This window comes from Agrobacterium sp. P15N1-A (assembly GCF_044626815.1).
Classification (GTDB): domain Bacteria; phylum Pseudomonadota; class Alphaproteobacteria; order Rhizobiales; family Rhizobiaceae; genus Agrobacterium; species Agrobacterium leguminum.
In genome coordinates this window covers 1-42,008 of record NZ_JBIUPF010000012.1, presented here as the reverse complement: position 1 = coordinate 42,008, position 42,008 = coordinate 1, and the positions used below count along the sequence as shown (strand labels likewise).

Genomic DNA, 42,008 nt, shown 5'->3' with positions numbered 1-42,008 from the left:
ACGATCGATCATAATAACAATATCATGATATTGTTATTATGATCGATCGTCACCAATTTCTATCGCCTTTTCAATCCACTTCCCAATCATATCCCTTCCGGATTCACCTATAAATAAATCCACGTCACTACAAAAACCTATATAAAATCACCCGGTTATACAGCAGTAAATTGCCTGCGCGCAAACCAGTAAACTCTACCGGTCGAATCCCCGCGCCCTCCTTAAACAATGATGCATTTAAAATTATTTATATGTTTTAGACTTCATTATTATTAAATTATATGTTTTTCGGGCACCTTCCTCGCCCCCTATTCAATCACAGCCACCTTCGCTCACCCTCAATCACCACAGGTAATTCACTCCACCTAAAAAGTATAAATATCAAAAATATATGTATTAATTGCAATTATATAGGCAAAATATTCCGACGTGAATATCTTTCAATGCATCCACACCTGAGGAAATCCGCGCCTACGGACAGTGGTGGGTCAAACAGAAGATCGGCAGACGAACATTCCGCCAGTTGCCTGCCCGCAGCCCATCGCCCCTCGGGTTTCTCGATCTTCTGACTTCACTATCCAAAAATAAGGGATCACAAATGATTCTTTATTTGCGATATAAATCTATTAGGGATCATTTTTGATCCTATAATTTCTTGATAAACCGCCTAGCAATAACAGATCATATATGATACTATTGCCAAAAATTTTCCCATAAAGGATCATGTATGATTCCTAATCAGAAGCCTCCAATAGGTAACATCGAGACAACTATGCGCGATCTAGGCACCAGATTGGCTCGGGTTCGCCTTAGTCGCAACCTGACCCAAGCACGACTGGCGCAGGAGGCCAGAGCTTCGCTGCCGAGCATCAAGCGGCTGGAGGCTGGCCGGAACAGCTCGCTCGATACCCTTCTCCGTGTATTGAGAGCACTTAACCTGGGCGATCGCATTCTCGACATCCTCCCCAACCCGGACGTTCGACCGGTCGAGCGAGTCCAGCATGACGGCCACGAGCGGCGGCGCGCACGAACGCAGACAGAAGCCCCAAAAGCCAGCGATTGGGCGTGGGCCGAGGAGGATGAGCAATGACGGATGCGACCGTCCGGCTATGGGGTAGAGATATCGGTGCCGTTAGTTGGCTCGACGACAGAGCGATCGGCGTATTCCAATACATGCCTGAGTTCGTCCAAAGCACCATAGAACTGGCGCCGATCATGATGCCGCTGCGCCCCGACCCATACGAATTCCCCGGTTTGCCCCGTGACGCCTTCAAGGGTTTGCCCGGCATGATCGCCGACTCCCTCCCTGACAAATTCGGCAACGCTCTGATCGATACATGGCTCGCGACCCAGGGACGATCGGCCGGCAGCTTCAATCCGGTCGAGCGCCTTTGTTATATCGGTACGCGCGGCATGGGCGCGCTCGAGTTCCATCCCACGATCCTCAAAGGGCCGCGCAAATCCCAACGCCTTGAGATCGATGCGCTGACCAAACTCGCCAACGAAGTCCTCAACAATCGCGCCAACCTTGCGGGCGTCCTCAAGGGCGATGACGACCACGAAACCCTGCAGGAGATCCTGCGCGTCGGGACATCCGCAGGCGGCGCACGCGCCAAGGCTATCCTTGCATGGAATGAAAAAACCGGGGAATTCCGATCCGGTCAGGTCAAAGCCGGTGAAGGTTTCACCTATTGGCTCATGAAGTTCGACGGTATCTCCAACAATCGTGACAAGGAGCTGGCCGATCCACAGGGCTTTGGCCTTATCGAGTACGGATTCTTTCTCCTGGCCCGCGCCGCCGGCATCGACATGACCGAATGCCGCGTCCACCATGAAGGCGGCCGATCGCATTTCATGACACAACGCTTCGATCGCACCGCCAACGGCCAGAAGCTCCACATGCAGTCGCTCGCAGCCTTGCGCCATTATGATTTCAACGCGGCGGGAGCTTATTCCTACGAACAGGCGGTCGAGACGATACGGCTCCTCGGCCTTCCCGCTTACGACATCGAGCAACAGTTTCGCCGAGCGGTTTTCAACATTCTTGTCCGGAATCAGGACGACCACGTCAAGAACATCGCCTTCCTGATGAATAGAAAGGGTGAATGGCGGCTGTCACCAGCGTTCGACGTCAGCTATGCCTACAATCCGGATGGAAGCTGGACCCATCAGCACCAGATGAGCCTGAACGGTAAACGCGATCATTTCGAGCTGTCCGATCTTATCCAGTTCGGCATTTTCTGCGACCTCAAGCCCAAAAAGGCCGAAGAAATTATCCGCGAAATGCATACGGAGGTCGAAAACTGGCCAGCCTCCGCGGAACAGGCCGGTGTAGCCGAAAAGACCGCGCAAATTATTCACCGAGCCATGCGGCGAGAAATCATCATTCCAGCCTAAGACACGGGACCTGATCAATCATGCTAAGGAGAGACCGTCGATAGAGGAACCCGGCATGCGCGAGGCACGGCCTCACAACCCCTGCAAGAATGTGGAGTAGCAATAGCCTGCCGATCACGGCTAGAATATCTGCTCAGAAGAATCGATGGTGAGGCCATGAAAACGGATATCGGACATCTTCCGCAGACAAAGCAGCGCGAACTGGAAAAGGTCGTCCGGATCATCCATGAAGAGTTCACCGGCATTGTCGAGCGTTCGAAGTCCGACGCCAAAAAGAACGGACGGATTTATAAAATCATTCTGTTCGGTTCCTACGCGCGTGGCACATGGGTCGATGAACCCCATACCTCAAAGGGTTATCGATCAGATTTCGATATTCTCGTCATCGTCAGCAACAAGGAACTGGCCGACCCCAAATACTGGGACAAGGCAACCGACCGGCTGATGTGGGACAAGGAGATCGAAACACCCGTCGGCCTGATCGTGCATGGTGCCCGCGAGATCAGCAACTTTTTGCATGACGGGCAATACTTTTTCGTCGATCTCGCCCGCGAAGGCGTTATCCTCTACGAATTCGACGACAGACCACTGGCTGAGGCGAAACCTCTCAGCCCTGCAGACGCACTCCGGCTAGCCGAGGAGCATTTCCGCAGGCATTTTCCTGACGCGCAAACCTTCATCAAGTTGGCTGGTTATGCCCTGAAGGATAACAATACGAACATCGCCGCTTTCCAGCTTCATCAGGCAGTCGAGACGGCCTACAACTGCTATCTCCTGACGCTGACCAACTACACTCCGGCTTCGCATAACCTCAAATTCCTGCGCGGACTTTCGGAGGATCGTGATCGCCGCCTCGTTGACATCTGGCCGCGCGATCATCATCGCTTTACCGCATGGTACAACATTCTCAACGAGGCCTACGTCAAGGCGCGCTATTCGAAGCGTTTCGAGGTTTCCGAAGAAGCGCTTGCGTGGCTTCAGGAGCGAACGGCAGAACTTCACGTCCTGATCGAGGCACTCTGCCGGGAGCATATTGAGACGCTGCAACAGGCAACAAAACCCTGACGATGACGCCAAGCAGTGGACCCGTGCGCCGCCGTGGGCCAATCTTAGCCAAAGCTTTCAGCGAACAACGACATCGACACCTGACAGATGATTGTCAAAGTTCTCCGGCAGCCTTACATCGAACAGCACTCCTCGACCTTGATGCGTTGACATCACAACTGCTGTATAAAAATTAGGCCGATATCGAACCTGCGCACGACAGGCGTTGACACTTTTCTGCCAACCCGTCAGCCTCTCAACATGACCCCGACGACCAGTTTCATTTCCGAGCTTGTCCGTGACGCCAACCGGTTGGATCGTCTGGATGCCTATCAAAAACGACGCCTGCTTGAGCGGGCTGTTACGACCATCCGCGACATGCGTCAAACAATCGGAATTCCCTCCGGCCCCGGCCGTGACTGTGTCGTGGACATTCACACCGTGGCCTTGTCGATTGAGCGGGGCTGGCGCTCGGATGACGACGTGCGCAGTGCTCTTCTGAAAGCAGCCGGCATGGTCCGTGATCTTCATATCGTACTCGACAGCAAAACCGGAATACGCATTGCCAAGCCGACCGGCTGAGAGCCTGTTAGGCTGATTTCACAAGAAGGCGTCAGGTGACCGATGACCTGAACAGTTGCCGGACATTTCGCCTGCACCGTTTCGGGCCATAACAGGGAGCAGTGCCGTGACGAGTTCCTTCAGAACCCGGACAAAACATCACCGCTGATCGCTGTCGTCGCTGTCATCCTGCCCGGCCTGTATCGATGCGGATTCAACAATATCGGCGAACAAGGCAAGGTCTGCATCACGCGTCAAAAAGGCCGGAAGTTCTTTTGCTAGCCACTGCCGCAGTTCAGCATGATGACGAGTTTGATCATTCCGCTGCAGCTGCTCCAGTAGAAACGATCCAAGCAAAATCTTGCGACGCGTTGCCTGCGCCCGTTCCTGTTTGTCGAGCCGCGCCTGCAAGGCTTTCCGGCGTTCTTCCAACTCCCTGATACGCTGTTCGATCGGCCTGCGCATATCAGTCATTCCCCATGATGCGTTTGTTTCTCCTATTCAAACACGAGCAATGACCTGTTGGCGACTACTACTTTTAGTAGTCGAAACCGCCATTCGATGTTGCTAGCGTCGCTACCGGCAAACAGACAAGGGCGCACTTACGACTTGCACCGCAGTTGAGCGCTGAATTTCCCCGTTTGCGGATCGGAGATTTCGTTTGGCGATTTATCATCTCAGCACCAAACCTGTCTCGCGCTCATCCGGCCGCAGCGCTGTGGCATCTGCCGCCTACCGTTGCGCGGTTCTTCTCACCAATCACCGCGACGGCCTCGTACATGACTTCACCCGGAAAGAGGGTGTGGAGCATAAAGAGATCGTGCTGCCGGAAGGTCTTTCTGCCGATTGGGCCTTGGATCGTTCGGCTTTGTGGAACGCTGCCGAGTTTGCAGAAAAGCGCAAGGATGCCCGTGTCGCCCGCGAATTCGAAATCGCGCTTCCGCGTGAGCTTTCGCCAGAAGGGCGACTGAAGGCTGCGCGCGCCTTTGCCCAGGATCTGGCAAACCGCTATGGCGCGGCAGTGGATTTTGCCATCCATTCGCCAGGTGAGCACGGTGACATCCGGAACTACCACGCGCATGTGCTGATGACGACGCGGCAGGTTGGTAGAGCCGGCCTTGGCGAGAAGACCCGTCTTGAGCACAAGAACGCACGGCTGTTGGCAAATGGTATGGCGACAACCGACATGCAGCTTCAAGATATCAGGCAATCATGGGAAGGCATCGCCATCCGTCAGCTTCAAAGCGAAGGCCTGGATATCCGCATCGATCATCGCTCACATGCGCAGCGCGGTCTTGAGTTGTCGCCGACCGGGCATATGGGCGTGCATGCCTCGCAGATGGAACGGCGAGGAATGGCCGTCGAGCGCGGCCGGCTGGATGACAAGGCAGCACGGCGAAATGCCGAGCTGATCCGCCAAAAACCGGAACAGGTTTTGTTGCTGATCAGCAATGAAAAGAGCGTGTTCGATCGGCGCGATATTGCCAGAACCCTGCATCGCTACATCAACGATGACGCCCAGACGTTCCAGAATGCCTTTGCGGCTGTCATGGCATCACCAGCCCTCGTGGAGCTTCAGGCTGAGCGCATCGATCCTGAAACAGGTGACGTTTCCAATGCGCGCTATTCGACGCGAGAGATGATCGATCTGGAACTCGCAATGGCGCGGTCGGCCAAGCGGTTGCATCAGGCGCATTCCCATCTGGTCGATCCCCGCCATGTCGAGCGTGCAATCGAGAGGCAGAATCGCTCAATCCGGAAAAGCTCTGGCGGAATGGTGGCTACGAGCGATCCACCAGCAGGATTGTCGGACGAACAGCGTCATGCGATCAAACATGTTACAGGCCCTGAAGGCATCGCGGCTGTGGTCGGGTTCGCTGGTGCAGGAAAGTCCACCATGCTGGCAGCCGCTCGCAAGGCATGGGAGGCTCAAGGCTATCAGGTCCATGGTGCGGCGCTGGCCGGAAAGGCTGCCGAGGGTCTTGAAGAAAGCTCCGGCATCCCGAGCCGCACCCTTGCGTCATGGACTTACAGCTGGGATCATGGTCGGGGTATGATCGGCAGCAGTGACGTGTTCGTCATCGACGAGGCCGGCATGGTCGGGAGCCGGCAGCTCGCCCGCTTTATCGGCGAGGCAGAAGAGCGCGGTGCAAAGATCGTTCTTGTCGGCGACCATGAGCAGCTGCAGGCGATCGGGGCCGGTGCACCCTTCAGGGCGATTGCCGAGCAGATTGGCCATGTCGAACTTTCCGACATTCGCCGCCAGCGTCATGATTGGCAGAGACAGGCATCGGTATCCTTTGCGACCCACAAGACGGCCAAGGGCCTGGCCGCCTACCGCGAACACGGCGACATCCACTTTGCGGAAAGCCGCGACGCGGCGATAGCGCAGATCGTGCGGGATTATCTTGCCGATAGTGAGAAGCGTGCCGATGGCACCCGGGGTGCAATGGCCCATCGCCGTGCCGACGTGCGCGCCCTCAATGCCGCCATCCGTTTCGAACTTCAGAACAGACAAAGGCTGGAGCGCAGCCACGGGCTGAGCGTCGGCGCGAACCGTGGGGATGGTGAGGACCGTGGGAAAAGTGAGGACGGTGGAGAACTCACGTTCCAGACCAATAACGGCAAACGCGCCTTCGCCGCCGGTGACCGGATCATCTTCCTCGAAAACAACCGCGACCTCCGCGTAAAAAACGGCATGCTTGGCACCGTTAAGCATGTCGAGCCGGATAAGATCATCGCCCGGCTCGATGGCCGAGGTGGCGACACTGTCAGCATTCCCACCGACACCTACCAGGCGATCGACCACGGCTATGCGACGACGATCCATAAAAACCAGGGCGCGACGGTCGATCGCGCCTTTGTGCTGGCTTCCGGCACCATGGATCGGCATCTGACCTATGTTGCCATGACCAGGCATCGCGACAGCGTGCAGCTCTATGCCGATAGCCAGGAGTTCTCCAGTGCGGGCCGGCTGGTCGATCACGGCGCGGCTCCCTATGAGCATAATCGCCAGGCGCGAGAAAACTATTTTGTGACGCTGGAGAATGACAAGGGCGATCAGCGCACGGTGTGGGGCCTCGATCTCAAGCGGGCCATACAGGTTGCCTCACCACAGATCGGGGACAGGATCGGCCTGCAGCATGAAGGCGCCACGCCTGTCACGCTTCCGGACGGCACAAAGGCCGAGCGCAATGCGTGGCGCGTCGTCAAGGGTGAGGAACTGGCCTACCAGCAGTTAGAAAACCGCCTGTCGCGTTCCGGCGCGAAGGAAACCACGCTGGACTATGTCAGGGACTTTGCCGAGCGGCGGGGCATCGCGGAGAAGCTCGGGGTCAGAAGCGAGATTGAACTTGCTTCCGGCCGTGATGAGCGTCAAGAGGTCCTGCCCCGTGCGGCCCATCTGCAACGGGAACAGCAGGGCCGGCCATCGGAACGTCAGCAGGTTTACGAGGAACCTGCCGGCGATCTGGCCGGCCCTGTTCACCGCCAGCATCCTCGCAATCAGTTCGCCGGAAATATCGATGACGGACGGCGCGACGACCGGACAGAGGACAACAAAGGATATCGCCGCATCCCGTGGTCCGAGGTCATGTTGCAAGACGGCGCCGTGCCCGCCCCCACAAAAGTTGTCGGCCAGCGATCGGCTCTGGAGACCGGCAAGCCCACTCCGCTGGTGCCAGCAATCACCCGTCACGACCACAGTATCGAAGAGGTGGCGCAGCAAAGGGCGATATCCGTGATCGATCAGCGATTCGATACGGTGGAGTCAGTCGCGCGGCACGTGTTCCGTGATCCGGCCGAGGTCGCCGCAAGACTGCGCGCCGCGATGACCGAGAAGGAAGGCAATGGCAAGATCATGGCGAAGGCCATGGCAGAGCAGCCAGAACGCTTCGGGGAGCTGCGCGGCAAGTCAGGTCTGTTCGGAAACAACAAGGAGCGGAAGGAGGCGTTGCAATATGCCAGGTCTCTCTCTGCCCATATCGGCTATGTCTCCGAGGCATGGGAGCGCCGTCTGGGCGAAGAGCGCGAGAGCGAACAGTGGCAACGCGAACAGCGTGACGTGATCGAAGTACCCGGCCTCACCTCGCGCAGCGCCGAAATCATCAGCCAGGTGGAGAAAATGCCGATCGAGAGGCGAAGCAAGTTCATCAAAGAGCTGCGATCGTTACCTGAGGGCCGGGCCGCGCTCGATGAGGCCAAGCTGATAGCCGAAGCACTCACCCAGCGGTTTGGTAGTTCCGATCCTCGCAGGTTCGCCGAAGAACTCGAGACACGCCCGGAGCTCGCAAAGCAGGCTGAGCAGATCCAGATTACCGCCCGTATCGTGAACCGAACGCGCATGGACGAGCTTAGCCATGACCACGCACTGAAACGGCAGCTTGCCCGGTCTCGGGGGCCTGGATTGAGCCGATAATAGGCCGATCCTCATTACTTTGTGCCCGAGCGAATACCCGCGATGGCTAAACTCGTCAATCCGGCGCCTCGAAGGGATGTGAACAAACGACCCGCTATTCCGCCATCTCATGCAGTTGAGCGACATTTACGTTGCGATTTGCGATAGTTTCCCGTCGACACTCCTGCAGCTTGCGGTCCGGCGACAAGTCGACGCCTCTCGTAAAGAGAGGCGACTTCAGTAAGTGTTGTTTGGAGACCAACAATTTTCAGGGCGAGAGCTCTCCCAGGACCTTGCCTTTGGTTTCCACGGCAAACAGCATGGTCACAACAGCGCCGATGATCAAAATGACGGCGAAGGTCGCAAACACGTACTGAATACCCATCGACGACATCACAAACCCCATAAGCATCGGACCGGCAGAGGAACCCAAGCGCAGCCAGGCACTGCCAGCACCCGTCCCGATTGCTCGCATGCGGGTCGGGTAGGTCGCATAAATCCCGAAGCCTACGACAGCGAGTTTCAGGATTTCCGCAACATGCGTCTGGTTACCACTCACGCCATTCTGCGGTGATATCTTCATCATCCGGGAGGCTGAGGCCCGACGCCCTTACGACCGCGTCAATCAGGACGCCAAGTTCGTCGCGCTCCAATGTTTCGATCATCCCGCTTCTGCGGTTGATCTCATTGATCGCAAGAACGATATCCTTGACCGCCGCCCGGATGGTCTTCGCATCCTGCTGGCTGGTTGCGGCCTTCACCGTGTCGACGAACGCATTCAGCGCCGTTTCAGCCGTGGCAATATCGGCCTCGTTGAATAGCTCATCTCCCTCGGCCATGGCCTCCCGCCAGCGTAGCGTCGGAATCTGGACCCGCAATGCGTCGACTTTATCGATATTGCCGGGCACGATCTTCTGCTTGGACAAGGACGCCTTTCGGCGCATGGCCTTGAGCATGGTGCGGTCAGCCTGCATCAGATAAACTGCCATCAGCCGCAAGTCCGCGTCATATTTTGAGATCACGACCATATCGCCGACAGCATATGAGTGATCGAAGCGTTCGGCTGAATATTCCGGTAGTGTGCTGCTCTTGCCTTCCCGAAACGGACCCGTCCCCAGCTTCTCGGCCACGACGTCGCTACTGTCTCCAAACATCAGACCGAACGGCAGCGCCGACATATAGGCGCGTTGCACGGCCCTGATGGTATCCGGCCCAGTAAAGGACAGCCGAGAGACGATCCTTTCCTCGTCGTCCGGCAGGTGTCTTGACCGCACCTCTTCGAATTCGGCACTGTATGCGGAAAGGCTTTCCGCCTGTAGGCCGAAACCGCTATCGAACCCGCCGAAAAATCCCATTTCCGCATTCGTGCGAAAATCGATAGGGTCCAGCTTCTCGTGATGGGCAAGGTAAGACTCGACCACTGGGTCGGCAATGCTGCGGCCAAGTATATCAAAATGATTCATCCTTTGCCTTTCCCTTTGCAGTATTTCTATCCGACATTACCTTGCGGTCATTGTAACATCGAACGAGTTACGTCCGCTTATGGCAGATACCATTGAAAAATTCCGGCGAGCGGGTGTTGAGATCAGATCGCTATCCGTCAACCTGTACGCGCCCGCCTTCGATAACGACATGGCGGCCTTGAAGCTCGACAAAACGCCAATCTTCGCCAATTGAACCATCCGGGAAAACCTGCAGGCGATAACCTCCTGACAGCAATAAGTCGGCCCCGCCGTAGTTGTCTGTGTTGACAGCTATGACGACGAGTTGCTCTGTGGCGTTCACGAAGGAGTTTGTCTCCGCGTCGTAGCCTTTCAGCAGAGATGCAATTTTGATGAGCTGTAGGCTTCCCGATTTAGGGTCGTCATCGTTTGTGCTCGTTCCTTCAGCCGGCTCGACAAAACGATCTGATGTCCCTGTGATTACTGTCTTCTCATCAACGAAGCGCCACGGACATTGAACATGCAGTGCATAAGCACCGACAGTTCCTCTGCCTGACGGATGCGGTCGAACGGTTCCGAAATGGAAAACCTTCATGTCCGCAGCGTTGCGGGCAATGCTCAAGGGCAGCCCTACGAGTACCTGAAGGTAGTTTTCGAGGCGGGTTTGATTATCGTTCTCGGCCATCAAACTGAAACTCGGCTAAATCAGAAATTGATAAGTTTTGGGCAGACCATTGCACACGATAAAGTTAAAAAAATCCATCGCCCTCAAAATGGGTGCGTGTATTCGGTCGCTGGATTGAAGGTCGACATTGCTGGCGCATTGATATCCTGATTCAATTGACACGTCGAATTGCGGAGGATTGAGCGATGATGGGATCGGGGTACTTATTTCCGGGAACCGCAGGCATTATCCATAGCCAAGTGAATCCCTAGCATCTTGGCTATGGCCGTAAGCACCGATCACGAGGATCTCCTCGCTTTTCATTTGGAGTTCGAGCACCCATATCGATTTCAGATACGATTTACCGCCCATTCGAACGATTGATCCAGCCTCTTGAAATCCCGTACCGTCCGCTACCATCGAAGGGGCCGGTCACCGTCCTCCTGCATTTCATCTCGATGTTCCGTGGCGTGCTGATCGCACTGGCGATCTCATCCATGCTGTTCGAGGCGATCAACCTACTCATCGTCTGGGGCCTCTCGGTTATCGTCGATGGCGTGACGCAACAGGGTGCTGCCACCTTCCTGCAGAACGAGTGGCCACTCCTCACCATCCTCGGCCTGCTGATCTTCCCAATCATGCCGATCGTGTCCTTTGTTCTGAATACGCTGACCTCGCATACGCTTGGCATCGGTATGCCGGCCGCCATCCAGTGGCAAGGTCACAAGGCGGTAGAGCGGCAGGATCTTGCCTTTTTTCACGACCTCTTCGCCGGCCAGGTTTCCTCGCGCCTTCAGCAGGTGGCGGCCGCCGTCCAGCAGCAGATCATCGCCAGCTTCCAGTCCATCCCACGCTTTATGGTGCAACTGATCGGCTCGGTGATCCTGCTCAGCGCCCTTGCCTGGGAGCTGACCTTGCCCGTCATCATCTGGATCGCGTTGAATGTCGCTTTCACCATTAGGATCGTCCCGACCTTCGTCGAGCGCTCGCGCCGCACCGCAAAGCAACGCAGCCTGGTGGCCGGCGCAATCACCGATCTTTACACCAACATGCAGATGATCAAGCAGTTTGCCGCCGAAGACAGCGAGGCCGGCGCAATCCGCAATGTCATCGGTAAGTCGGTCAAGACGCAGCAGACCGAGCAGCGCCTCTATCGCAGCTCCGAGCTAACCGTCGTGGTCCTGAACACAGTCCTGTGGCTGAGCATGATGACGATCGGGTTTTCCGGCCTCGTCAAGGGCTTCCTGACGGTCGGAGAATTCGTCGGCGCCGTCTATGTGTTGAACCGTCTGTCGACGCAGATCGTTACATTTCTCCAGATGGGGCAGCAGATCTTCCAGGCGATCGGCACGATCAAGGACGCCATGCCCGTCATGACCACACCGCCCACCATCATCGACCGGCCTGACGCAAGGGAACTCGTGACAATTGGTGGCGAAATTCGCTTTGAGCATGTGCGCTTTGCCTACAAGACCGGGAAGCCGGTTATCGACGATCTCTCACTAACCATCCGCCCGGGCGAGAAGGTCGGCCTCGTCGGTCTCTCCGGCGCGGGCAAGAGCGCCCTTACCCATTTGCTCCTTCGCTTCTACGACATCACGGACGGCGCGATCCTGATCGACGGCCAGGATATTCGTTCCGTCACCCAGTCGAGCCTGCGCCGCGCCATCGGCGTCATCGCCCAAGATGTCGCGCTGCTGCACCGGTCGGTTGGCGATAACATCCGCTACGGTCGACCCGAAGCGACACGAGAAGAGATCGAGACTGCCGCGAAAATGGCCGCCGCCTACACCTTTATATCCGATCTCGCAGACAGCGAAGGCCGCACCGGCTATGACGCCTTCGTCGGCGATCGTGGCGTCAAGCTTTCAGGGGGGCAGCGCCAGCGCGTTGCCATTGCTCGCGTCATGCTGAAGGATGCGCCGATCCTGGTACTGGACGAAGCAACCTCGGCGCTCGACAGCCAATCCGAAGCCGCCATCCAGGAGCGGCTGAACCTAGTGATGGAGGGAAAGACGGTGATCGCAATTGCCCATCGTCTATCGACCATATCGAGCATGGACCGGATCGTCGTCCTCGACCACGGCCGCATTATCGAGGAAGGCACGCCGAACAAGCTCATAGAAGGCGACGGATTGTTTGCACGCCTTTGGCAGCGCCAGACGGGCGGCTTTATTCCAGAAGACATAGCTTGACGGATACCTTTGATCAGAAGGGAGAACCCATGCCCGAAATTCCAATCCGATGCTTTGCGGTATCAGTCGTGCTTCTCCGGATGGTGCCCGCGGGATGCGAAGTGTTGCTTCTGCGCCGGAACCATACGCTGGTTGGCGAATGGTGCCAGATCTCCGGCGCGATCGAAGAAGGTGAAAAGGCGTGGGAAGCGGCGCTGCGCGAAGTCAACGAGGAGACAAATCTCACCTGCGAGCGTCTCTATTCCGCAGACATTTGTGAGCAGTTCTACGAGGCCGATCGTGATGCCATCAGCATGTTGCCGGTCTTTGTCGGCTTCGTGGATGCTAATGCCGCCGTCGTCATCAATCACGAGCACAGCGAGTTTCGATGGGTGTCTTTCGAGACCGCCCCGGGAATGGTGCCATTTGCAGGACAACGTCATGTGTTGAGACATGTGGAGGCCGAATTTGTAAGGCGTGAGCCGGTCCGGCATCTGCTAATTGAAGCGGCCTGTTGAATTCCAGCAGGATTACATCCTCTTTTCCGTCATACCTTAAACCGGCGAATTCGACGTATTGGTTTGACCAACATAAGTTTTCAGACCTAGCGTGCGTCGCGCGGAAACGAAAACGTGGCTCAAATTCACCCGATAATCGACAAGAGCTCTTATCTGCCTCGCCAAAGCCTGCGCCACAGTGCTTTTTCCGGAACCAGGCAGCCCTCCAAGCACAATAAGCATTGGTTATCCTCACTAAGCTAAGAAGCTCTATTACATTTTTGAATTAACGCCTGCGCATAGCGCATCGCTCACAACCCGACACCCAAAGTGACGATTTAAATCACCTGAGCTTGATGAGTCCTGACCTGGTCGGTCGGAATCCGCAACTGTGATAGAATGAACTCAAATGCGGTTCGAAGTCGACATGTAACCAACTCGCTCCGCGCGCTCGCGCTACATTTGTGGCTTCTACCACCATGCGAGCAGCGATACCTCTTCTTCGCATCCGGGGGATAACACAGGTGTCCAGGATGAAGGCGTGGGCACCTCCGTCCCACGCCACATTCACGAAGCCGACCAGCCGATCATCGTCATAAGCTGCAATATGGGCAAGGCTGCGTGCCAGGACGCCGGAGAAGTCTTGTGGCCCTTCGTTGCCCCAAGCTTCTAACCAAAGCACATTCAAGTCGTCTTGGGGCGGGAACGGATCAATCCGAAGCGTCACCATGTTGCCGCTTTCCAGTTACTGTGCACGCGATGTTTTCGAAGGTAACCATGGTAAGGCAGATCCCTACGCGGCCTCGATGAGGAAGACAATGTCGTCGGAAATCGCTGCATCGAAGGGTTGCTTGTGCCAGCCGCCATAGATTGCTTTGGGCCTCAGGTCGCATTTGAGTAGCAGATCCTCGATCTGAGACCTGGACGAGAAACGCAGCTCGCTGAAAGACACCAGTTCTTTGTCGAGAAACTTAAACCGCGTTTCAAACGAAATGCGGTCACCCTCTTTCTTCGACACCTTGCGGGATTGATGGATCGTTTGTTCGCCAAGTGTATGGGTAGCGTCTTTGTCCCACCGCGCCGGCCAGTCGATAGCAGGATTACGTGTTTCGAAGGCAATAACGCTGTCTTGTGCCAGATGACGGCGCATGGTCTCGAACACCGCAAGGATGTCCTGGTCTTCGAGGAAAACCTGGAAGGCGTTCCCGGTCATAATGATGAGATCAAATCTCTTGTCGGACCGGAATGACTGGGCAGTGCTCTCGATCCATTCGACATGGGAACCATATGGCTTTGTCCTCGCGACGTCCAACATGGCGTGTGCTGGGTCAACACCCGTGACCTGATGGCCAAGGGAGGCATATGCGTCGCATAGCAAACCGGTGCCACATCCGAGATCCAGAATGCGTTTTTGTCCGCCCGACGCCAAGCCAAGATAGAAATCGCGATCAACAGACCAGCCACTGTCGAGATCGTAAAGCGCCGCGAGAGCCGGATGTTCATAATGCAAGTCGGGCATGTTAACTCCTTCCGATTTCGTAGTCTCGTACCATCTCCACGAAACTAGTTCGGGCCGGCTTTTCGTCTGAGCCACCTTGTGGGGTTGTACGAACAGTCTGCCAAGATGTCAGTCGATCTCGAAGTTCAGATCTGCCCAATAATCGAAATACGCCCTTACCTGCTTTTTGGGTTCGATTGTGCCTGCGCGCACGAGGGAAGAATACGTTCTCCCGCCGCGGGCCGAAATTTCGGCAATCAACGTTGCAAGACGCTCGCTTGATGCGGCGACGAGGAAAACATCGCGGTCATCGCTCACATAAATAAGCGCATCATTCGGCGACAGAATATACTTGTCTTCATCGACAAATCCACTCTCCAGTTTCACAGCTTCGGAAAACGAGGAGGCTGATGAACCCTCGAGCGGTTTATCCCCGCTTGAGACGAACAATTGACACGAGCCGAAAAATGCCTCGAAGGCTTCAAATTCGGCATCATCTAGCCAGTCCACGCCAAAGAAAATCCTGCAACCGTTCCTGCGGCAGAACTCCTTGTCTATTCCATATCGATCAGATTTCATCTTCGCCTCATGTCGAAGGGCTGCCGGGATATCTGTATTTTCGGAAAGGCCGTCCGTTCGGCTTGATAATATCGAGTGTTGGACCGTTGCTTTTACTTTCAGGTCGTACCGTTACGGTACGGCCATCAGACAGCTTGCCGATCCTAATACCATTTCCTTTGTTGATCGCATTGTCTCCCACAAGGTCGTCAAAATCCTTGTTCGCATCGTCGACCGTCCCAGGCCTGTCTCTGTTGAAATCCTTGTCACCGGGTTTCTGAGTGGAGTCTGCATCCATCTCCCCGATCTTTTCCTTCTCTTTTTTCTCCTTCGCCTCCGCGCAGTCCCCCGTACAGTCAGACGCGTCATCGTTTTGCAACGCGTTGTCCGCGTCTTCATCCGCCTTGGACATCTGTTGACTTACGATGTAGGCGCCGCCGATGATTGTTACCGCTGCAAGAACACCATACGCCACCCAGCCAGGCGGTCCTCCCGCCAGAAGCGGCGCGCCGGCAACGAGCGTTGTCATGCGGTTGCCCCGCGCTGCGAAGCCGCGCTAACGGATCGTAGCAACAACCGCACTTTCTCATCCGGTGTCGCTTCTCCCTTGCTCATCATATAGTCGGAGACGCCCGGTTGTTGCGTCAGCCGACCACCCGTTATCAGCTGAAGATAACACCAGCGTCCCAGATCCGCCTCAGAACGCACGCCAAGCGATCTTGCCTCACGAATGTGAGCTCTTATCCAGGTGTCACGCTCTTTCTCATCGAGATCTTTAAGGTGATCTGCAGCATGACGTTCGAGATAATCGGATATCTTGCGGCGCGACGCCTGCTCCCGGACGTCGGAAATGGATGCCATCATATCTTTCGACAGGATTAGCGGCCCACGGCGCGGCCGATCACACGAAAACGCCCTCCTGGCCCGTTTCACTCCGCCACCCCATTCGCAACCTGGTGCGAATAATAGCTGGGTGGCAGGACCAAAAAGATTATCGAGCTGGGTTTCATCGAGTGCAGGAATAATCTGCATCATGACACTCGCATCCGCGTGCCGGAAAGTGAGCGGCTCATGCCCAGCGGACATCACGCTGTCAGAGGCCGAGAGATCGGATTCAGCTGCAGGTGAGGCCTTCTCCCCGCGCAGCAACTCGCTCAAAACCTCAGGGCCCTTCCACGTCTTCGGCACAAATATCCGGTTGAGACCGCGCAGATGCCGATAAAGCCGCTCAGGAGCGAAATCGTTTCCACCCGACCAGAACACCACAGCAGGTTTGCCCTGGCTCAATACGATTATTTTCCGAAGACGCTCCTCTACCGTTATTTTATCACCTTCGGGCACTGGCAGCATTCCACCACCTGTCGGATCACCTCCCTGCAGGGATGTCACCATATGCGCGGAAAGCGCGGCCGAGCGCGCGTGCAGGACCTCTTCGGACAGATCATCCTCGACTTCCCCCACCCATGACGGAGCTCCCGTAGAATAGGATATGGCGGCTTGGTAAGGATCGACCAGCCAAGGCCCGCCGAGGATTACGTCGTAATCACCGTCCGCATAACGGTAGAGCGGCCGGTGGGCAACGTTCGCCTCTTTCAGCAGTTGCGGCAGATCGCTGTATTGCGAGCCATCCATGGCGGCGTAAACACGCTTTTGCGGATTGGCCGCGAGTTCGCAAACTGCTTTCAGCAAAGCTTGAGAGGCCGTGTCCTGTCGTCTCTCGTCACTGGGATCACGGAGCATTAAAACTATCCCCGCACCATCGGCATCGATCTCGCCGCCATATCTTTCTGACAATCGGTGCCGCCAGCGTCTCCGGTTTTACTCGAGCCGGAACGATCACCGATAAAAACATTGGAGGAGCCCGTTTGCGCCTGCCCGCCACAATCAATCGCATCCCCCATGCGGCCAGCGGGCTTGCCATTGATGAAGACTGTCGACGAGCCAGCAGCGAGCTTGCGACCATGTGAGGGTTCCGGACAAACCGGGCATCCATGGGGAACATACGCATCACCTACCCGCATCAACGGCTTGTTGTTGACGAATATATTCGGGCTACCGCCCGTCGCAAGCGTAGGCGGGAAATGGCAAGAATGGCCTGAGCCTATGTCGGAACGGCGATGGGCTGGCGGCATATCTATAATCCCCAACTAAAAGTCAGTCTGTTCGAGCAGGAAACGCCGAGTTGCAGAGCCATCCGTGACCGAGCCAGAAACCTGGAAGGTTTCGGTTCCTTTCTTGTAAGAAATTGCTTCAACATAACTTCACGAGTCCTTTCAACCCTCGTAAAATTCAAAGCACCTTCGCAAGATCAGCCTCATGCCGAACAGCAGGGCGATAAACGCGACGAATGCACCGAATGAAAACGGGCCGAATACAATCCACGCGATCGAAAACAGCGCTGCAAATAATGCTACGAAAACGAAATAAGCTGTTTTTTTTCGCATCCTGATGCGTTGCATGTGATTACATTTCCCAATATTTCTTGACGAGCGCTGAATCAACTTGAGTTCCGAAAACCTGTTTGTACTGCTCGTCAGTCATCTGACCGCTGTGGAATCGATCAAGCAGAATATTTCGTATTTCTTCCATTTGCTGCAAGGCACTGTGATAGGCGATTGTACCGCCAACAATCACCACGACGCCTGCCACCCCGGCCGCGGCTCCTAATCTTGCCCCACACCGCTTTTGCAACGCCTCAATAATGGCGCTTCGGCCAACAAGTCGGTCCACACCACGTTTAGCCCCAGCTTTGACAGAACCCTTGTCAATTGCCTCCGCAATCCCGGCGCCGCCCGCTGCCATGCCGGCACCCCACCCGGCCTTATTGAGCCAATAAACAGTGCGCTCCAGATCGGCGTAAATTTCCACGAGTTGCGCGGTAGATTTTCCGAGATTGGCGTACCATTGCGGAAACTCCTGCATCATGATGACGTTACTTCCCAACCCACCTACGAATTCTGAATATGGGTCGAAAACCCCGCTCGTGTTGCCGAGAATTTGGTTGCCATAGTTCCTTCGCGCACTCTTATCGGCGATCGCGGGCATCGCGTAAAGGTGACTTAAAAGTGCAAGTGCTAACTCCGGATTGAGCTCTGTTGCCTGCGGCCGTATCTTAAAGATGGCGCAAAGATTGTTCAGCCTTTGTTTTGATCCCTGATCCATCTAGGAGCCTCAATTCAAATCAATGCGTTTCGACTTGAGCTTTATTGAGTTCTCACCAGAGATCACGATGTCCACGCCGGTGATCTCGATGTTGCCCTCTTTGTCAAACGACAGACGCGTTTTCCCGCAGAAAATTACAAATTTTTCGCCCACCTGCTCAGTGCGGTATTTGCCGACAAATGATGAGGCCGAGCCCGCGACACTTAACGAATAGTTTTTTCCTACCTGAGCAAAGTGGCTGTCAACGACACTCGTATTGTAGTTGGAACCGATGTGATACTGAGCGCTCTGTCGAACCGTCACATTGTGGCTTCCATCCGAGATGATCGTAAAGTCGCCGGGACTACCGCTACTCTCAAAAAGCTCAGGCCGCATCGATGCAGCGACACCCGATAAGAGGTTGGAAGAATATCCGATTTGCCGATCCATCATAGCGCTAATTCCCGATGGACCTGTATAAATAGTAAAAGTTCCCGAAACTGAAGTCACGGAGTCGCCGAGCACCTCCGAGAGTTTGTTGTTGAGAACAGCGGAAGACGAATTATTCATCGATATTTTTGATTCGTTATTATGTATTATTGTATTCATATCACGTTGTGCGGTTATTCTTATTTCTTCTTGAAGAGCCTCATCTTCAAAACGTAATTCATTAAAACCCTGTCCTTTATGCGTGTTGGTTCGGAACACGCTCTTCGTCTTGTTGGCCGGCAGCTCATAAGGAACGGTCTGGCGTGCGTTCGGCACGACGCCGGTCACGAGCGGCCGGTCCGGATCGCCGTCGACGAAGGCAACCATGACTTCCATGCCGATGCGCGGAATGATCTGGCCGCCCCAGGTGGAACCGGCCCAGTTTTGCGCAACACGAACCCAGCACGTATCCGTGCCATCCTTCTTCGCCTTGCGGTCCCACGGGAACCACAGCTTGATGCGGCCATATTGATCCGGATGGATTTCCTCGCCTTCAGGGCCGGCGACGATCGCCACCTGCGTGCCTTCGATGCGCGGGCGTTTTGTCGACCGGTGCGGCGTCAGCGGCACACGGGCGGGGATCGCCTCGAAGTGATTGCGATATTCCGGCTCGTTGCCATTGGTCTCATAGGAGAGGTCGACGATATTGTGGCTGGCCCTGATGATCACATGTTCTTCATAGGCGTGTTCGGGATGGGCAACCTCGTAAGGCGTGAAGCGGCGGCCGGCTTCCAGAATGCGCGAGGTGGACGAGCCGAAAACCCGGTCGTGGTCGGCTTCGATGGACTGGGTGCGCAGTTTTTGCGCCCGCTCGGCCTCCTCCACCGTCTTGATGCGGGCCGGATATTCGTAAAGCTCGCGTTTCGTCGCATCCGGCATCTGCACCAGCGACGGCGTCATCGTGCCCGGCACCATGCCCGGCGTCTCGAAATTCCAGTCGGCGCCCGCACGCTGGCCCGAGACATAGGAAAAGCGCCGCGCCCAGTCGTTAATGTGGTTGCGATCCGACGAACCCTGCGCCAGGCGCACCGTCCCCTCCCCTTGCGCGGCCGGCGACGGCCCAAGCCAGCCGCTGGCGCTATCAGCCACATGCAGCTTGTGGGAACCATCCTCATGGCTGAACCAGTAAAACAGGCCGTCCTCCTCGAAACGCCGGGTGAGATAATCGAGATCGGTCTCGTTCCATTGCACGCTGTAATGCTGTGCAGGCGGAGGCGAGATGATGCCCGATGTATCGGGAGCGGGAATGCCGTGTTCGGAAAACAGCGTCTCGACGACCTCCACCGCCGTCTTGTCCATCCAGATGCGGCAATCCGAGCGGCGCGACAGAAGCCACATTTGCGGGCGGATCGTCAGCGCATAAGAGCGCATGCCGCGTGTGATCGGCATGCCCTCATGCAACTCGGTAACCAGGCCGTTGAACGGGCGACGGATGCCGCTGCCCTCTTCGCCATCGCCCTGTTGCACCTCAACCGACACATCCACCAGCCTTCCGATCAGTTCCTCTGGCTTGACCGCTTCCTTCTTGGCCCGCACCGTCAGGCGAATATCGAAGAGCTGTGATACGCCCTCCTCGACCGTCAGGCGCTCCGGAAGAAGCTGATCCTCGCCCAAAGGCGACTTGACCTTGAGCACACGACTCGCCTGAATGAATTCAGAGGATGAGGGCTGGTCATTCATTGCGAACCTCGATAGCAGAGCTCAAAAAATCAATCAGCTGTCAAAATCTCGACAGAATGCAATCAAGCATTGTGGCGAAACCATGGATTCACCATGAATTCCGCAACCTTGATATGCCAAAATTCCATCGATGAAATCTGACAGGCTGGGGTATGGAGTGACGATCGAAAGAAATCCGAGGCAAACAAAACACGGTGCCCACACCTACGGCCTGCGTCGAGAAGAGGCCGCCGGGGCTCGCCACGGTGCCGGATGGTGGGTCAGTGTCAGGCGGCGCGGCCACAGGATCGTCAGGCTGTTCAAGGACAGCATCTACGGTTCGGGCGATGCCGCCTATCGTCAGGCGCGCGCCTACCGCGACGCCATCATCCTTGCCATTCCGCCCGCCACCAATCACGAACAGGCCGTACTTCTGCGTAGAAACAACCGAAGCGGTATTTCCGGCGTCAGGCGCATCGAGAGCACCGACGGCCATATATGGCAGGCAACCCTGATGACCAATGAGGGACAGAAAAGAGAAAACTTCTCCATTGCCAAATTCGGTGAGGAAGCGGCAAAGTCGATGGCGATCACGCAACGCCGCAAATGGCTGAAGGCACTGCCAGTAACCCATCTGGCCTATGCCCATCACGCCGCGGAAGTGGCGCGCTCACAGTTCGGCGACGGGCTTGCGCCGGCGGATGATGGTTTGCCCGGGGAGCGCCGGGCCGATGCTGACATCAAGGCGCGTATCAAGGAAATTAACGACCAGTTTGACGCGTCGCGCCCGAAGCGACTGCGGGTTCGGGTAAAAAGCTATTCAACAGACAGGGTATCCATCGCAGTTTCCGATGCAGGAAGCCCCGCGCGGAAAAAACTCATGCATCTCAACACGCGCGGCAAGGCAGAGACCGAAATCGTCAACGCGATCAACAGCAGCGTCCGGGAAACCGTCACGGCAATCCATGATGAGAAGACCGCGTGCTGGTTCAGTTCCACCTATGGCAACAAACTGCTCAATCCGCAGACATTCAACATTGATGAGGGTTTCAACGTGCTTGTTATTGTGCCCCGGGAATAGTGTATCTCATCGACTTGAGCTGATATTAATGACCGCGGACGCGCCGACCTGAACAAAGGAATAATCGACCGCGTCCCGCTTCCAACCCGCGGTTACACTTTCTATAACATCATTCTTGTCGAGATTGTCTGGTGCTCCAAGCCGCTCTGATAACGCATCCATGAAACCGGCAGGCGTGGCGTGGTGTACGCGCACGCCTTGTGTCCATTAGGACCAGCGGCAATCCAGAACGACAATAATTCCGCTCCACCTTCCCTCTCATGTCGCCATCCGACGACGTCTACCGAACCGCCGTGGTAACCGACGTAGCTGCGACGCCATTCCTCAATATCAGCACTGGACAGGCGCCGCCAATCGAGTTTGTCGCCGTTTGCCATCGCTTCTTGCACGGTGGATGCTTCACAGACGTCGAGAAGGCGTTCCACCGTCATATCCGCCGACGTGGCCACGGCTTCCCCGAAACTTAAAAATGCGGCAAAGCAGCTGATTGTCGATACCTTGAGGTATCGACGCCGGAACGTGCACGCGCCGTTTTTCATATCGTCACTCCGTCTCACCGTCATTTTGTCGCTGTAAAAAGCCCACGCCAATCGATCCTCAAAAGTAGCAGACTGACAGAGGTTTGCTTTCCGGCAATCTCCGCACCCATAATCTCATTGTGCACAAACGGAACGCAGCCCGGGATTTCCGCCCCCTGCCACCGACCATCCGAAAAAACAAGCCAGCATGATGCACGCCTCATGTTTTGCTTCCGTAAAATCCATCAAAGTTATGATAATAAATATAATAATGCGGAGATCATTCAGTGAAAAACATCGCCTCAGCGCCACGCGCCGTGATGCATCGACGTCACATCCTGGCGTCAACTCCGGGGTCAGAAGCCCACGCCGAAGGCCTGGCATTGACGTCCGTCGGCCAACCCGGCACCCTCTTCCATGACTCTGACAAACAGTTTCATTGCCGAGCTCATCCGCGACGCCAACAGGCTTGATCACCTCGACGGCTATCAGAAGCGGCGTATGCTTGAACGGGCCGTCACAACAATCCGCGACATGCGCGAAGCAATCGGCATTCCATCCGGACCAGGCCGTGACAGTCTCATTGATCTCCACACCATTGCACTCTCCATAGAGCGGATGGCGCAGCCATGAGGAGGTGCGAAACGCCCTGCTGCAGGCAGCCGGCATGATCCGGGACCTGCATATCGTCCTCGACAGCAAAACCGAAATCAGCCTCGTCAAGCCAGCCAGTTGAAAGCGTTGCGGCTCGCCTGACCGGTCGCCATCAGAGCGAAACCGCCCCCGAAACCGGTGCCGGATCACAAATGACGAGACCGGCGCATTCCTAGAGTTTTTTCGCTTTTCTTCGAATCGCGAAAACACTCTAACTCATTGTTTGGGCGCATTTCCGGACGGAAAACCGGGATCCACTTTTCCTGGATGCTCTAAGCTCCAGGTGAGATCAGAGTGACAGTTGGAAAATAAGATCGGTAACGAGCCACATCTCGCGTCAACAAGGGAAGGTTTTGTATTGCTGCGTGGGCCCCGATAAAAAAGTCAGGCAAAACACCGGTACGGGTGCCGCCGCCGCGTCGATACCTGGTAAAGGCCTTGCCGGCCAAAAATAACGCCGCGCGAGGGAAAGGGGTGAGCTTTAACCCCGCCTGATCAACAAAAGCATCAAGCGCTTCTATCCGCTCATATCGAACAGATAGTTCCGAGTAGACAACGTCGTTAATGAACAGCGGACCTGAAACGCTTGCGAGTTCGAGTTGCTCGATTGACCAGTCGGCCCAAACCGGGTCATCTGTCACAAGATCAAGCAGGACATTTGTATCGACAAGCGTCACTCGTCACCACGGGTCAGGACCATGATGGCGTCGGTACCCAGACCTTCACCAGCATGTCCGCGCAGCCTGGCAAAACGCGTGAGTGGCTGTTTCTTGTCAGCCCTGACCAGAACAATCCGTCCATCGGGAGCCCGAACAAAATCAACCGAGCTTCCTGGTGAAATCCCTAAAAGCTCGCGTACGGCTTTTGGAATGGTGACCTGCCCTTTGGCTGTTACCGTTGTTGTCATGTCAAACTCCCGTAATACCGCCGTAACCAATGGTATTACTTCTGTGCCTCTGTTTCAACCAATCGCGTGACAAAATCAGTCGCCAAGGCCCGTATATCAGATCATGCCGGCAACATTCAGTGTCCAGATATTAGGATTTCATTAACCATACCGGACCACCCTCCTCTCACAGCAACGATTGAGGTTGGCTATGGCTTACGACTGGAATCGCAATGAACGCGACGGCAGGTTCGATGAACTGGCGGCAGCTCTCATATTTTTCACTGTCATCACCCTGCTTCTGGCATCCGCATATCTCGTGACAAGCCTTGCCAAATAGGGCGCTTCATTCGCCTTTCTATCGGGCAGGACGGCCGTTCGCGCTGTCGGGCAATTGCGACATGCTGGTCAAAGACTTTGCCGACATTCCCGACCTGCGATTTGAAGCAGAGATCTGAAGGTCACGCTCGCGCGGCACGAAACGCCGTCATGCGCACGCGACGTCCTCACACCCCTGCACGATGGTCGTTGACGCCGAAGACCTGCAGCACGTCTCCGTTTTATTCCTTCGCAGCAAGACGCCCGCCTGTCCTGCCGCTCACTTCGGCGCTATGGGGAGCGCGTTCCCGTCAGGACAGGCTTGACCATCGCGTCCCATATTCCGTTGCAGTGGTTGCCTGTTCTCGAGGCTTGCCAACCCATACTGTCGATTGCCACGATAATTTACCTTCAGATCCCGGGTAACCCACTAAAAAGTCGAGGCTCGGATTTTGTCGATGCCAGGAAGATTACCCTTTTTGCCAAGTTAACTTACCTCTGGCACTCAAATAGGCAGACGTGATGGCAGAAGAGCGCCAGTGCGTGGCATCTCTTTTTGGCATCGCGAAATAGAATATTGGAAGGGGCTCACCGGGCAAACCGATGTCATCTACGCCTGATATCGCAAAATCCAAGCGCGCCGTCTTTTTCCACGAATGCGGTGAAATCCGCGAGCGCTCCTACGACAGCCAAGCGTTCCGGGCTTCCGGGCTCAATCTGGTGGTCAGTGCCATCGTCTATTGGAACACCGTCTATCTCGGCCGTGCCGCCGCCCATCTACGGCGACAGGGCCGGAATATTCTCGACGAACTGCTGAAACACATCTCGCCGCTGAGTTGGGAACACATCAATCTCACCGGAATCTATTCCTGGGACGCCGAGCAACGGATGCCCGAAGGCTTCAGGCCCTTACGGCTTCCAGCGAAAATTCTCCGCGCCGCGTGAGATTTGGACTTATGACAGTTTCGGGGCGCCTGAAGCTGGCAGTTTAGTCATTTCTCGGTGAGAGAAGGGCCACCCGCTCACTCGAACAATTGTGACACTGCCACTTGTCGGATGCGCTGTTCGTCCGAGGTGAAGCTTAGCAGCATCCGCTTGTCTCCAAGCACCCAGCGATCGTTTTTCAAACTACCACCGCTGCTCCATTCCGGCTCTCCAAACTTCGCTCGGGCCTGCTCCCGGGTCATGGTCATATCGAGATCGAAAGGCGTTCCATCGATCGGTCTTCCTGCTTCCTCCGGAAGAACGAAGAATGTACGCAGAACCAACTCCCCTTCCGCAAAGCGCGTCCCGTTCGGCAACTCGCTTCCGAGAGTAAAAAAGCAGTTGAATCTGTTGACCGGGAACCTCGACGTTCGTTTCCTTCTCGCCGCGTGGTGGCCGCGTGAGCGGGAGCGTCGCACCCAGCGACTTTAAATAGTCCACGACCGCTGCGTCGGTTTCCGACTTTCCCAGCAATGCCAGCGCGCCCTTGTAGATTCCCATGCAACAGCTCCAATGTTTACTTGCGACGATTGCCATGAGATCGATACCGGGACGCCGCGAAGACCCTGTCAATAATGAGCAACGACGATTGGGACAAGTGGCTCAAAAAGATGATCCGGAACAATTAAGAAGGCAGGTGAAAACATGAATGCAGATCGACTGTTTACGCTGGTCGGAATGACTAATACCGACAACGACGTGATCGATGCGATCAAGGCCAATGGTGGATCGATCGATACCCTCTCTCCGAAGAAGCTCAAGGAGTTGACGATGGATTTCGTTCAGCTCGATGACCTCGGTGTCGCACTTGCATTCACGCCGAAGGAGTTCTTCTCTCGCAACTATCGAGACCCGCTTGGATCCGGCCCTTATGCAATGAGTGGCGTCTTCTACTACCCCAACGGCTCGGCGAAGGTGTCCGCATATCTGGGATCCATTCCACTCTCTTCCGGTCCCGTTGGCAGTCGGGGGGAGGCGCTCACCGCCTTCGGTGAACCTCAGGCAACCGAGGAGGAGGATGGCGATGTGTATTGGGATATTTGGATGAAGGATGGTCGGCAGGTGAAGGTCGATTACAACGACGAGTTGGCGGTAAAAACCGTTTTCGTGTCGTTCCCAATGAAAGATTGAAAGCCCGATTTTCAATGAATGGAGTCAGACGTTAGGGGCGGAATCAGTGGAAATGAACGATGGTTTCGTTGAAGGGCAACCAGGTCCAGCCGGCAGACCATCATGCGGGTTCGCGACGAGGGTTCAGGTCGCATGTCGATTGCCAAGCTATTTTGAGCTTGGCGCCCCCCTAAATACTTGAAAAGTATGGGGATGGATTTCAGCGAATGCAGCACGATGACCTTTTTGCCAAGCTATTCCTCCCCGCTGAATGTTGAAGGAGGTTATGGTATCATGACGGCTTCGACATCATCCCACTGCGGCCTGCACTCCCTCGCTCCGCGCATTTTCTCACGAGGCCCACGAAACAATCGGCCAATCGTTTTGGAGTTCAGGAAGATCGCACTGGCCGCGTCAGATTGTTGAAGTGTCTGAGACGAATCCACCGTCAGCTATAAAAACTGCCACTTTCCCGTATACGTCATCTCTCGATCCACACCACCGGCATCCACTGCCCTGCTGACCAACCATGAGCAACCACACATGCACCATCTGCTGTTTGCGACGGTACTTTTCGTCGGTTCAACCGACCATCCGCCAAATGCCGTGACAAGTGCCACGGAGCTGCGGAATATTCTGAACACCTCCGCGAGCGCCGCTACGTCGACCGAAATCCAGATCGAGAGCGGCTGTGGGCCAGCTGGTTGCATGATCGAGGTCGAGCAGCTGCAAATCCAGCGCGACAAGGGTTTCTTCGAGCACGAGGGCAAGCCGCTCCGGCTGATCGAGCACAAGCCGACAGTTCGATGGGTGCTGCCCGAGATGGATTGGACGCCAGTCGCCGCTTATAAAACCAGCACAGGTGGGAAGCCCTGGGGCGCATGCCTGGAGTTCGCGCATAGCGGTATCGGCAAAAGTGGCGTGCACCAGCGCTGGTCAAGTGTCGTGCTGGTGCCGTTTCAAGGTGGCAAGCCCGTGGATGCGGCGCACCGCTTTGTCGGTTATTGGACCGGGTGCGATTCTCTCGAGGTGGGAGAAACACCCCATCAGATCGTGTTGCCTTTGGTCGAGCCCGCTCCTGCGGGCATGTCACCGTCGCTACGCATCAGGCAATATCTGTGCACTGCGCAAGGTTGTGAGCGGCGTGAAGATCCGCGACAAGTGCACGGAGATCCGAGCGGGGAATCCGGGGTTTTGATGATCGATGGGCGATGACAGGCAGTCCAGGTGCGACACACCGGAGTTTCTCGATGGCCTCGAACTGCTGATAGACCCCCACCCGGAAACGATAACAGACCGGAATGACTTCGCGTTCCAGATTTATCTGCTCGGCCATGATACGGTTGCCGAGCATAAAATCAAATTCGACCGGATCAGCAGTTCCAATTGTTTCAAGATCACCTGGTTTGGCAAGATTGCACGAACGTGTGTCGGAGACCACGAATTCAAGCACAATTTTTCGTTCATGGTGACATCGGCTGATTTTCCTCAGCTGCCCGAAACACTATGATTTCAGCCCGCAAAACGAATTTGGGTGTTCTCGCGCTGTTCATCGGCAGTTTTGGATCAACTTCGGTAGAATCCGGAAGGCCCGCCTGGGCGTGATATCGATCGAACTCAAACTATCCGCTTGTTGGAGGCCACGCCTTCTCCCTGCGCCGAGGTTTCGTTCGGTCCAACTTCAGTGGCGCTATCGCACCCGGACCTTGAGACTCTCGCCAACGCCAACGTCGGCGCCGGTGTTCGCAAAGAAGGCATCGGCATGGGCGATGCGTTCCTTGGGCTCGACAGGCTCGATCGTCGGCCTGAAATTTTCGGGCAACCCGTCGATCTGGCGTAACCGGTGTTCCGCTCCCACGTTGTCCTCACCGCGTTGATCTGTGATCGCCTATCCATGGACAAGCAACGGGAGTTTCTCCAAGGAGAGTACATTGGAGGTTCTCACGACCAAGAAGTCTGGACGTGAGGCGCATCCAGTTCTTCAAAGTCTTCAGCAAAGCAGCCGCGAGCGAGCATCAAATCGAGGGCAACGTTGGCCACAGGGGAGATGCGTTCAAGCCAACCCGAAGCGATCACTGCGTCATCGTCATAATCGACATCTGCAACCGCTGCATTAACGACGGAAAGAACCTCGGTCACGGCAACTACCTCGGCAGAGGTCATTGTCTCTGGCGATCCCTTCGGCCAAGGCCAATGAGGGTTCTGGTCATCCACCCAATCGTAGAACATCTCGAAAAATTCATTCGCGCTCATTCGTCGGACGGCGGGTACTCCTTCCGCCAACCAACTCAAAGCGTCCATGATTCTGTTTCGACTAGACTGCTCACCCAGCCGTTTGGAATATTTTTCGCTCACTATTGACCGCCATTCATTCTTTTAAGTCCAATATAGCAGCGATGACGTGTCTGTCGCGGTCGCGACTACGTCGAATAAAGAATTACAGTCAATGTGCCAACGGAACGCCGCTTACGATCTGGTCGCAATTGAAGACGCAGTAGCCTTTGAGGAAGGGGATTCGCTGCTCGATCTCTTCGCCGTTTGCGCCCTCCTCGGTCTTTTCGATGGCGCCGGCATAGACGACGAGGGTGGATTTTTCGCCCTTGCGAACCTGGCCGCCAATTTCCTGGGACTGTTTGTAAGTCATCCAGAAAGGCGAACTGTAGCCGTTCGCCGCGGATGCCAGCCATAGTGCGGATCGGTGCAATCTGATGTTCGAGCTCCGGAACACCCCCATAGCTCCCGCAGTTTTTCAGCGAGCGCGCAGAAGACCGATCCGGTTTTAGGCCAGTCGGCGATGTGAGGAGGAGAGAAGAGATGGCTATTTCCGGCCCGCAACTCTGCCTCAAGGACCGGTTGAAGGTGGCTGCAAAATCGCGCTTTCGTCATTCCCGACCGCCCCACCAGTCTGAGTGGCGGAGAACGCCATAATCCTTTTCCGAGACATCGAAGTTCGCTGCGCCACCATCGCAGGCCATCTCCAGACCGTATTGCTGGACAAGCCCTTTTATGGCGCCAAGCTGCTCGCTGTAGTCTTGGGATGCCCGCAATTCTTCAAGCGTTCGGCCGCTCCACACAATGACCTTCTTCACCGCCTGCTCATCGACCTTCCAGTTCGAGCAAGGGTTGCTGCGATGATAATCGGCCTCGGCCATCGCAGATGCCGCCCAAAGGGCGCGCGATTCCGCATCCGAAGCGAATGCGGACGCAAGATTGCCGGCAGTCAGGAGCAAGAAGGTAGCCAGCGCTTTGCGCGCATCGATCCTCATGTGTATTCGCCTCTTGTTGCGTTGAGGCACGCTATGGCACGACGTCAAGCTTCATACAAGGCGACGGCTATCACTTCATCGCATCCGGTTCAGGCTGAGAGTAAAATCATGCAAACCCTTTTCGTTCGTTAATCTAGCTTTTAGGGATGTAGATTGAGCGCACGTCATTGCGCCACCGCATGCGAAAGCTAGGTGAACCGCCGCCCGCGGAGATCGTGACTGCCTTGGCTCTCATCTGAAGGAGATCGAATGGCCCAAGCCGGCCCATCCCGCGAGGAGTTGTTTGCGTTAGTTTGGGAGAAGCCAACCCAATGTCTTTATTAGCAAGACCGAGACCAAGAGGCCGGTCCAGGCTGATATTGTATATCTCCAGATTGCGGTCGAGTTTGATGGCGTCGGATGCCGAATAGCTCCGCGACCTGGGCCCCAATTCGCTATCAAATGGCTGGGCAATTGCAGAAATGAAGTCCTGCGCCGAAGAATAACGTGCCGCACAGCGCTGTGCCGGATCGGCGCGATTAACTCCGGGTCAAGGCATATTCGGCCCGAAGTTGCAAAAACGGCCAACGCGCAGAACCATCTACGAACAGCGCTTGCGCATACATATGGCACATGAGGCTCGCAAGTACGGGTCTACCGGCAATGCCGGCTATTGTCGAAAGTATTTACCGGCGCATCCTTCGTCGGGTTGAATGACCCATACACTCTCCCTGGAGAAAACAATGACCCCAAAGCGCCGAGCTTCTGCTTCGCTCAAGGGGCTCAACAGTTTTGAGTTTTTATAGAACAGGATTTCCGGCTCGGATTTTTCTTTCCCGATCCAAAAAGCATCCTCGACCTTAAGCTTGTTTCTGTCCGAGTTGAAGATGATGACGATCTCGTCCTCGACAACGCCGATGCTGGCTTTCTTGATTATACGCTCGCGTCGATCTTCTTGTCAGCTTGCAGGAACGCTACTCGACCGACAAGGTCGTCGAGCTGCTTTGGCGAGATTGGCGTCCAATTCGGCTCCGGACCTTCCTCCGTGACAAACCTGAGGGTCCTGGCAACCAGTTCTGGGGTCAGATGCAAAGCCGCTGGCGATCTCATGTTGTGCGAGGATGTTCTCGGCATTCGGAAACCTATTGTGGCAGGACGGCCGCCGGTGCGAAACCGCTTCGGCGGCTTTTTAGAGTGGCTATTGCCTTACGAGGCGGTCGGCACGTCGACGACGGCGCGGAAGGTGATCTCGACGATTTGCTCCGGGAAGGCCAGCGCGCTCACTCCGATCAGGTTGCTTGCAACCGGCGGCGTGTCTGTTCCGTACATCTCCTTGCGAACCTTTGATCCGGCTGTAAATGCACTCGGAATGTCGAGAACAAAAAGCGTCTCTTCGACGACGTCCTCGAGAGTGGCGCCTAACTCGGCGAGCAGCTTCTTGGCATTGACATATGTCTGACGGATCTGCTCTTCCATTTGCGTGAAATCGACGGGCCGGCCTTTATCATCGAGAATAGCTGGCGCGACGAGTTTGCCATCGCCGTCGTGGCTCAACTGTCCGGAGATATAGATTGTATCCTTGACCTGAACGGCCTGTGCGTAGCCGAAAGCTTGCTCCCAGGCGACGCCGAGGTTTGCGATTTTCTTCGTGTTCGTCATGATGGTTTCCTAATGTGAGGCAGCGCGATCCGCGCGTGTGGATTAGCAATTTGAAAGACGGCGGACGCGTGGGAGGCCGCACCCGCCGCCAGCGTCGATCACCCCTTGATGAAGGTCAGCAGATCGGCGTTCAGCACGTCGGCGTTGACGGTCAGCATCCCATGCGAGAAGCCCGGATAGGTCTTCAGCGTGCCGTTTTTCAACAGCTTCACCGATTTCAGGGCGGAGTCGGCAATCGGCACGATCTGGTCGTCTTCGCCATGCAGCACCAGCGTCGGAACGCCGATATTCTTCAGGTCTTCGGTCTGGTCGGTTTCCGAGAAGGCCTTGATGCCGTCGTAATGGGCCTTTGCGCCGCCCATCATGCCCTGCCGCCACCAGTTCTGGATAACGCCTTCATGAACGGTCGCGCCATCGCGGTTGAAGCCATAGAACGGGCCGGCCGGCACATCGCGGAAGAACTGCGCGCGGTTTGCGGCGAGCGACGAGCGGAAGCCGTCAAAAACCTCCATCGGTAGACCTTCCGGATTGGCCTCGGTCTTGAGCATCAGCGGCGGCACGGCGGAAACGAGAACCGCCTTGGCGACACGGCCGGCGGGTTCGCCATGTTTTGCGACATAACGGGCGACTTCGCCGCCACCGGTGGAGTGGCCGATATGGACGGCGTTCTTCAGATCGAGAGCTTCGACGACGGCAAAGGCGTCGGCGGCGTAGTGATCCATGTCGTGACCGTCGGCAACCTGGGCGGAACGGCCATGACCACGGCGGTCATGGGCGACAACACGAAAACCCTTGGAGACGAAGAACAGCATCTGCGCATCCCAGTCATCGGATGAGAGCGGCCAGCCATGGTGGAACATGATCGGCTGGGCATCCTTCGGGCCCCAGTCCTTGTAGAAGATTTCGGTTCCGTCTTTGGTGGTTACATAGGCCATGGTCTTGTTTCCTTCGATTGGGTTGGCGGCGGATGCAGCCTTTGCTGCAAAACTGAAAGCGGGAGAAATTGCGACAGCCGCTGCGGCAGCGCCTGCGGAAAGCAGCACGCCTCTGCGTGTCATGCGAGGGATGTTCTGGGTCATTTCGCGTCCTGCGATTTCGTTATTGAAACTTCAGGCGACGCTGTGTTCGTCTGACAGGTTGATATTGCCGTCAGATGTCTCCGCTCACAATTGCAGGAATAATTTCGATTTTATTGCTGTTTATGAAATAGTTGGAGCGCTCAAGGGTAGCGCCTGGATCCAGATGAGAACATGCAACTTGAGTGACCGGGACGCTCACCTTCAAAATGCGCGTGCCTTGATGGGATCAAAACCACCGACGCTGTTATTACAAACTCCCTCAGCACGAGATCGGCAGGCTAAGCAAGAGCTTGGTTTGATGTCACGGTTGCTTTAGAGGCAGTAAGCAGCCTGTCCATTCTCTGGGCCCATTGTAAATGGCTGCCGCCCAAACAGGTACGACCCACAATCAAGATTTCCGCCCCACGAACTGGGTCTGCAGTGGGGGTGGGGCTGTTTCCCTAACAATGAGATTGGCAGACTGCTTCAATGTTGGTCGGTCCTGGCTAAGCGTCAGGTTCCCTGAGGTCGCCGATCAACGTCGGCACCAGTTCGCCGACGGTCGGATGGATCGGTACGGCCCATCTAAGTTTTTCGGTCGTGGCTTCCATGTTCATGGCATCCAGAACGCCGTAGACCGCCTCGTCACCCCCGACCCCGAGAAAGGCGGCACCGAGTACCTGGTCGGTGTCGGCATCGGCCACAAGTTTGAGGAGGCCGAGCGTCTCGCCCTTCTCGACGGCGCGGCCGACGCGGCTCATGGGACGGGTCGAGACCTTGATCCGGTGGCCGGCCTCTTTCGCCTGGCGCTCTGTCATGCCAACACGCCCGAGCGGTGGATCGATGTAGAGGCCATAGCCGAGAATGCGGTCGGTCACCGTGCGGTCGCCGCCGTCGAGGAGGTTCGCCGCCACTATCTCGAAATCATTGTAGGATGTGTGGGTGAAGGCCCCTCGCCCATTGCAGTCGCCAAGTGCCCAGACGCCGTCGACAGTCGTCTGCAGACGCTCATCGACGGTGATGAAGCCGCGCTGATCGGTCTCGACGCCTGCGAGATCGAGCCCGAGATCGTCGGTATTCGGCTGACGTCCGACGGCGACCAGGACATGGCTGCCACGAACTTCGCCCTGATCAGTCCGCACGACCACATCTGCGCCGTCTCTGGCAATGGATAGCAGATTGTGGCCCCGAAGAATCCTGATGCCATCCTTGGTCAGTACATCCGCGATGGCTTGCGAGATATCCGTGTCCTCCCGAGCCGCCAGGTGCTGCCCGCGCTCGATGACAGTGACCTCCGCGCCGAAGCGCCGATACATCTGGGCGAATTCCAATCCAATATAACTGCCACCGAGAATGACCAGATGCTTCGGCAATTCCTCAAGCGCGATCATCGACGTGCTCGTGAGATAAGGCACGTCGGCGAGGCCCGGAACATCGGGGATATGCGGCCGCGCGCCCACATTGATGAAAATCTGCGGGGCGGTGTAGCGCTTCCCTTCCACGGATACCGCCCTCGCGGCGACGAATTTGGCGTGGCCATAGACCACATCCATCGTCTCGAGGCTGTCGAACCAAGCCGCCAGACCGCTTCTCGCGTCTAGGGTCACCTTCCTGGCGCGGGCTGCCACGGCCGACATGTCCACGATGGGCTCGCCATCAATCTTGACGCCGAATTCCGATGCACGCCGGGCGACCTCGGCGGTCTTGGCACTGGCGACCAGGGCCTTTGTCGGCATGCATCCGGCATTTACGCAGGTTCCGCCAAGAAACTTCCGTTCGATCAGGACTACCTTCCGGCCCATCGCGGCCATGCGGGCGGCGAGGAACGGTCCGGCCTGTCCGGCTCCAATGAAGATCGCGTCGTACTCCCTCATGACACGGCCGTCGCGGCGAGCAGTGCAAGTGCAATGGCGACCGCATCTTCGATGAGGGCGGCGGGGAGATCACGGCCGAACCGGTTGGCGAGATAGCCGCGACCAGCCGCACCGCCAAATATTCCGACCACAGCGCCGACGACACCCGCGAGGAGCCCAACAACCACCATGCCCTCAGTTGCGGCGATCGTCGCACCGCTGAGAGCGCCCGCCGCGATACGTGCTCCGAACTGCATGGGCACTTTGCGCGAAGGCGTGCTGGGAAGCTGGTCGGTGATGAGTTCGATGATGGCAAGCACGGTAAAAATCGCCACGGCCCAGATCGACCCCATGAAGGAGAGACTGCTTTGTGAAATATCGAACCATCCGAGATAGGCACCCCAGGCAACTACGGCGGGAGCGGTCATGGCGCGTAGACCGGCAACGATTCCTATGAGAATTATGAAAAGAATGAGCATGCGGGTCCCCTGAAAGTTGCGCAAATCAAGAACGTGCCGCGGCGCCTAATGGGCGGACATATAGCGGGGCTACCGTAGCACGTCCGGAGGCATCAGCTCCGGAGGAAGGCCGTATGTCAGCGTTGACCATGCCCCTATTGATCCACATGCCGTGTCCTAGGCCCGGTAAGTCTTGAGCGTACCATTCCCGAGCAGTTCGGTCGATAGCGGTGCGGAATCGACGCAGAGAACGAGATCACACGGCCCCCAGCTCACAAAGGGTCAGCGCTCCGTTGCGCTCCATGTTCGCTCTCAAATGCATTTTGGGGACCAGCAATAACCAGCCCCGTTAGTGGTTTGCATGACCAATGGAGTACAACATGAGCGACTTCGACCTTTATTATTGGCCAGTTCCGTTTCGAGGTCAGTTCATTCGCGGAACTCTGGCCCATTGTGGGTGTTCATGGGGATGAACACGATGCCGATGCGATTGAAGGTATTATGGATTTCGGGGTGGAAAAGCAGCCGGTCGCTTTCATGGGGCCACCCGTTCTGATTGACCGTGAGCGCAATTTCGCAATCTCTCAGATGCCGGTGATCGTCATTTACTTCGGTGAGCGGTTGTTATCATGTCGGCAACTGTGAAGGCCGCATGCTCAGCGCCAAGATTGCAAACGATGCCAATGACGTCCTTGATGAGTTGACGCTCAACGGTGGACGCGAGATGTGGACTCCTGAAAAGTGGGAGCTACAGCTCCGCTGGCTGCTTTGAACAGTAAAAGTTTTGAAGACTATGGCAACGCCTATTGCGGAGGAGAGATTGAGAAATTACTCCGAAAGGTAGCTGGTTGACTTATGCCGGCGAGGCGCCATCGCTTTGTCTGTTGTGCAGCCGGTCCGGATTTTAAAAAGACTCAAACTGACGCCCCTGCTATTCCACAATCGTTGTAGATGAGCCGAACCAGCCACGGAGATTCGGCACGAAATGTTCCGGCTTGCCTCAACTGTCACGAAAAAGATGATAGCAACGCTGCTATTCCGCGCCTTTCCGACCAGCCAAGCGCCTATCTTGTATATCAGCTGCTCCTTTTCAGCGAGAAGCGGCGTGGCGGTAGTCCCCCTACCACTGATCATGATCCGGGCCGCCGAACATTTGAATGAAGAAGACATCGAACCGATGGCCGCTTAAGGCCAGAGCGCTTGGCCCTGCCATGAAAGCATTGACGGCCTGGTGGAACGAATGCGGAAAGAGCATCCCCCAAAAGGTGAGTCGGGGACGCAAGCCGGCGCCGAAGATCTGAATGGAGTGGTGTGAAACCGCGGCCTCAAATGCGGTCCTGCTGCGGCCATCGCTGCAACGCTTCACATCCAGCCGGCGTCAGGCCATACACTCCTCGATCGAGCCGCTCAAACCAGCCATAAACATTCGCAAGCAGGATCTTCCCTGCATCCGGAATGCTGGACCTGACCTGACGCACACGCATCGGCCCTGACGACAGCGCCAAAGCGCAGCCAAGCGCCTGCTGGCGATACGCGGTCATGATCGGCGCGCGGGTGCTTCCGCCTGCTGTTGGATCGCCGCGTCGTTTCCGGTGTTCACGCATGAGCCGCGACCGCCGTTTCGGATTGGTTCGCGGCATCGGCGATATCGAACCAACGATCATGCTGACCTCGCCGGTATCGGCGATACCGAGCATGCCGATCCCGAGCCTGCGGCAAAGGTCGCGGTAACGCCTGTCGGCCTCGCGGCCTTTACCCCTGGCCGAGACCCGAGCCGCGATCCAGACTTCATCGGCGATAGCCGCGCGATCGACGGCCTGCAAAATGAGTTCCAGATTGAATCTCAGTTTCAGCTCGCAAATCACGACAACCGGCGGATCGCCATCGCTCAAACCGACGAGGTCGCAACCGCCAACTTCGCCCTTGACGGTGTAACCCGCCTTTTCAAGAAAGCCTTTGATGGGCAGATAAAGCGATGTTTCCATGTGCCTGCAGGTTCAAATGAGTATCCGCCCCCAGATACATCGATACCCCCACACAGGACAACCTTCATGGCCGTCGCCACGCGGCTTCGGATCGTCCGCAGCAAGATAGTCGCCGAGCGACCTGATGGGATTGTTATAATCTCACTATTCGGTGAACGCTTCCTCCCGTTTGCGGCTGATGCTCGGCGACAGTACCAGCGCCAGCACCGCAACCGCAAAGATCAACAGCGACAGGCTAAGCGGGCTGCGCAGAAAGATCGTCGGATCGCCCTGGCTGATCAGCATCGCACGGCGCAGATTTTCCTCGAGCATCGGCCCCAAAATGAAGCCGAGCAGCAAAGGCGCCGGTTCGAAACGCATCTTGCTCAATGCAAAACCGACAATGCTGAAACCTGCCATGACGAAGACATCAAAAACGCTGTTGTTGATGCTGTAAGCGCCGATACAGCAGAAGCCAATGATCGCCGGAAATAAAAGGTGGTAAGGCACGGTCAGCATCCGGACCCAAAGCCCGATCAGCGGCAGGTTCAGAATGACGAGCATGAGATTACCCGACCACATGGAGACGATCATGCCCCAGAACAGGCTCGGCTCCTCGGAGATCACATTCGGGCCGGGCGTGATGCCCTGGATTATCATCGCACCGACCATCAACGCCATGACCGGGTTTCCGGGAATGCCGAGGGTGAGCATGGGAATGAACGATGTTTGCGCGCCGGCATTGTTGGCGGCTTCAGGGGCAGCAACCCCTTCGATCGCACCCTTGCCGAACTCGGCCCGGTTTGGAGAAACCCGTTTTTCCACAGCATAGGCAGCGAAGGAGGCCAGCATGGCCCCACCGCCCGGCAGAACACCGAGGAAGGACCCAAGTGTGGTGCCACGCAAAACGGGCGCACAAATTCGCCGGAAATCGTCCTTCGTCAGCATCAGTCCCGTCACACGCTTGACGCCAACCGAACGCTCCTGCTCGTTTTCCAGATTGCGCAGGATCTCACAAATACCGAATATGCCCATGCTGACGGCAACGAAATTCAATCCATCATAGAGTTCTGGAATATCGAAGACATAGCGTGGCGTGCCGCTTTCAACATCGGTGCCGACAGTGCCAAGCAGCAGGCCGAAGACGATCATGGCGAAGGCCTTCAGCAGCGAGCCGCTTGCCAGCGCAACGGAGGCGACAAGACCGAGAACCATCAGCGAGAAATATTCGGCCGGTCCGAAGTTGAGCGCGATCGCGGCAAGCGGCGGCGCGGCAAGCGCAAGCAGGATGGTCGCCACCGTGCCGGCAAAGAAGGAGCCGAGGGCTGCGGTTGCAAGCGCGGCACCCGCGCGGCCGTTGCGGGCCATCTGATATCCGTCGATCACGGTGACGACCGAAGAGCTTTCCCCCGGCAGGTTGATGAGAATGGCCGTTGTCGAGCCGCCATATTGCGCGCCATAAAAGATGCCGGCCAGCATGATGAGCGCGGATTCCGGCGGCAAGCCGAAGGTGATCGGCAGGAGCATCGCGATCGTGGCCGTTGGTCCAAGCCCCGGCAACACCCCGATCGCAGTTCCCAGAAGACAACCGATGAAGCCGTAGAGCAGGTTCATCGGCAGGAAAGCAGTGGATGCGCCGAGCCAGAGGTTAGAAAAGATGTCCATAAGTAATCCAATCCGGTTTCGGGGCTGACTGGCACGCCCTAGAAAAAGTCACCGATAAAGGGGATCCACGGTCCGAAGGCACGAAGAGGGAGCGCCAGGAGCCTGGTGAAAAGCAGGGCCGAGCACCCCGCCAGGAAAACGCCCAGCAGGATGGAATGACGCCAGTTGGCATAACGACTGGCCGCCGATGCCCCGACAATGAGCAGGAACATCGTGGGTGCAAGGCCAAGCCCCGCCAGCACCAGACCGAAGCCGACGGGAGCGAGGATCACCAGAAAATAAGCTTTCCAGTTCCAGGTTTCGGTCTCACCCTCTTCAACGCCAACCATCAGCGACTGGATGAGGATCAACGCGCCAAGCGCCATCAAGATCAGGCTCAGCATGATCGGGAAATAACCAGGGCCCATCTGGAACGAGTTCCCGACCTCCAGATTGCGACCGAACCAGATGAATAACAGGCCGGCAAAAATCATCGTCACGCCGCCGGCGAAGTCGCGACCGTTTTTTATCTTCAGCATGGCACTATACTCGCTGTGGAAATGTGCCGGCCGGAATGACATCGAAGGAAATCATACCGGCCGGCAGCCTGCATCACTGCGGCGGGACGTTCGCGGCCTTGATGACCTCGGCCCACTTCGTCGTTTCCTTGTCGATGAACGCCTGGAATTCGGCCGACGTATTGCCGACCGGCGTCACACCCATTGCTTCGAGTTTCGCTTTTATCGCCGGATCCGCGATGATCGCCTGGACTTCCTTGCTGAGCTTTTCGACGATTTCCGGCGGGGTGCCGGGAGGCGCAAACAGGCCATGCCACGAGGTCGCCTCGAAACCGGGAATGACGCTTGCCATGGTCGGCACGTCGGGCAGCAAGCTGGCTTTTTCCAGGCTCGTGACGGCGAGCGCCTTGACCTTGCCAGCCTTCACCTGCTGGGCAGCGGTCGGAATATTGTCGAACATCATGTCCACATGGCCACCAACAACGTCGAGAATGGCCTGACTGCTTCCCTTATAGGGCACATGCGTGATCTTAAGATCAGCCTTGGTGGCAAGAAGCTCGCCCGCAAGATGGATGGACGTGCCGACACCGGAAGAGGCGTATGTGTGTTTACCCGGCTCCGACTTCAGGAAGGCGATCAACTCTTCGACCGAATTCGCCTTTATCTTGTCGGGATTGACCACCAGCACGTTCGGCAGGCTCGCAATCAGCGAAATCGGCGCAAATCCCTTTTCCTTGTCATATGGCAGGGTCTTGTAGAGCGTCTGATTGATCGCGTTAGAGCTAACCGTTCCCATACCGATCGTATAGCCATCAGGCTTTGACCGCGCGAGGTCGCCAAGGCCGATATTGCCGCCGGCACCGGGCTTGTTTTCAACGATGAAACGTTGTCCCAGTCTCTTGTCCAACTGTTCGGCCACAAGACGGCCAAATGTGTCGGTATTGCCGCCTGCGGCAAATGGAACGATGACGGTTACCGTCTTGGACGGATAGTCTTCGGCAAAACTGGACTGGAGACCGGTTGCGGATATTGCGGCTGCGAAAGCCGCAAACGTCATGAAACGCTTGAGGTTCATAGTAATTCCTCCACTTTTCTGGCTTCCCGCCAGCACTGTTCACCACCCTTCGAAACCCTCCTCCCGAAGAAATGGAAGCGCTTTCATTTTAGCCCCAAAAATCTCTTCCGCAACTGCAGAGGATGTTTTTTAAATCGTTAAATTTCAATATATTAGAAAGTATTGCCACAATACTTTAGACGAACATCTTGATTAAGCTCAAAATGAAAGCGTAAATCATTTTGAGGGGAATGAAAAATGGCCGACCACGAGAAAAGCAGTTATATCGCACCAGGCGGGCCGGTCACGCTCGCCGACATTGCAAAGCTCGCGGGCGTTTCGCCGGTCACGGTTTCCCGGGCGATCAATACTCCCGCTCTGGTCAAGCCCCGCACGCTGGAGGTGATTGAGCGGGTGATCGCAAAAACGGGTTATGTGCCTAATCTGTTGGCTGGCGGCCTTGCTTCCCGGCGCACCCGGCTGATCGCTGCGATCGTCCCAACCGTTTCCAGCACGATCTTTGCCGAGACTATCGAGGGGCTTAACGCTGAACTCGTCGCCGCCGGCTATCAACTGCTGCTTGGCCTTTCCGGTTATGACAATGCCCGCGAGCTGGAACTGACACGCGCGATTTTGGCACGCCGCCCCGATGGCATCGTCCTCACCGGCATCACGCATCTTAAAGGGACACGCGCCATGTTGACAGGCGCGGGCCTGCCGATTGTCGAGATATGGGATTCCACCCCCTCACCGCTCGACACTGCGGTCGGCTTCTCGCATGCGGCGGTTGGCGCTCTGGCGGCCGAGCATCTGCTGTTCAAGGGCTACGACCGCTATGCCCAGATCGGTGCCAACGATCCCCGCGCCGTTCAACGCCGCGACGGTTTCGTCGGTCGCCTCAGAGGGGTCGCGGATGTCGAGTTACCAGCGCTGGAAATGAATTCACCCTCTACCTTTCGGGACGGAAGATTGGCGATGGCGCAGCTTCTGGACAGTGGGCAGGGCACGCTCGGCGTATTCTGTTCATCGGACGTCGTCGCCCACGGCGCCCTGGCGGAAGCAAATGCACGCGGCTGCAGTATACCCGATCAGCTCGCCGTTATCGGTTTCGGCGATTTTGACTTTGCTCCCTACACACACCCGCCATTGACAACGATCCGTATCGATCGCCGTGACATCGGCACCAAGGCAGCGCGCTCCATTCTCAAAAAGATAGAAGGCGACGGGAATGTGGAGGCCATGATCAATATCGATTTCCACATCGTTGCCCGCGGCACCGCCTGACGCAGCGCACTTACGGCCGCTTGCCAAATTCCGCCGTGGCCCGCGTCCAGTGATCGGCCTGTTCCGAAAGCGTAATGCCAAGACCTGGCCGGCTTGGCACCAGCATGCGGCCATCCCTGATCTCCAGCCGCTCGTTGAAAAGCGGATCGAGCCAGTCGAAATGCTCCACCCAGGGCTCAAGCTCGTAGGCGGCCGCCAGATGGAGGTGGATTTCCATAGCGAAATGGGGCGCAAGCTGCAGCTTCCTGGACTCCGCCAGCGCGCAGATTTTCAGGAATTGCGTGATGCCCCCAACGCGCGGGGCGTCGGGCTGGATGAAATCGACGGATTTATTCTCAATCAACGAGATATGCTCCAGAACGCTCGCCAGCATTTCGCCGGTTGCGATCGGTGTATCGAGCGTTGCGGCGAGCGCCGCATGGCCCTCGACATCATAGGCATCGAGCGGCTCTTCGATCCATGTCAGATTATAGGGCTCCATGAGACGGCCGAAACGCATAGCGGTGGGGCGATCCCACTGCTGGTTCGCATCAACCATCATCGCCACCCTGCCGCCGATGCGCTCATGCACCGCCGCAACGCGTTTGAGATCGACAGCCATATCGGGCTGACCGACCTTGATCTTGATCCCACCTATGCCCGCAGCAATCGAGCGCTCGACATTATCGAGAACTTCCTCAATCGGCGACGACAGGAAGCCACCTGATGTGTTATAGCATTGCACGGAATCGCGGTGGGCGCCGAGCAACTTGGCAAGCGGCAGGCCTGCACGTTTCGCCTTGAGGTCCCACAAGGCCACATCGAAGGCTGCTATCGCCTGGACGGCAAGCCCGCTGCGACCGACCGACGCTCCGGCCCAGCAAAGCTTGTTCCACAGCTTGCCATTGTCGTTCGGGTCTTCGCCGATAAGGACGCTCGCGATCTCCTTGGCGTGTTCATATTGACCCGGACCACCGGCACGCTTGGAATAGCTGAACCCAATGCCGCTATGGCCGTGCTTCGTCTCTATTTCCGCAAAGAGAAAAGCGACTTCGGTCAAAGGCCTCTGCCTGCCGGTCAAAACCTTTGCATCGCTTATCGGCGCCTTCAGCGGCAGGAAGATCGAAGAAAGCTTTATCCAGGCAATGCTGTCTGCGCCGAGGGCCTGTTGCCGGTGGCCGGTTTTTGCTGGCTGCGTATCCATCTTCGCCTCTCTGATTT

Annotated in this window: 46 protein-coding genes and 3 pseudogenes; 18 read left to right on the top strand and 31 right to left on the bottom strand. The window is 56.5% G+C overall.

Features of this window, described 5'->3' with window-relative positions; genetic code table 11:
- Window positions 1-727: 727 nt before the first annotated feature.
- The 4 genes from ACIK7D_RS27260 (at window position 728) to ACIK7D_RS27245 (ending at window position 4,023) form a co-directional block, all read left to right on the top strand.
- On the top strand, window positions 728-1,090 hold the full coding sequence (locus ACIK7D_RS27260) for a helix-turn-helix domain-containing protein (protein ID WP_400158104.1): 363 nt from the start codon (window positions 728-730) through the stop codon (window positions 1,088-1,090).
- A complete protein-coding gene (locus ACIK7D_RS27255) occupies window positions 1,087-2,397 on the top strand; it encodes a type II toxin-antitoxin system HipA family toxin (RefSeq protein ID WP_400158103.1) in 1,311 nt (436 codons plus the stop codon). The genes ACIK7D_RS27260 and ACIK7D_RS27255 overlap by 4 nt, the downstream gene beginning before the upstream one ends.
- Before the next feature lie 156 nt (window positions 2,398-2,553).
- On the top strand, window positions 2,554-3,462 hold the full coding sequence (locus ACIK7D_RS27250) for a nucleotidyltransferase and HEPN domain-containing protein (RefSeq protein WP_400158102.1): 909 nt from the start codon (window positions 2,554-2,556) through the stop codon (window positions 3,460-3,462).
- Between the two features lie 240 nt (window positions 3,463-3,702).
- Complete coding sequence (locus ACIK7D_RS27245) at window positions 3,703-4,023, top strand: hypothetical protein (protein ID WP_400158101.1); 321 nt, start codon at window positions 3,703-3,705, stop codon at window positions 4,021-4,023.
- A 138-nt stretch (window positions 4,024-4,161) separates the two neighbouring features.
- Here the strand turns inward: ACIK7D_RS27245 and ACIK7D_RS27240 are convergent, their stop codons facing one another.
- On the bottom strand, window positions 4,162-4,476 hold the full coding sequence (locus ACIK7D_RS27240) for a mobilization protein (RefSeq protein WP_400158100.1): 315 nt from the start codon (window positions 4,474-4,476) through the stop codon (window positions 4,162-4,164).
- Window positions 4,477-4,663: 187 nt separating this feature from the next.
- Between ACIK7D_RS27240 and traA the strand changes: the two genes are divergently transcribed.
- Window positions 4,664-8,419, top strand: a complete 3,756-nt coding sequence (gene traA, locus ACIK7D_RS27235; protein WP_400158099.1) for a Ti-type conjugative transfer relaxase TraA — start codon at window positions 4,664-4,666, stop codon at window positions 8,417-8,419.
- 247 nt (window positions 8,420-8,666) lie between these two features.
- On the opposite strand, the pseudogene ACIK7D_RS27230 reads toward traA, so the two are convergent.
- From ACIK7D_RS27230 to ACIK7D_RS27220, 3 genes and pseudogenes are all read right to left on the bottom strand, one after another.
- Window positions 8,667-8,942 (bottom strand): annotated as a pseudogene (locus tag ACIK7D_RS27230) (MFS transporter); the annotation flags it as partial.
- A gap of 4 nt (window positions 8,943-8,946) precedes the next feature.
- Window positions 8,947-9,861, bottom strand: coding sequence for a hypothetical protein (locus ACIK7D_RS27225; RefSeq protein WP_400158098.1), 915 nt, complete (start codon window positions 9,859-9,861; stop codon window positions 8,947-8,949).
- Between the two features lie 130 nt (window positions 9,862-9,991).
- The gene (locus tag ACIK7D_RS27220) at window positions 9,992-10,525 is read right to left on the bottom strand and encodes a hypothetical protein (RefSeq protein WP_400158097.1); all 534 of its coding nucleotides are present in this window, start codon (window positions 10,523-10,525) and stop codon (window positions 9,992-9,994) included.
- A gap of 320 nt (window positions 10,526-10,845) precedes the next feature.
- Here ACIK7D_RS27220 and ACIK7D_RS27215 point away from each other — a divergent pair, with 320 nt between their 5' ends.
- Together ACIK7D_RS27215 and ACIK7D_RS27210 are read left to right on the top strand one after the other, a co-directional pair.
- Window positions 10,846-12,699 (top strand): ABC transporter ATP-binding protein, encoded by a 1,854-nt coding sequence (locus ACIK7D_RS27215; RefSeq protein WP_400158106.1) that lies wholly within the window; start codon window positions 10,846-10,848, stop codon window positions 12,697-12,699.
- 29 nt (window positions 12,700-12,728) lie between these two features.
- Window positions 12,729-13,196 carry an NUDIX pyrophosphatase gene (locus tag ACIK7D_RS27210; RefSeq protein WP_400158096.1) on the top strand — a complete coding sequence of 156 codons (468 nt, stop codon included), beginning with the start codon at window positions 12,729-12,731 and terminating at the stop codon, window positions 13,194-13,196.
- Between the two features lie 36 nt (window positions 13,197-13,232).
- On the opposite strand, the gene ACIK7D_RS27205 is transcribed toward ACIK7D_RS27210, so the two are convergent.
- The 10 genes from ACIK7D_RS27205 to tssI form a co-directional block, all read right to left on the bottom strand.
- The gene (locus ACIK7D_RS27205) at window positions 13,233-13,418 is read right to left on the bottom strand and encodes a hypothetical protein (protein ID WP_400158095.1); all 186 of its coding nucleotides are present in this window, start codon (window positions 13,416-13,418) and stop codon (window positions 13,233-13,235) included.
- Between the two features lie 100 nt (window positions 13,419-13,518).
- Window positions 13,519-13,905: a GNAT family N-acetyltransferase gene (locus ACIK7D_RS27200; RefSeq protein WP_400158094.1), complete on the bottom strand. Its 387-nt coding sequence runs from the start codon at window positions 13,903-13,905 to the stop codon at window positions 13,519-13,521.
- Between the two features lie 63 nt (window positions 13,906-13,968).
- Window positions 13,969-14,694 (bottom strand): class I SAM-dependent DNA methyltransferase, encoded by a 726-nt coding sequence (locus ACIK7D_RS27195; protein ID WP_400158093.1) that lies wholly within the window; start codon window positions 14,692-14,694, stop codon window positions 13,969-13,971.
- A gap of 108 nt (window positions 14,695-14,802) precedes the next feature.
- Window positions 14,803-15,252: a hypothetical protein gene (locus tag ACIK7D_RS27190; RefSeq protein WP_137454944.1), complete on the bottom strand. Its 450-nt coding sequence runs from the start codon at window positions 15,250-15,252 to the stop codon at window positions 14,803-14,805.
- A 7-nt stretch (window positions 15,253-15,259) separates the two neighbouring features.
- Window positions 15,260-15,760 (bottom strand): hypothetical protein, encoded by a 501-nt coding sequence (locus ACIK7D_RS27185; RefSeq protein WP_400158092.1) that lies wholly within the window; start codon window positions 15,758-15,760, stop codon window positions 15,260-15,262.
- A complete protein-coding gene (locus ACIK7D_RS27180) occupies window positions 15,757-16,971 on the bottom strand; it encodes a hypothetical protein (protein ID WP_400158091.1) in 1,215 nt (404 codons plus the stop codon). The genes ACIK7D_RS27185 and ACIK7D_RS27180 overlap by 4 nt, the downstream gene beginning before the upstream one ends.
- Before the next feature lie 5 nt (window positions 16,972-16,976).
- Window positions 16,977-17,363 carry a PAAR domain-containing protein gene (locus ACIK7D_RS27175; RefSeq protein WP_137454941.1) on the bottom strand — a complete coding sequence of 129 codons (387 nt, stop codon included), beginning with the start codon at window positions 17,361-17,363 and terminating at the stop codon, window positions 16,977-16,979.
- Between the two features lie 141 nt (window positions 17,364-17,504).
- Window positions 17,505-17,690: a hypothetical protein gene (locus tag ACIK7D_RS27170; RefSeq protein ID WP_400158090.1), complete on the bottom strand. Its 186-nt coding sequence runs from the start codon at window positions 17,688-17,690 to the stop codon at window positions 17,505-17,507.
- A 4-nt stretch (window positions 17,691-17,694) separates the two neighbouring features.
- On the bottom strand, window positions 17,695-18,393 hold the full coding sequence (locus ACIK7D_RS27165) for a hypothetical protein (RefSeq protein WP_400158089.1): 699 nt from the start codon (window positions 18,391-18,393) through the stop codon (window positions 17,695-17,697).
- 9 nt (window positions 18,394-18,402) lie between these two features.
- Window positions 18,403-20,541, bottom strand: coding sequence for a type VI secretion system tip protein TssI/VgrG (tssI, locus tag ACIK7D_RS27160; RefSeq protein ID WP_400158088.1), 2,139 nt, complete (start codon window positions 20,539-20,541; stop codon window positions 18,403-18,405).
- A 157-nt stretch (window positions 20,542-20,698) separates the two neighbouring features.
- On the opposite strand from tssI, the gene ACIK7D_RS27155 reads away from it, so the two are divergent.
- The gene (locus tag ACIK7D_RS27155; protein WP_400158087.1) at window positions 20,699-21,601 is read left to right on the top strand and encodes a hypothetical protein; all 903 of its coding nucleotides are present in this window, start codon (window positions 20,699-20,701) and stop codon (window positions 21,599-21,601) included.
- A gap of 101 nt (window positions 21,602-21,702) precedes the next feature.
- Here ACIK7D_RS27155 and ACIK7D_RS27150 read toward each other — a convergent pair whose 3' ends face one another.
- On the bottom strand, window positions 21,703-22,140 hold the full coding sequence (locus tag ACIK7D_RS27150; protein ID WP_400158086.1) for a hypothetical protein: 438 nt from the start codon (window positions 22,138-22,140) through the stop codon (window positions 21,703-21,705).
- Between the two features lie 396 nt (window positions 22,141-22,536).
- On the opposite strand from ACIK7D_RS27150, the gene ACIK7D_RS27145 reads away from it, so the two are divergent.
- A complete protein-coding gene (locus ACIK7D_RS27145) occupies window positions 22,537-22,752 on the top strand; it encodes a hypothetical protein (RefSeq protein ID WP_400158085.1) in 216 nt (71 codons plus the stop codon).
- A gap of 293 nt (window positions 22,753-23,045) precedes the next feature.
- Here ACIK7D_RS27145 and ACIK7D_RS27140 read toward each other — a convergent pair whose 3' ends face one another.
- The gene (locus ACIK7D_RS27140) at window positions 23,046-23,450 is read right to left on the bottom strand and encodes a type II toxin-antitoxin system VapC family toxin (protein ID WP_400158084.1); all 405 of its coding nucleotides are present in this window, start codon (window positions 23,448-23,450) and stop codon (window positions 23,046-23,048) included.
- Window positions 23,447-23,680: an AbrB/MazE/SpoVT family DNA-binding domain-containing protein gene (locus tag ACIK7D_RS27135; RefSeq protein WP_400158083.1), complete on the bottom strand. Its 234-nt coding sequence runs from the start codon at window positions 23,678-23,680 to the stop codon at window positions 23,447-23,449. Before ACIK7D_RS27135 ends, ACIK7D_RS27140 begins: the two co-directional genes overlap by 4 nt.
- Window positions 23,681-23,870: 190 nt before the next feature.
- Between ACIK7D_RS27135 and ACIK7D_RS27130 the strand changes: the two genes are divergently transcribed.
- The gene (locus tag ACIK7D_RS27130) at window positions 23,871-23,999 is read left to right on the top strand and encodes a hypothetical protein (RefSeq protein ID WP_286170635.1); all 129 of its coding nucleotides are present in this window, start codon (window positions 23,871-23,873) and stop codon (window positions 23,997-23,999) included.
- A 614-nt stretch (window positions 24,000-24,613) separates the two neighbouring features.
- Window positions 24,614-24,922, top strand: a pseudogene (locus tag ACIK7D_RS27125) (Tn3 family transposase); the annotation flags it as partial.
- A gap of 77 nt (window positions 24,923-24,999) precedes the next feature.
- Here ACIK7D_RS27125 and ACIK7D_RS27120 read toward each other — a convergent pair.
- Window positions 25,000-25,245 (bottom strand): hypothetical protein, encoded by a 246-nt coding sequence (locus tag ACIK7D_RS27120; RefSeq protein WP_400158082.1) that lies wholly within the window; start codon window positions 25,243-25,245, stop codon window positions 25,000-25,002.
- A gap of 361 nt (window positions 25,246-25,606) precedes the next feature.
- Here ACIK7D_RS27120 and ACIK7D_RS27115 point away from each other — a divergent pair, with 361 nt between their 5' ends.
- The 3 genes from ACIK7D_RS27115 to ACIK7D_RS27105 all read left to right on the top strand — a co-directional run bounded on the left by ACIK7D_RS27115 (window position 25,607) and on the right by ACIK7D_RS27105 (window position 27,581).
- Complete coding sequence (locus tag ACIK7D_RS27115) at window positions 25,607-26,092, top strand: hypothetical protein (RefSeq protein WP_400158081.1); 486 nt, start codon at window positions 25,607-25,609, stop codon at window positions 26,090-26,092.
- Between the two features lie 522 nt (window positions 26,093-26,614).
- Complete coding sequence (locus ACIK7D_RS27110) at window positions 26,615-27,286, top strand: hypothetical protein (RefSeq protein ID WP_400158080.1); 672 nt, start codon at window positions 26,615-26,617, stop codon at window positions 27,284-27,286.
- Window positions 27,276-27,581, top strand: coding sequence for a hypothetical protein (locus ACIK7D_RS27105; RefSeq protein WP_400158079.1), 306 nt, complete (start codon window positions 27,276-27,278; stop codon window positions 27,579-27,581). The genes ACIK7D_RS27110 and ACIK7D_RS27105 overlap by 11 nt, the downstream gene beginning before the upstream one ends.
- Before the next feature lie 180 nt (window positions 27,582-27,761).
- Here ACIK7D_RS27105 and ACIK7D_RS27100 read toward each other — a convergent pair whose 3' ends face one another.
- The 6 genes from ACIK7D_RS27100 to ACIK7D_RS27075 form a co-directional block, all read right to left on the bottom strand.
- Entirely contained in the window at window positions 27,762-27,929 is a 168-nt protein-coding gene (locus ACIK7D_RS27100) for a hypothetical protein (protein WP_400158078.1), read from the bottom strand.
- A gap of 83 nt (window positions 27,930-28,012) precedes the next feature.
- Window positions 28,013-28,426, bottom strand: coding sequence for a hypothetical protein (locus ACIK7D_RS27095; protein WP_400158077.1), 414 nt, complete (start codon window positions 28,424-28,426; stop codon window positions 28,013-28,015).
- Between the two features lie 88 nt (window positions 28,427-28,514).
- Window positions 28,515-28,805, bottom strand: a complete 291-nt coding sequence (locus tag ACIK7D_RS27090) for an ArdC-like ssDNA-binding domain-containing protein (protein WP_400158076.1) — start codon at window positions 28,803-28,805, stop codon at window positions 28,515-28,517.
- Window positions 28,806-28,953: 148 nt separating this feature from the next.
- A complete protein-coding gene (locus ACIK7D_RS27085; RefSeq protein WP_400158075.1) occupies window positions 28,954-29,337 on the bottom strand; it encodes a hypothetical protein in 384 nt (127 codons plus the stop codon).
- A gap of 1,185 nt (window positions 29,338-30,522) precedes the next feature.
- On the bottom strand, window positions 30,523-30,975 hold the full coding sequence (locus ACIK7D_RS27080; protein WP_400158074.1) for a Rid family hydrolase: 453 nt from the start codon (window positions 30,973-30,975) through the stop codon (window positions 30,523-30,525).
- A 98-nt stretch (window positions 30,976-31,073) separates the two neighbouring features.
- Window positions 31,074-31,910: an alpha/beta fold hydrolase gene (locus tag ACIK7D_RS27075; RefSeq protein WP_400158073.1), complete on the bottom strand. Its 837-nt coding sequence runs from the start codon at window positions 31,908-31,910 to the stop codon at window positions 31,074-31,076.
- Here ACIK7D_RS27075 and ACIK7D_RS27070 point away from each other — a divergent pair.
- Window positions 31,909-32,370: a hypothetical protein gene (locus ACIK7D_RS27070; RefSeq protein WP_400158072.1), complete on the top strand. Its 462-nt coding sequence runs from the start codon at window positions 31,909-31,911 to the stop codon at window positions 32,368-32,370. The genes ACIK7D_RS27075 and ACIK7D_RS27070 overlap by 2 nt on opposite strands.
- Window positions 32,371-32,539: 169 nt before the next feature.
- Here ACIK7D_RS27070 and ACIK7D_RS27065 read toward each other — a convergent pair whose 3' ends face one another.
- Together ACIK7D_RS27065 and ACIK7D_RS27060 are read right to left on the bottom strand one after the other, a co-directional pair.
- Entirely contained in the window at window positions 32,540-33,907 is a 1,368-nt protein-coding gene (locus ACIK7D_RS27065) for an FAD-containing oxidoreductase (RefSeq protein WP_400158071.1), read from the bottom strand.
- Window positions 33,904-34,365, bottom strand: a complete 462-nt coding sequence (locus ACIK7D_RS27060; protein WP_400158070.1) for a DUF4126 family protein — start codon at window positions 34,363-34,365, stop codon at window positions 33,904-33,906. The genes ACIK7D_RS27065 and ACIK7D_RS27060 overlap by 4 nt, the downstream gene beginning before the upstream one ends.
- A 359-nt stretch (window positions 34,366-34,724) precedes the next feature.
- Between ACIK7D_RS27060 and ACIK7D_RS27055 the strand changes: the two are divergent.
- Both ACIK7D_RS27055 and ACIK7D_RS27050 read left to right on the top strand, forming a co-directional pair.
- Window positions 34,725-35,196 (top strand): annotated as a pseudogene (locus ACIK7D_RS27055) (hypothetical protein).
- A gap of 133 nt (window positions 35,197-35,329) precedes the next feature.
- Window positions 35,330-35,533 (top strand): hypothetical protein, encoded by a 204-nt coding sequence (locus tag ACIK7D_RS27050; RefSeq protein ID WP_400158069.1) that lies wholly within the window; start codon window positions 35,330-35,332, stop codon window positions 35,531-35,533.
- A 136-nt stretch (window positions 35,534-35,669) separates the two neighbouring features.
- Here the strand turns inward: ACIK7D_RS27050 and ACIK7D_RS27045 are convergent, their stop codons facing one another.
- From ACIK7D_RS27045 to ACIK7D_RS27030, 4 genes are all read right to left on the bottom strand, one after another.
- Window positions 35,670-36,329 carry a DUF2161 domain-containing phosphodiesterase gene (locus tag ACIK7D_RS27045; RefSeq protein ID WP_127758490.1) on the bottom strand — a complete coding sequence of 220 codons (660 nt, stop codon included), beginning with the start codon at window positions 36,327-36,329 and terminating at the stop codon, window positions 35,670-35,672.
- A gap of 144 nt (window positions 36,330-36,473) precedes the next feature.
- Window positions 36,474-37,973, bottom strand: coding sequence for a tripartite tricarboxylate transporter permease (locus ACIK7D_RS27040; protein WP_127758491.1), 1,500 nt, complete (start codon window positions 37,971-37,973; stop codon window positions 36,474-36,476).
- 38 nt (window positions 37,974-38,011) lie between these two features.
- Window positions 38,012-38,491, bottom strand: coding sequence for a tripartite tricarboxylate transporter TctB family protein (locus tag ACIK7D_RS27035; RefSeq protein WP_400158068.1), 480 nt, complete (start codon window positions 38,489-38,491; stop codon window positions 38,012-38,014).
- A gap of 73 nt (window positions 38,492-38,564) precedes the next feature.
- Window positions 38,565-39,545: a tripartite tricarboxylate transporter substrate binding protein gene (locus ACIK7D_RS27030; protein WP_184289900.1), complete on the bottom strand. Its 981-nt coding sequence runs from the start codon at window positions 39,543-39,545 to the stop codon at window positions 38,565-38,567.
- Window positions 39,546-39,782: 237 nt separating this feature from the next.
- Here ACIK7D_RS27030 and ACIK7D_RS27025 point away from each other — a divergent pair, with 237 nt between their 5' ends.
- Window positions 39,783-40,808 (top strand): LacI family DNA-binding transcriptional regulator, encoded by a 1,026-nt coding sequence (locus ACIK7D_RS27025; protein WP_400158067.1) that lies wholly within the window; start codon window positions 39,783-39,785, stop codon window positions 40,806-40,808.
- A 10-nt stretch (window positions 40,809-40,818) separates the two neighbouring features.
- Here ACIK7D_RS27025 and ACIK7D_RS27020 read toward each other — a convergent pair whose 3' ends face one another.
- The gene (locus ACIK7D_RS27020) at window positions 40,819-41,991 is read right to left on the bottom strand and encodes a mandelate racemase/muconate lactonizing enzyme family protein (protein WP_400158105.1); all 1,173 of its coding nucleotides are present in this window, start codon (window positions 41,989-41,991) and stop codon (window positions 40,819-40,821) included.
- Window positions 41,992-42,008: the final 17 nt, after the last annotated feature.

Bases quoted from the DNA above. Each gene is read 5' to 3' on its own strand.
- ACIK7D_RS27260 (WP_400158104.1), top strand. From the start codon at position 728: ATGATTCCTAATCAGAAGCCTCCAATAGGTAACATCGAGACAACTATG.
- ACIK7D_RS27255 (WP_400158103.1), top strand. From the start codon at position 1,087: ATGACGGATGCGACCGTCCGGCTATGGGGTAGAGATATCGGTGCCGTT.
- ACIK7D_RS27250 (WP_400158102.1), top strand. From the start codon at position 2,554: ATGAAAACGGATATCGGACATCTTCCGCAGACAAAGCAGCGCGAACTG.
- ACIK7D_RS27245 (WP_400158101.1), top strand. From the start codon at position 3,703: ATGACCCCGACGACCAGTTTCATTTCCGAGCTTGTCCGTGACGCCAAC.
- ACIK7D_RS27240 (WP_400158100.1), bottom strand. From the start codon at position 4,476: ATGACTGATATGCGCAGGCCGATCGAACAGCGTATCAGGGAGTTGGAA.
- ACIK7D_RS27225 (WP_400158098.1), bottom strand. From the start codon at position 9,861: ATGAATCATTTTGATATACTTGGCCGCAGCATTGCCGACCCAGTGGTC.
- ACIK7D_RS27220 (WP_400158097.1), bottom strand. From the start codon at position 10,525: ATGGCCGAGAACGATAATCAAACCCGCCTCGAAAACTACCTTCAGGTA.
- ACIK7D_RS27210 (WP_400158096.1), top strand. From the start codon at position 12,729: ATGCCCGAAATTCCAATCCGATGCTTTGCGGTATCAGTCGTGCTTCTC.
- ACIK7D_RS27205 (WP_400158095.1), bottom strand. From the start codon at position 13,418: ATGCTTATTGTGCTTGGAGGGCTGCCTGGTTCCGGAAAAAGCACTGTG.
- ACIK7D_RS27200 (WP_400158094.1), bottom strand. From the start codon at position 13,905: ATGGTGACGCTTCGGATTGATCCGTTCCCGCCCCAAGACGACTTGAAT.
- ACIK7D_RS27195 (WP_400158093.1), bottom strand. From the start codon at position 14,694: ATGCCCGACTTGCATTATGAACATCCGGCTCTCGCGGCGCTTTACGAT.
- ACIK7D_RS27190 (WP_137454944.1), bottom strand. From the start codon at position 15,252: ATGAAATCTGATCGATATGGAATAGACAAGGAGTTCTGCCGCAGGAAC.
- ACIK7D_RS27185 (WP_400158092.1), bottom strand. From the start codon at position 15,760: ATGACAACGCTCGTTGCCGGCGCGCCGCTTCTGGCGGGAGGACCGCCT.
- ACIK7D_RS27180 (WP_400158091.1), bottom strand. From the start codon at position 16,971: ATGCTCCGTGATCCCAGTGACGAGAGACGACAGGACACGGCCTCTCAA.
- ACIK7D_RS27175 (WP_137454941.1), bottom strand. From the start codon at position 17,363: ATGCCGCCAGCCCATCGCCGTTCCGACATAGGCTCAGGCCATTCTTGC.
- ACIK7D_RS27170 (WP_400158090.1), bottom strand. From the start codon at position 17,690: ATGCAACGCATCAGGATGCGAAAAAAAACAGCTTATTTCGTTTTCGTA.
- ACIK7D_RS27165 (WP_400158089.1), bottom strand. From the start codon at position 18,393: ATGGATCAGGGATCAAAACAAAGGCTGAACAATCTTTGCGCCATCTTT.
- tssI (WP_400158088.1), bottom strand. From the start codon at position 20,541: ATGAATGACCAGCCCTCATCCTCTGAATTCATTCAGGCGAGTCGTGTG.
- ACIK7D_RS27150 (WP_400158086.1), bottom strand. From the start codon at position 22,140: ATGAAAAACGGCGCGTGCACGTTCCGGCGTCGATACCTCAAGGTATCG.
- ACIK7D_RS27145 (WP_400158085.1), top strand. From the start codon at position 22,537: ATGACTCTGACAAACAGTTTCATTGCCGAGCTCATCCGCGACGCCAAC.
- ACIK7D_RS27135 (WP_400158083.1), bottom strand. From the start codon at position 23,680: ATGACAACAACGGTAACAGCCAAAGGGCAGGTCACCATTCCAAAAGCC.
- ACIK7D_RS27130 (WP_286170635.1), top strand. From the start codon at position 23,871: ATGGCTTACGACTGGAATCGCAATGAACGCGACGGCAGGTTCGATGAA.
- ACIK7D_RS27115 (WP_400158081.1), top strand. From the start codon at position 25,607: ATGAATGCAGATCGACTGTTTACGCTGGTCGGAATGACTAATACCGAC.
- ACIK7D_RS27110 (WP_400158080.1), top strand. From the start codon at position 26,615: ATGCACCATCTGCTGTTTGCGACGGTACTTTTCGTCGGTTCAACCGAC.
- ACIK7D_RS27105 (WP_400158079.1), top strand. From the start codon at position 27,276: ATGGGCGATGACAGGCAGTCCAGGTGCGACACACCGGAGTTTCTCGAT.
- ACIK7D_RS27090 (WP_400158076.1), bottom strand. From the start codon at position 28,805: ATGGGGGTGTTCCGGAGCTCGAACATCAGATTGCACCGATCCGCACTA.
- ACIK7D_RS27085 (WP_400158075.1), bottom strand. From the start codon at position 29,337: ATGAGGATCGATGCGCGCAAAGCGCTGGCTACCTTCTTGCTCCTGACT.
- ACIK7D_RS27080 (WP_400158074.1), bottom strand. From the start codon at position 30,975: ATGACGAACACGAAGAAAATCGCAAACCTCGGCGTCGCCTGGGAGCAA.
- ACIK7D_RS27070 (WP_400158072.1), top strand. From the start codon at position 31,909: ATGGTCTTGTTTCCTTCGATTGGGTTGGCGGCGGATGCAGCCTTTGCT.
- ACIK7D_RS27075 (WP_400158073.1), bottom strand. From the start codon at position 31,910: ATGGCCTATGTAACCACCAAAGACGGAACCGAAATCTTCTACAAGGAC.
- ACIK7D_RS27065 (WP_400158071.1), bottom strand. From the start codon at position 33,907: ATGAGGGAGTACGACGCGATCTTCATTGGAGCCGGACAGGCCGGACCG.
- ACIK7D_RS27060 (WP_400158070.1), bottom strand. From the start codon at position 34,365: ATGCTCATTCTTTTCATAATTCTCATAGGAATCGTTGCCGGTCTACGC.
- ACIK7D_RS27050 (WP_400158069.1), top strand. From the start codon at position 35,330: ATGTTCCGGCTTGCCTCAACTGTCACGAAAAAGATGATAGCAACGCTG.
- ACIK7D_RS27045 (WP_127758490.1), bottom strand. From the start codon at position 36,329: ATGGAAACATCGCTTTATCTGCCCATCAAAGGCTTTCTTGAAAAGGCG.
- ACIK7D_RS27040 (WP_127758491.1), bottom strand. From the start codon at position 37,973: ATGGACATCTTTTCTAACCTCTGGCTCGGCGCATCCACTGCTTTCCTG.
- ACIK7D_RS27035 (WP_400158068.1), bottom strand. From the start codon at position 38,491: ATGCTGAAGATAAAAAACGGTCGCGACTTCGCCGGCGGCGTGACGATG.
- ACIK7D_RS27030 (WP_184289900.1), bottom strand. From the start codon at position 39,545: ATGAACCTCAAGCGTTTCATGACGTTTGCGGCTTTCGCAGCCGCAATA.
- ACIK7D_RS27025 (WP_400158067.1), top strand. From the start codon at position 39,783: ATGGCCGACCACGAGAAAAGCAGTTATATCGCACCAGGCGGGCCGGTC.
- ACIK7D_RS27020 (WP_400158105.1), bottom strand. From the start codon at position 41,991: ATGGATACGCAGCCAGCAAAAACCGGCCACCGGCAACAGGCCCTCGGC.